At 29.3% G+C, this 57,671-nt stretch carries 60 protein-coding genes and 1 pseudogene (2 of these 61 only partly in view); 49 read left to right on the top strand and 12 right to left on the bottom strand.

Annotation, left to right across the window (positions count from 1 at the left end; all coding sequences use genetic code 11):
* The 3 genes in view from QIA27_RS02185 to rpsI are tightly spaced (at most 52 nt apart) and all read left to right on the top strand, a layout consistent with a single transcriptional unit that may run on beyond the window.
* A protein-coding gene (locus QIA27_RS02185) for a hypothetical protein (protein WP_301403531.1) crosses the window boundary here: on the top strand, positions 1–8 show its final stretch. 802 nt of this gene lie to the left of the window's left edge; the window shows 8 of its 810 coding nt (coding positions 803–810); its start codon lies beyond the left edge, outside the window; it ends in the stop codon at positions 6–8.
* A 52-nt stretch (positions 9–60) separates the two neighbouring features.
* A complete protein-coding gene (rplM, locus tag QIA27_RS02180) occupies positions 61–525 on the top strand; it encodes a 50S ribosomal protein L13 (protein WP_301353634.1) in 465 nt (154 codons plus the stop codon).
* Positions 522–932 carry a 30S ribosomal protein S9 gene (rpsI, locus tag QIA27_RS02175; protein WP_301353632.1) on the top strand — a complete coding sequence of 137 codons (411 nt, stop codon included), beginning with the start codon at positions 522–524 and terminating at the stop codon, positions 930–932. The genes rplM and rpsI overlap by 4 nt, the downstream gene beginning before the upstream one ends.
* A 63-nt stretch (positions 933–995) precedes the next feature.
* On the opposite strand, the gene eno is transcribed toward rpsI, so the two are convergent.
* Positions 996–2,297: a phosphopyruvate hydratase gene (eno, locus tag QIA27_RS02170; protein WP_301403530.1), complete on the bottom strand. Its 1,302-nt coding sequence runs from the start codon at positions 2,295–2,297 to the stop codon at positions 996–998.
* A gap of 135 nt (positions 2,298–2,432) precedes the next feature.
* Here eno and QIA27_RS02165 point away from each other — a divergent pair, with 135 nt between their 5' ends.
* On the top strand, positions 2,433–3,164 hold the full coding sequence (locus tag QIA27_RS02165) for an early set domain-containing protein (protein ID WP_301354321.1): 732 nt from the start codon (positions 2,433–2,435) through the stop codon (positions 3,162–3,164).
* A gap of 13 nt (positions 3,165–3,177) precedes the next feature.
* Here the strand turns inward: QIA27_RS02165 and QIA27_RS02160 are convergent, their stop codons facing one another.
* From QIA27_RS02160 to QIA27_RS02130, 7 genes and pseudogenes are all read right to left on the bottom strand, one after another.
* Complete coding sequence (locus tag QIA27_RS02160; RefSeq protein ID WP_301386329.1) at positions 3,178–4,149, bottom strand: ATP-binding cassette domain-containing protein; 972 nt, start codon at positions 4,147–4,149, stop codon at positions 3,178–3,180.
* On the bottom strand, positions 4,150–5,022 hold the full coding sequence (locus QIA27_RS02155) for an ABC transporter ATP-binding protein (RefSeq protein ID WP_301403529.1): 873 nt from the start codon (positions 5,020–5,022) through the stop codon (positions 4,150–4,152). It abuts the gene before it with no gap.
* An 11-nt stretch (positions 5,023–5,033) separates the two neighbouring features.
* Positions 5,034–6,083: an ABC transporter permease gene (locus QIA27_RS02150; protein WP_301353628.1), complete on the bottom strand. Its 1,050-nt coding sequence runs from the start codon at positions 6,081–6,083 to the stop codon at positions 5,034–5,036.
* Positions 6,084–6,095: 12 nt separating this feature from the next.
* On the bottom strand, positions 6,096–7,016 hold the full coding sequence (locus QIA27_RS02145; protein ID WP_301353627.1) for an ABC transporter permease: 921 nt from the start codon (positions 7,014–7,016) through the stop codon (positions 6,096–6,098).
* Positions 7,017–7,352: 336 nt separating this feature from the next.
* Positions 7,353–8,978, bottom strand: coding sequence for a peptide ABC transporter substrate-binding protein (locus QIA27_RS02140; protein WP_301353626.1), 1,626 nt, complete (start codon positions 8,976–8,978; stop codon positions 7,353–7,355).
* A gap of 132 nt (positions 8,979–9,110) precedes the next feature.
* The gene (locus QIA27_RS02135) at positions 9,111–10,694 is read right to left on the bottom strand and encodes a peptide ABC transporter substrate-binding protein (RefSeq protein WP_301353625.1); all 1,584 of its coding nucleotides are present in this window, start codon (positions 10,692–10,694) and stop codon (positions 9,111–9,113) included.
* 97 nt (positions 10,695–10,791) lie between these two features.
* Positions 10,792–12,372, bottom strand: a pseudogene (locus tag QIA27_RS02130) (peptide ABC transporter substrate-binding protein).
* Between the two features lie 398 nt (positions 12,373–12,770).
* On the opposite strand from QIA27_RS02130, the gene QIA27_RS02125 reads away from it, so the two are divergent.
* The 3 genes from QIA27_RS02125 to QIA27_RS02115 are packed head-to-tail and all read left to right on the top strand — an operon-like array spanning position 12,771 to position 17,651.
* Positions 12,771–13,664: a 1-acyl-sn-glycerol-3-phosphate acyltransferase gene (locus tag QIA27_RS02125; protein ID WP_301353623.1), complete on the top strand. Its 894-nt coding sequence runs from the start codon at positions 12,771–12,773 to the stop codon at positions 13,662–13,664.
* A gap of 23 nt (positions 13,665–13,687) precedes the next feature.
* The gene (gene flcA / locus QIA27_RS02120; protein WP_301403528.1) at positions 13,688–16,492 is read left to right on the top strand and encodes a periplasmic flagellar collar protein FlcA; all 2,805 of its coding nucleotides are present in this window, start codon (positions 13,688–13,690) and stop codon (positions 16,490–16,492) included.
* A 49-nt stretch (positions 16,493–16,541) separates the two neighbouring features.
* The gene (locus QIA27_RS02115; RefSeq protein WP_301386325.1) at positions 16,542–17,651 is read left to right on the top strand and encodes a VWA domain-containing protein; all 1,110 of its coding nucleotides are present in this window, start codon (positions 16,542–16,544) and stop codon (positions 17,649–17,651) included.
* A 6-nt stretch (positions 17,652–17,657) separates the two neighbouring features.
* Here QIA27_RS02115 and QIA27_RS02110 read toward each other — a convergent pair whose 3' ends face one another.
* Together QIA27_RS02110 and QIA27_RS02105 are read right to left on the bottom strand one after the other, a co-directional pair.
* Positions 17,658–18,023, bottom strand: a complete 366-nt coding sequence (locus QIA27_RS02110; RefSeq protein WP_301353620.1) for a tetratricopeptide repeat protein — start codon at positions 18,021–18,023, stop codon at positions 17,658–17,660.
* A 97-nt stretch (positions 18,024–18,120) separates the two neighbouring features.
* Complete coding sequence (locus tag QIA27_RS02105; RefSeq protein ID WP_301403527.1) at positions 18,121–19,257, bottom strand: LysM peptidoglycan-binding domain-containing protein; 1,137 nt, start codon at positions 19,255–19,257, stop codon at positions 18,121–18,123.
* 320 nt (positions 19,258–19,577) lie between these two features.
* On the opposite strand from QIA27_RS02105, the gene QIA27_RS02100 reads away from it, so the two are divergent.
* From QIA27_RS02100 to QIA27_RS02080, 5 genes are all read left to right on the top strand, one after another.
* Positions 19,578–20,636 carry a hypothetical protein gene (locus QIA27_RS02100; RefSeq protein ID WP_301403710.1) on the top strand — a complete coding sequence of 353 codons (1,059 nt, stop codon included), beginning with the start codon at positions 19,578–19,580 and terminating at the stop codon, positions 20,634–20,636.
* Positions 20,637–20,726: 90 nt separating this feature from the next.
* Positions 20,727–21,776: a BMP family ABC transporter substrate-binding protein gene (locus QIA27_RS02095; protein ID WP_301403526.1), complete on the top strand. Its 1,050-nt coding sequence runs from the start codon at positions 20,727–20,729 to the stop codon at positions 21,774–21,776.
* Positions 21,776–23,236, top strand: coding sequence for an ATP-binding cassette domain-containing protein (locus QIA27_RS02090; protein ID WP_301403525.1), 1,461 nt, complete (start codon positions 21,776–21,778; stop codon positions 23,234–23,236). Before QIA27_RS02095 ends, QIA27_RS02090 begins: the two co-directional genes overlap by 1 nt.
* Complete coding sequence (locus tag QIA27_RS02085; RefSeq protein ID WP_301403524.1) at positions 23,233–24,165, top strand: ABC transporter permease; 933 nt, start codon at positions 23,233–23,235, stop codon at positions 24,163–24,165. Before QIA27_RS02090 ends, QIA27_RS02085 begins: the two co-directional genes overlap by 4 nt.
* Positions 24,166–24,972 (top strand): ABC transporter permease, encoded by an 807-nt coding sequence (locus tag QIA27_RS02080; protein WP_301403523.1) that lies wholly within the window; start codon positions 24,166–24,168, stop codon positions 24,970–24,972.
* A 1-nt stretch (position 24,973) separates the two neighbouring features.
* Here QIA27_RS02080 and QIA27_RS02075 read toward each other — a convergent pair whose 3' ends face one another.
* Together QIA27_RS02075 and QIA27_RS02070 are read right to left on the bottom strand one after the other, a co-directional pair.
* Positions 24,974–25,657 carry a tetratricopeptide repeat protein gene (locus tag QIA27_RS02075; protein ID WP_301403522.1) on the bottom strand — a complete coding sequence of 228 codons (684 nt, stop codon included), beginning with the start codon at positions 25,655–25,657 and terminating at the stop codon, positions 24,974–24,976.
* On the bottom strand, positions 25,657–26,700 hold the full coding sequence (locus tag QIA27_RS02070) for a polyprenyl synthetase family protein (RefSeq protein WP_301353612.1): 1,044 nt from the start codon (positions 26,698–26,700) through the stop codon (positions 25,657–25,659). The genes QIA27_RS02075 and QIA27_RS02070 overlap by 1 nt, the downstream gene beginning before the upstream one ends.
* A gap of 50 nt (positions 26,701–26,750) precedes the next feature.
* Here QIA27_RS02070 and QIA27_RS02065 point away from each other — a divergent pair, with 50 nt between their 5' ends.
* The 37 genes from QIA27_RS02065 to QIA27_RS01885 form a co-directional block, all read left to right on the top strand.
* The gene (locus tag QIA27_RS02065) at positions 26,751–27,329 is read left to right on the top strand and encodes an SAM-dependent methyltransferase (RefSeq protein ID WP_301353611.1); all 579 of its coding nucleotides are present in this window, start codon (positions 26,751–26,753) and stop codon (positions 27,327–27,329) included.
* Between the two features lie 45 nt (positions 27,330–27,374).
* A complete protein-coding gene (locus tag QIA27_RS02060) occupies positions 27,375–27,905 on the top strand; it encodes a chemotaxis protein CheW (RefSeq protein WP_301403521.1) in 531 nt (176 codons plus the stop codon).
* A complete protein-coding gene (locus QIA27_RS02055) occupies positions 27,895–28,734 on the top strand; it encodes an NAD(+)/NADH kinase (RefSeq protein WP_301353607.1) in 840 nt (279 codons plus the stop codon). The genes QIA27_RS02060 and QIA27_RS02055 overlap by 11 nt, the downstream gene beginning before the upstream one ends.
* A 312-nt stretch (positions 28,735–29,046) precedes the next feature.
* The gene (locus QIA27_RS02050) at positions 29,047–29,805 is read left to right on the top strand and encodes a hypothetical protein (protein ID WP_301353606.1); all 759 of its coding nucleotides are present in this window, start codon (positions 29,047–29,049) and stop codon (positions 29,803–29,805) included.
* Positions 29,806–29,833: 28 nt separating this feature from the next.
* Positions 29,834–30,910, top strand: a complete 1,077-nt coding sequence (locus QIA27_RS02045) for a hypothetical protein (protein ID WP_301403520.1) — start codon at positions 29,834–29,836, stop codon at positions 30,908–30,910.
* Positions 30,907–31,743, top strand: coding sequence for a hypothetical protein (locus tag QIA27_RS02040; protein ID WP_301353602.1), 837 nt, complete (start codon positions 30,907–30,909; stop codon positions 31,741–31,743). The genes QIA27_RS02045 and QIA27_RS02040 overlap by 4 nt, the downstream gene beginning before the upstream one ends.
* Positions 31,736–32,626, top strand: a complete 891-nt coding sequence (gene rsmH, locus QIA27_RS02035; protein WP_301403519.1) for a 16S rRNA (cytosine(1402)-N(4))-methyltransferase RsmH — start codon at positions 31,736–31,738, stop codon at positions 32,624–32,626. Before QIA27_RS02040 ends, rsmH begins: the two co-directional genes overlap by 8 nt.
* Positions 32,623–32,904 (top strand): hypothetical protein, encoded by a 282-nt coding sequence (locus QIA27_RS02030; RefSeq protein ID WP_301353600.1) that lies wholly within the window; start codon positions 32,623–32,625, stop codon positions 32,902–32,904. Before rsmH ends, QIA27_RS02030 begins: the two co-directional genes overlap by 4 nt.
* Positions 32,905–32,926: 22 nt before the next feature.
* Entirely contained in the window at positions 32,927–34,318 is a 1,392-nt protein-coding gene (locus QIA27_RS02025; protein WP_301353599.1) for a UDP-N-acetylmuramoyl-tripeptide--D-alanyl-D-alanine ligase, read from the top strand.
* 17 nt (positions 34,319–34,335) lie between these two features.
* Positions 34,336–35,391, top strand: a complete 1,056-nt coding sequence (mraY, locus tag QIA27_RS02020) for a phospho-N-acetylmuramoyl-pentapeptide-transferase (protein WP_301353598.1) — start codon at positions 34,336–34,338, stop codon at positions 35,389–35,391.
* Between the two features lie 42 nt (positions 35,392–35,433).
* The gene (ftsW, locus tag QIA27_RS02015; protein WP_301386605.1) at positions 35,434–36,492 is read left to right on the top strand and encodes a putative lipid II flippase FtsW; all 1,059 of its coding nucleotides are present in this window, start codon (positions 35,434–35,436) and stop codon (positions 36,490–36,492) included.
* Positions 36,493–36,526: 34 nt separating this feature from the next.
* Positions 36,527–37,270, top strand: coding sequence for a cell division protein FtsQ/DivIB (locus QIA27_RS02010; protein ID WP_301353597.1), 744 nt, complete (start codon positions 36,527–36,529; stop codon positions 37,268–37,270).
* A complete protein-coding gene (gene ftsA, locus QIA27_RS02005) occupies positions 37,270–38,511 on the top strand; it encodes a cell division protein FtsA (RefSeq protein ID WP_301353596.1) in 1,242 nt (413 codons plus the stop codon). Before QIA27_RS02010 ends, ftsA begins: the two co-directional genes overlap by 1 nt.
* A gap of 21 nt (positions 38,512–38,532) precedes the next feature.
* Entirely contained in the window at positions 38,533–39,732 is a 1,200-nt protein-coding gene (gene ftsZ / locus QIA27_RS02000) for a cell division protein FtsZ (RefSeq protein ID WP_301353595.1), read from the top strand.
* A complete protein-coding gene (locus QIA27_RS01995) occupies positions 39,733–40,425 on the top strand; it encodes a tetratricopeptide repeat protein (RefSeq protein WP_301353594.1) in 693 nt (230 codons plus the stop codon).
* 9 nt (positions 40,426–40,434) lie between these two features.
* Entirely contained in the window at positions 40,435–41,379 is a 945-nt protein-coding gene (gene dprA, locus QIA27_RS01990; RefSeq protein WP_301354317.1) for a DNA-processing protein DprA, read from the top strand.
* 8 nt (positions 41,380–41,387) lie between these two features.
* Positions 41,388–41,936, top strand: coding sequence for an ATP-dependent protease subunit HslV (gene hslV / locus QIA27_RS01985; protein WP_006068858.1), 549 nt, complete (start codon positions 41,388–41,390; stop codon positions 41,934–41,936).
* Positions 41,929–43,275, top strand: coding sequence for an HslU--HslV peptidase ATPase subunit (gene hslU, locus QIA27_RS01980; RefSeq protein WP_301353592.1), 1,347 nt, complete (start codon positions 41,929–41,931; stop codon positions 43,273–43,275). Before hslV ends, hslU begins: the two co-directional genes overlap by 8 nt.
* A 32-nt stretch (positions 43,276–43,307) precedes the next feature.
* Positions 43,308–43,715, top strand: coding sequence for a flagellar basal body rod protein FlgB (gene flgB, locus QIA27_RS01975; RefSeq protein WP_301353591.1), 408 nt, complete (start codon positions 43,308–43,310; stop codon positions 43,713–43,715).
* 23 nt (positions 43,716–43,738) lie between these two features.
* Complete coding sequence (gene flgC, locus QIA27_RS01970) at positions 43,739–44,197, top strand: flagellar basal body rod protein FlgC (RefSeq protein WP_006068481.1); 459 nt, start codon at positions 43,739–43,741, stop codon at positions 44,195–44,197.
* Positions 44,198–44,208: 11 nt separating this feature from the next.
* Positions 44,209–44,547, top strand: coding sequence for a flagellar hook-basal body complex protein FliE (gene fliE, locus QIA27_RS01965; RefSeq protein ID WP_301353590.1), 339 nt, complete (start codon positions 44,209–44,211; stop codon positions 44,545–44,547).
* Between the two features lie 14 nt (positions 44,548–44,561).
* The gene (gene fliF, locus QIA27_RS01960; RefSeq protein ID WP_301353589.1) at positions 44,562–46,271 is read left to right on the top strand and encodes a flagellar basal-body MS-ring/collar protein FliF; all 1,710 of its coding nucleotides are present in this window, start codon (positions 44,562–44,564) and stop codon (positions 46,269–46,271) included.
* A gap of 15 nt (positions 46,272–46,286) precedes the next feature.
* Positions 46,287–47,321, top strand: a complete 1,035-nt coding sequence (gene fliG / locus QIA27_RS01955) for a flagellar motor switch protein FliG (protein ID WP_002556889.1) — start codon at positions 46,287–46,289, stop codon at positions 47,319–47,321.
* Positions 47,322–47,335: 14 nt separating this feature from the next.
* Positions 47,336–48,256, top strand: a complete 921-nt coding sequence (gene fliH / locus QIA27_RS01950) for a flagellar assembly protein FliH (RefSeq protein ID WP_301353588.1) — start codon at positions 47,336–47,338, stop codon at positions 48,254–48,256.
* A gap of 18 nt (positions 48,257–48,274) precedes the next feature.
* Positions 48,275–49,585 (top strand): flagellar protein export ATPase FliI, encoded by a 1,311-nt coding sequence (fliI, locus tag QIA27_RS01945; protein ID WP_301353587.1) that lies wholly within the window; start codon positions 48,275–48,277, stop codon positions 49,583–49,585.
* A complete protein-coding gene (locus QIA27_RS01940) occupies positions 49,582–50,013 on the top strand; it encodes a flagellar protein FlbA (protein WP_301353586.1) in 432 nt (143 codons plus the stop codon). Before fliI ends, QIA27_RS01940 begins: the two co-directional genes overlap by 4 nt.
* Entirely contained in the window at positions 50,006–50,623 is a 618-nt protein-coding gene (locus QIA27_RS01935) for a periplasmic-type flagellar collar protein FlbB (protein ID WP_301403518.1), read from the top strand. Before QIA27_RS01940 ends, QIA27_RS01935 begins: the two co-directional genes overlap by 8 nt.
* A 7-nt stretch (positions 50,624–50,630) precedes the next feature.
* Positions 50,631–51,821 (top strand): flagellar hook-length control protein FliK, encoded by a 1,191-nt coding sequence (locus QIA27_RS01930; RefSeq protein WP_301403517.1) that lies wholly within the window; start codon positions 50,631–50,633, stop codon positions 51,819–51,821.
* 13 nt (positions 51,822–51,834) lie between these two features.
* Complete coding sequence (gene flgD, locus QIA27_RS01925; protein ID WP_301353583.1) at positions 51,835–52,278, top strand: flagellar hook assembly protein FlgD; 444 nt, start codon at positions 51,835–51,837, stop codon at positions 52,276–52,278.
* Positions 52,279–52,282: 4 nt separating this feature from the next.
* Positions 52,283–53,611, top strand: coding sequence for a flagellar hook protein FlgE (gene flgE / locus QIA27_RS01920; RefSeq protein WP_301353582.1), 1,329 nt, complete (start codon positions 52,283–52,285; stop codon positions 53,609–53,611).
* 21 nt (positions 53,612–53,632) lie between these two features.
* On the top strand, positions 53,633–53,857 hold the full coding sequence (locus QIA27_RS01915; protein ID WP_301353581.1) for a flagellar FlbD family protein: 225 nt from the start codon (positions 53,633–53,635) through the stop codon (positions 53,855–53,857).
* Complete coding sequence (locus QIA27_RS01910) at positions 53,854–54,636, top strand: motility protein A (RefSeq protein ID WP_301353579.1); 783 nt, start codon at positions 53,854–53,856, stop codon at positions 54,634–54,636. Before QIA27_RS01915 ends, QIA27_RS01910 begins: the two co-directional genes overlap by 4 nt.
* The gene (gene motB / locus QIA27_RS01905) at positions 54,636–55,418 is read left to right on the top strand and encodes a flagellar motor protein MotB (protein ID WP_301353578.1); all 783 of its coding nucleotides are present in this window, start codon (positions 54,636–54,638) and stop codon (positions 55,416–55,418) included. Before QIA27_RS01910 ends, motB begins: the two co-directional genes overlap by 1 nt.
* 46 nt (positions 55,419–55,464) lie before the next feature.
* Entirely contained in the window at positions 55,465–56,001 is a 537-nt protein-coding gene (gene fliL, locus QIA27_RS01900) for a flagellar basal body-associated protein FliL (protein WP_183220255.1), read from the top strand.
* 28 nt (positions 56,002–56,029) lie between these two features.
* Positions 56,030–57,088 carry a flagellar motor switch protein FliM gene (fliM, locus tag QIA27_RS01895; protein WP_301353577.1) on the top strand — a complete coding sequence of 353 codons (1,059 nt, stop codon included), beginning with the start codon at positions 56,030–56,032 and terminating at the stop codon, positions 57,086–57,088.
* Positions 57,089–57,133: 45 nt separating this feature from the next.
* Positions 57,134–57,475 (top strand): flagellar motor switch protein FliN, encoded by a 342-nt coding sequence (gene fliN / locus QIA27_RS01890; protein WP_006068512.1) that lies wholly within the window; start codon positions 57,134–57,136, stop codon positions 57,473–57,475.
* Positions 57,468–57,671, top strand: partial view of a flagellar biosynthesis protein FliZ gene (locus QIA27_RS01885; RefSeq protein ID WP_301386312.1) — the 5' portion only. The gene runs 420 nt beyond the window's last position; the window shows 204 of its 624 coding nt (coding positions 1–204); its start codon is at positions 57,468–57,470; its stop codon lies beyond the right edge, outside the window. Before fliN ends, QIA27_RS01885 begins: the two co-directional genes overlap by 8 nt.

Below are 57,671 nucleotides of genomic sequence, written 5' to 3'. Positions count from 1 at the left end.
ACAAATAATACAATGAATGAGATTTATGCATAAAATTATATGTTAGGGTAATGCGCTATTATGAATAAAATAACTAATAATGTTACGATTTGGATTAAGCCAAAAACTGTTGAGAAAAAATGGTATGTAATTGATGCAGCAGATAGAATTTTAGGTAAAGTTGCTGTTGATGTTGTTAAAATTTTAAGAGGTAAGCATAAAGCTTATTATACTCCTCACCAAGATTTAGGTGACAATGTTATTATTATTAATGCTTCTAAGGTTAGGCTGACTGGGAAAAAATATCAACAAAAACTTTATTATAGGCATTCAAGATATCCGGGAGGTCTTTATTCTGACACTTTTAGAACATTGTCAGAAAGAAAGCCGTGTGCACCTCTTGAGATTGCTATTAAAGGTATGTTACCAAAAGGTCCTTTGGGGCGTGATCTTTTTAGAAATTTAAGAGTCTTTCCTGGTTCGGAGCATACTCTTAAAGCCCAAAATCCTGTAAAACTGGAATCTAATTTAAGAGGGGTAAAATGAAAAAATCAAATTTTAGCAATGTTAATTTATCAATGGGAACTGGTAGGAGAAAATCTTCTGTTGCTAGAGTTTACATTAGAGAGGGTAGTGGCAATATTAAAGTAAATAATAGAGACTTTGACTCTTACATCCAACTTGAGAATTTAAGAACAATGGCACTATCGCCTTTGGTTTTGACAAATACACTTGGAAAATATGATCTTTATATTAATGTTTATGGGGGAGGGATTTCAGGTCAATCAGGGGCAATAAGACACGGCATTTCAAGGGCTCTTTTCGAACTTGATGAATCTAATAAAATGATTTTGAGATCTAATGGGTTTCTAACAAGAGATTCAAGGAAAGTTGAACGTAAAAAATTTGGGAAGAAAAAAGCGCGAAAAAGTTTTCAATTTTCCAAAAGATAGTTTTATTTTTGATAATTTTACATTTTTATTAAGCAAAAAAAATCCCTTTTGCAGGGATTTAATTTATTTTTGCTTAATGGAATAAAACACGTTTTTACCGTGGTATTCAGCAATTGTTTCTAATTCTTCTTCTATTCTTATGAGTTGATTGTATTTTGCTATTCTATCTGTTCTTGAGAGTGAGCCAGTTTTGATTTGACCTGTTCCAAGAGCTACGACAAGATCAGCTATTGTAGTATCTTCTGTTTCTCCTGATCTGTGAGATACTATTGCTGTGTATCCTGCTTTTTTAGCCATTTCTACAGCTTCGAATGTTTCTGTTAGTGTTCCAATTTGATTGACCTTGATAAGAATTGAATTAGCAACTCCCATTTCAATGCCTTTTTTAAGAAATGAGGTATTTGTAACAAATAAATCATCTCCAACAAGTTGTATTTTGTTTCCAATTTTGTCTGTAAGTTTTTTCCATCCATCCCAATCTTCTTCGGCCATGCCATCTTCAATTGAAATAATTGGATATTTTTCTACCCATTTTGACCAATATTCAACCATTTGTTCGGAAGTAAGCTCTTCTTTTGTTGACCACTTAAATACATATTTTTTTGTTTTTGGATCATAAAGCTCAGATGTTGCTGGATCAAGAGCTATTGCTATGTCTTTCCCTGGTTCATAACCCGCTTTCTTTATTGCTTCTATAATCACTTCGCAGGCTTCTTCATTTGATTTTAAATTGGGCGCAAATCCCCCTTCATCCCCAACAGAAGTTGCATATCCTTTGCTATTTAAAATGCCTTTTAATGTGTGAAAAACTTCTGCCGCCATTCTTATTGCCTCGCTGAAAGTTTTTGCTCCTACGGGCATTATCATAAATTCCTGAAAATCAACAGAGTTGTCAGAATGTGCACCACCATTAATAATATTACACATGGGTGTAGGCAAAATGTTAGCTTTGTAAGCTCCAAGATATTGATAAACCTTAAGTCCAAGGTACTTTGCAGCAGCTTTAGCTGTAGCCATTGAAACCGCTAAGATTGCATTAGCACCAAGCTTTTCTTTTGTAGGGGTGCCATCAAGTTCAAGCATTTTTCTGTCGATTGCAACCTGATTTAAGGCACTCATACCTTCAAGTTCTGGGGCAATTATGTTTTTTATATTTTCAATTGCTTTTAAAACCCCTTTTCCCATATATATAGACTTATCACCATCTCTAAGCTCAACAGCTTCGTTAATTCCTGTTGATGCGCCTGATGGTACGGCAGATCTTCCGCAAGTTCCATCTTCTAAAATGACATCAGCCTCAACTGTTGGATTCCCCCTGGAATCAATAATTTGTCTGGCTTTAATTTCATAAATGTGAAAACCCATTTTTGTACTCCTCGTATTATTTACTTTAATGCATGTTTTTAGTATAATGTTAAAAAGTTTAAATGTGTAGTATTTTGTCAAAAGAATTATTGTGAGCTTTGTATATAATCTATGAAAGAAAGGTGTTTGTATTTATTGGTTTTTGTAGCTTTATGTGTTAACAATCTTTTTTCAGATGATTATATAATGTATGATTTTGATTTGAGTTTAAATGAATTTTTAGAAGTTTCAACAAGAAAAGACAATTTTGAGCCTATGGTTGATTCCAATCGTATATTATTGTTTTATCCTCCCAATAAGGAAATTAGAAAAATTTTTGCTGCTTTTGACTTTGATCAGTATTCTAAGAAATATTTATTCAAAAAAAATGAGTATGGAATTTTTTTTGTTAAAGTTAATATTCCTCATGGTACAAGCGATATAAAATATAGGCTTATTATAGACGGTGTTTGGACTAATGATGAGTATAATAAAAATGTGGTTTATAATGAGGATTTAATCCCATTTTCTAAAATTGAGGTTGCTAAAGAGAAATCTAGTTATATTTCTTTGAGAAATCCAATACAATCATATGATAATAATGAGATTGAAATTTTTTATATAGGTCGTCCTGGACAAATAGTTACAATAGCTGGTAGTTTTAATAATTTTAATCCTTTTTTAAATAGGCTTATTGAAAAAGAAGACAATAAGGGAATTTATACTATTAGGCTTAAAAATTTACCCAAGGATAGAATTTATTATTATTTTATTGATTCTGGTAACAAAGTAATAGATAAAAATAATGTTAATAGAATTAATTTATACTTTGTTGAAGGGATTGATAATAAAATAGATTTTGAAGTTTCCTATTTTGACCATAAATAAGCTTTTTAATTGTTTATTTGTTCATCTCATCAAAAAGGTATTTAGATACAAAGTGATCTTTTTCTACTTCTTCAAGTTTTGGGTGTTCCTGGGTTGATAAATGAATTTTTCTAATGTTTGCTAGAGTTTGCTCGTCTAGTTTTATATTTTTATTTTTTCTTTTTTCAGGGTTGATTTCAGGGATTGATGCTATTAGCATTTTAGTATATGGATGAATTGGGTTTGAAAATAGTGTTTCTCTGGGTGCAAGTTCTAGAATAACCCCGAGGTACATTACAGCGATTTTATCACTCATATATTTTACTACAGCAAGATCGTGAGAAATAAATAAATAAGACAAATTGAATTCTTTTTGCAGGTTTTTTAGTAAATTCAAAATTTGAGCTCTGATTGATACATCAAGTGCAGAAACGGCTTCGTCTAAAAGTAAAAGTTTAGGATTTAAAGCTAGTGCTCTGGCAATTCCTATTCTTTGTCTTTGCCCACCAGAAAATTCATGAGGATATCTAGCCAACATACTTTTATGTAACCCAACAATATCTGTTAATTCATTTACTCTTTGCTCTATTTCTTTTTTTGTTTTTGGAAGAATTTTGTTTTCATTGTATATTTCTAGTGGTTCTGCTATTATTTCTTTTATTGTCATTCTTGGATCAAGTGAAGTGTGGGGATCTTGGAATACCATTTGCATATCTTTTTTTGTTTTTAAGAGTTCTTTTTTTGAAAGTTTAGTTATGTTTTTCCCGTTAAAGTAAATATTTCCAGAAGTTGGTGTGTAAAGCTGCATTATTGAGCGAAGAGTAGTAGATTTTCCGCAGCCAGATTCTCCCACGAGTCCTAGAGTTTTATTTTTTTCAATTTCAAAGCTAATATTGTTTACTGCATTTACTTTTTGTTTGTTTTTCCAAAATAAAAAATCTTCTCCAGTTATGAATGTTTGTATTAAATTTTCTACTTTAAGAATTATTTCGTTTTTGCTGTTCATTTAAAACTCCTCAATACTGGTTTTTGTGATATTAATAGGATTTTCTTTTATTGAATAAAGTTTTTTATTTGGATCGTGTTCTAGTGTAAGAATTGATTTTAAAAGTCCAATAGTGTAGGGGTGCTTAGGATTGTTGAATATTTCCTCTACTGTTCCTTCTTCTACAATTTTCCCTTGGTACATGACAGATACCGTATCGCAAATTTCAGCAACAACCGCAAGATCATGCGTTATAAATATGGTAGAAGTATTGAATTTTTTAGATAAGTTTTTGATTAATAATAATATTTGCTCTTGGATTGTAACATCAAGGGCTGTTGTAGGTTCATCTGCTATTAGTAAGGATGGATGACAGCTTAGTGCCATAGCAATCATTACTCTTTGTCTCATTCCTCCTGAAAATTGATGGGGGAAATGTTTTATTCTCTCTTCTGCGTTTACAACACCAACAGTTTTTAACATTTCTATTGCTTTTTCTTTGGCTTCTTTTTTTCCTAATTTTTGATGTAAGATTATTGTTTCTTCAAGTTGAGTTGATATTCTTAAAAATGGGTTAAGTGAAGTCATTGGATCTTGAAATATCATTGATATTTTATTTCCTCTGATTTTTAAAAGTTCTTTTTCGCTAAGTTTTAGAAGATCTTGATTTTCAAATAGTATTTCTCCACTTTTATATACTGTTGTAAGTTCTGGTAATAATTTTAAAATAGCCATGCTTGTTACGGATTTTCCACTTCCAGATTCTCCAACAATAGCTCTAATTTCTCCTCTTTTTACAGATAGGTTAATATTGCTTACGGGATGAATTGTTGTATGTTTTAATCTAAATTCAATTGATAAATTTTTTATTTCTAATATATTGTCTTTTTCCATTCAATTTCTCCTTAGATGCTGTCTTTTGGATCAAATGCATCTCTTAACCCGTCACCTAAAAAGTTCATAAATAATAAAAATATTGTCATGACTATAGCCGGAATAAAAACTTTCCATGGATATTCGACAAATGTAGCAATTCCATTTTGCACTAATTCTCCCCAGCTTGTCATTGGAGCTGAAATTCCAAGTCCTAAAAAGGATAAAAATGCTTCAGCCATAATAAAGCTTGGAACTCTTATTGTTGTGAATATAACTATCATTCCAATGCTATTGGGGATTAAGTGCTTTAAAATTATTCTTTGATTTGTTGCACCAAAGGTTTTGGCTGCTTGTATAAATTCTGAACTTGACAGTGATTGTACTTGGCCTCGTACAACCCTAGCTACTGTTAACCACGATACAAATGCAAGTGCTATGAATAATCCTATTATGCTTCTTTCCATTATTGACATTAGTATTATCACAATAAGTAAATAGGGCAATACATAAAGAATTTCGATTGTTTTGGTGATTATTTTGTCAGGCAATCCCCCAAAAAATCCAGCTATTGAACCCAGAATAGTTCCTATTATCATGGACAAAAAAGCTCCAATAAATCCTACAGAAAGAGAGATTTGGCTGCCTTGTATTAATCTTGCAAGCAAATCTCGTCCAAGATTGTCTGTACCAAGTAAATATACTCTTTGATGTATTTTTACTTCTTTTTTATCTATTATTTGAACTTCATTTTCTATTTTTATTTTTATGTCTTCGAGTTTTTTTAGTTCCGCTTCATTTATTTCTCTTTTTTCTTTTTTTGCTAATTTTTCAATAAATTTTTTTTCTTTCTTGTACCATAGTTCTCCAGCAGCCTGAAAAGATGGTGGTAAATCGGAATGCTCTACTATTTGGGTATGGTATTTATATATTGGCAATATTGGTTGCAGAATAGCAATTAAGATATAAAATCCAATTACAAAAAGACTGCCGAATGCTAGTTTATTTTCTTTAAATCTTGACCAAGCTCTTCTTTCGAGTTTAGAATTGTTTGTTTTGTTTTGTTTTTCAAGGCTATTCATTTTGATTTTCTCCTATACTCTTGGATCTAGCATTTTATATATAATGTCTGATATTAATATGGAAATAAGCAGTATTATTGAATATACTAACAGTCCCCCCATTAATACCGGATAATCTCTGTTTAGTGCTGATTCTGTTATAAACATTCCCATTCCAGCAATTCTAAATATTTTTTCAATAACTACGCTTCCAGAGATTATAGCGGCAAATGCTGGACCTATATAACTTACTACAGGTAGCATTGCTCCTCTTAACATGTGCTTTATAACTATCTTTCTAAAGCTTAGTCCTTTTGCACGTGCAGTTCTTATAAAGTCGCTTTGTATTATTTCTAGCATTGAGCCTCTGATTATTCTTGCAAAAATAGCTATATTGGGCATGCTAAGAGTTATTATAGGTAAAATTAAATTTAAAAATCCGCCTCTTTCTGTAATCCATCCGGAGGTGTAAAGTAAGCCCCATTTAATTGCAAAAAAGTATTGTAAAATTGGTCCTATTACGAACAATGGTATAGAAATCCCCAATATTGCTATTGATGTTATTATATAATCTATATAATTATTTTTATAAATAGCAGCTAATATTCCTATTGGTATTCCTATTGATAGTGATATGATGAGGGATATTACCCCGAGTGTAAGTGATTTTGGAAATCCTAATTTTATGTATTGATTAACTGTAAGGTCTTTCTTTTTTAGAGAAGGCCCCAGATCTCCTTTGAGAACGTTTGAAATATAATAAAAGGCTTGAATATAAAAAGGTTTGTCAAGATGATATTTTTCCATCAATCTTGCTTTTACTTGAGGATCAATAGGTTTCTCAGAATCAAATGGGCTTCCAGGGGCCATTCGCATTACAAAAAAGCATAAAAAAATTATTGCTAGTAAAGTCGGTATTATTCCTATTATTTTTTTTAAAGTAAACTTTAACATTTTTGCTCCTTTGTAAATGGGTAATTGGCAACATTATGTATTAGTCAATTATATCATATAGTATTTATTGTTTTTCAAGCTATAACTGATAATTTTTGATAGATAAGAGTGTCTTAGATTTTTTAATTTTTATTTAAAATTTTATTATGTTAATTAGAGAGGATTGTTTTTTTGTTTAAGATTCTAAAGTATTTTACCTTAGAATCTTAAAATATTATTTGTGTATTTTTGCTTTAAACAAGGCTGTACTCTTAAGTGTCATTTGCCCAGTTTCGCTTTTACATTAGGCTTCAATATTATTTTTAATTATATATTGAAGCCTTTTTGAAAAATTAATTAATTTTGTTTTGCATTTTTAATTGGTTTTAATTCAGAAAAATAATAAACCTCTGATACATTAGGACTCCATCCAGTCCATTTATCGTTTCTGAAAAGATAGTGTCCAGAATATATGTATATTGGTGCGGCAGGAAAATCTTTTTCAATTATTATCTCTTCTGCTTGTCTGAGTATTTTTTTCCTTTTTATGGGATCTTTTTCAAAATCCGATTCTCTGACGAGTTTATCAAATTCTGAGTTTGAATATCTGTACGACGCAAGTTGCGAATTTTCGCTTGTGAATATAGTAAAGTATGTATGTGGATCCAAATATTCTCCAATGCGCCCAATCCTTATTATTTCAAAATTACCCGTATTTCTACTATTGGTAAGAACAGGCCAATTTTCATTAGTAAGCATAATATTTATATTTAAAATTTTTTTCCATTGGTTTTGAATAAATGAAGCAATTTTTTTATGAGTTTCGTTTGTATTATATTTTAGCGTTAGTGTTGGAAACCCTTTACCATTCGGATATCCAGCTTTTGTTAAAAGTTTTTTAGATTTTTCAGGATCAAATAAAGCTAATTTTTTACCGTAATTGTAATTTTCAAGATTAGGGGTTATTTCTCTTGTGGGAACTGTACCATCATTGAGTACTTTGTAAGTTAAAGTTTCTCTGTCAATAGCTAACGTTAAAGCTTCTCTAACTCGAGCATCGTCAAGGGGTTTTATTTTTGTATTAAATGAGTATAAATAAATCGCATTACTTTTGTGTTGATAATAGTCATTTTGTATTTTTATTTCATTTACAATGTCCGGCGGGATGCTGTTGAAAATAGCATCAATTTCGTTGTTTTTGTACATATTATATACAGTTAGATCATTGTCAGATGTAATGTAGACAAGCTCTTCAAGTTCTACTTCTTTTGCATTGTAATAGTGTTCGTTTTTTTCAAATATAATTTTTTCATTAGGTAATCTTTTTTTTAATTTAAAAGGACCACTGGTAACCATGTTCTCGGGGTTTGTCCAATTTCCCTGATGTTTTTCAATAACATGAATAGGTACTGGCATGAAAGAATGATGTAGAAGTAATTCAAGAAAATAGGGTTTTGGAGATGTTAGTGTTATTTCCAATGTTTTACTATCAATTGCTTTAATTCCAAGTTCAGAATCAGACACTTTTCCATCAAAGTACTCTTGTCCATTTTTTATTATTGATTTTACCATATCAACATTTGTAGATTCTGTTGTTTTATTTAAAATTCTTAAAAAAGATTTTCTTATCCCTTCAGCAGTAATTGAAACTCCATCGCTCCAAACAAGATTATCTCTTAGGTAAAATTGATATGTTTTTTTATCTTTTGAGACTTCCCAATTTTTAGCAAGTCCAGGCTTAAGCTTTCCCGTTTTAGTATTTAATGTTAAGAGCCCTGAGAATACTTGCTCCAAAATTCTTGCTCCTATTGTCTCATCTACCAAGTGTGGATCAAGTGACGAAGGTGCGCCTCCTATGTATACTTTAAATGTTAATTTTTCTTTTTCTGAATTGCTATTGCATGCAATCAGAGACACAGCAAGCATAATTAGTGCTGCTATCTTAAATTTTTTACCTATTGTTTCAGTTTTATTAAAGTTCATATTTTAACCTTTTTTCCAAATTAAAATTATTTATGAATTTTAAGCTATCTTTTTTTTAGAAGAAAGTCAATAAAAAATCGTCTATTGATTTATTTTTTATAGACGATTTTTGTTTAATTAAATATTAATTATTTATTTTTTTAATTTTAGTTGAGACAAATCAAATCTTTCTGAAATATTAGTATTCCAGCCTGTCCACTTGTCATTTCTGAAGAGGTAGCTATTTCCGTATATGTATATTGGTGCAATTGGAAAATCTTTTTCAATAATTATCTCTTCTGCTTGTCTTAAGATGTCTTGTCTTTTTATTGGATCAAGTTCAAGATCAGATTTCTTAATAAGTTCGTTATATTCTGGGTTTGAGTAATTGTGAGATGAAAATTGCGTGTATCCTTGTGTGAATATGCTTAAAAATGTTGAAGGATCAGCGTAATCGCCTACCCACCCTGCTCTTGCTATTTCGTAATTTCCATTTGCTTTAGTGTTTAAATAAGTTGTCCATTCTTCGTTTTCAAGTTCCACATTAATATTTAAATTTTTTTTCCATTGGTTTTGAATAAATTCACAAATTTTTCTATTTGCTTCGCTTGTATTATATATTAATTTTAAAATAGGAAATCCATCCCCATTAGGATAACCAGCTTCAGCTAGAAGGGTTTTTGCAACCTCAGGATTAAATAATTCTAAATTTTTTGCATAAGAATATGAGCTAAAGTTAGGAGTTGCCCTTCTTGTAGGAATAGTGCCATTGTCAAGAACTTTATATGTGAGCGTTTCTCTATCAATAGCAAGAGTTAAAGCTTTTCTAATTTTAACATTATCAAGTGGTTTAATGTGTGTGTTGAATGCGCAAAAGTATAGGGCATTAACAGCTGATGAGTAATAATCGCTTCTTAGTTTTAGATCTTTAATTAAATCGGGTGGTATGGATCCAAAGATTGCATCTAATTCTTTATTTTCATACATTTTATATGCTGTTGAGTTGTCGTTTGTTGTATAAAATGTAATTTCTTGTACTTCCACTTCGTTTGAGTTGTAGTATTTATCATTTTTTTCAAACACATATTTTTCGTTAGGAACTCTTTCTTTTAATTTAAAAGGACCACTGGTAACCATGTTCTCAGGGCTTGTCCAGCTTTGTCCGTACTTTTCGGTAATGTGAATTGGTATTGGAATAAATGATTGGTGTACTAACATGTCAATAAAATAGGGTTTTGGCGATTCCAATGTTATTTCTAATGTTTTTTCATCAATTGCTCTAATTCCAAGTTCAGAGTCAGGCACTTGTTCGTCAAAATATTTTTGACCATTTTTAATTGCTGATTTAACCATTTCAACATACTTTGAGCCAGTTTCTTTATTTAAAATTCTAAGATAAGATTTTCTAATTCCTTCTGCAGTGATTGCAACTCCATCACTCCAGGTAATTTTTTCTCTTAGAGTAAATGTGTAAACTGTTCCGTCAGAAGAGATATCCCAGGTTTTTGCAAGTCCGGGCTTGTTTCCCCCTGTTTTAGGATCGCCTGTAATAAGCCCTTTAAACATTGTGTCTATCATTTTTGATGCGACATTATCGTCTGCTAATTGGGGGTCAAGGCTGCTTGGTTCTGCCCCCAAGCTTATTTTAAATGATACTCCTTCTTGTTTTCCCTCTTTATTACAACAAAGAAAAGTTAGAAAAAATATTATTGAAAATAATGTTTTTTGTAATTTCATAATTTTTTATACCTCCGTTTTGAAGTTAATTTTAATTTTATAATTGCTCTTCCGCAGATATTAATTTTAAATCTTAATTTTAAAATTACTTATTTTATTATTTTTTAGTTTTAATATCTTCATATAAATAGCTTTCTGCAATATTTGGTATCCACCCTGTCCATTTATCATTTCTGAAAAGGTAATGAGATTTGGGTATATATAAGGGCGCCACAGGGAAATCTTTTTCTACTATTATTGCTTAAGCTTCTCTTAGAATATCTTGTCTTTTTATTGGATCAAGTTCCAAATTAGATTTTCTTATTAAATCATCATACTCTTTGTTCGAATATTTGTATGCTCCAAAAAAATGATTTTCTGTTGTAAATAAGCTTTCTAGGAATGTTAAAGGGTCAAAATAGTCTCCTATCCACCCCATGTTTGAAATTTGGTAATTTCCAGTTCTTCTGCTTCCTAAAAAGGTAGTCCATTCTTCATTCTCGATTTCTATGTTAATGTTTAGGATTTTTTTAAATTGTTCTTGTAAGAATTCTGTTACTATTGAGCTTCCTCCACCTTTTGAGATTTTATATTTTAATGTGGGAAAGCCTTTTCCATCTGGATATCCAGCTTCAGCTAAAAGTTTTTTTGCATTCTCAGGATCGAATAATATTAGCTTTTTCCCATAAGAATAATCATCAAATTTTGGAGTTAAATTTCTTGTTGGATCTGAACTCCCTTTTAAAACTATTTTAGATAAAGTTTCTCTGTCAATAGCAAGTGAGAGGGCTTGTCGAACTTTTAAATTGTCTAGTGGTTTTAGGGATGTATTGAATATCATGTATGACATTGCATTTTTTAATCCTGAGTAATAATCATCTCTTATTTTAATTTCTTCTAAATTATTATTTTTTTCTGCTCCTTGTAAAAAATCAATTTCACCGTTTATGTACATATTGTAAGCTACGCTACCTTCTATTGGGTAAAATATTACCTCATCAATTTCTACATTTTTTGCATTATAATATTTTTCATTTTTTTCTATTACGATTTTATCATTAATTAGTCTTTCCTTGAGTTTGTATGCGCCACTAACAACTATATTTTCAGGATTTGTCCAATTTTCTCCGTATTTTTCAACAATATGCATTGGAATTGGTATGTATGCTGAGTTTGTTAGCATATCGGGAAAATAAGGCTTTGGAGATGTTAGTGTTATTTCTAAGGTTTTGCTGTCAATAGCTTTTATGCCAAGCTCAGATTCAGAGACCGTCTCATCAAAATATTCTTGTGCGTTTTTTATTGTAGATTTTACTAAATTAGCATACAATGCAGCTGTTTTTTTATTTAAAATTCTTAAATATGATTTTTTTATCTCCTCAGCAGTAATGGCAACCCCATCGCTCCAAACTATATCTTCTCTTAGATGAAATGTGTAAATAGTTCCGTTATTAGTAATATTCCAACTTTTTGCAAGTCCCGGTTTATATTTTCCAGTTTGTGAATCTTTTACTACTAGGCCTAAGAATAGGTTTATAATGATATTGTTACCGTAAAGGTCTGTTGAGAGCTGAGGATCAAGTGATGATGGTTCGGTTAAATTTGATGCTCTAAAAACTATTTTTTCTTTTGCAGTATTATTGGTACAAGCTATTAAAGAAAAAATAGTTAGCATTAAAGCTATTTTTGTGTATTTCATGGGATTTTCCTTTTTCAATATTTTACATACTTATTGTGTTAACTTTTTATTAATCTTTTTAATAAAGAAAATTTACTCTGCTCTACTTTTAAGTATGTACGTCTCCTGGTACTTTGATTTAATTTTATATTTAAATTTTACTTTAATTTTTACAATAAAAAAAGTCTAATAAATTGAATAGTTTTTAGTGTTATTTTGCTCATTGATGTAAGCTAAAATTTTACTTTAATTTGTGTAATAAATAAGGTATAATGGGTGTGAAATGTTTTCAAAAATGTGTGCTTGTTTAATATTGGTTATTTATTGCTAGCTTTATAGAGTTGTTTGTTCGTAATAAATAAAATGATGTAACTAATGATTAAGTGGCAAAATAGAATGCTTTTAAAGGTGCTAGTTTTATGTTTGTACAAAATGAAAGTTTTGATAAATATTTTAAAGATATGGAAAGCGACTTTGTAAGTCAATTTAAGTCTGTTGAAAATGTTAATTATTTAGATAAATCTTATCGTAGTGCAGATCTTAATAGTAGAAGATTGGTAGATAGAATGATAGAGCGACTTCTTGAGGATGGATCTACCATTGTTGGTATGCAAAATATTTTAGAACTTTATCAAAAGGTCAAATCTGGCAAGTCTTCAATTATATTAATGGAGCATTACAGTAATTTTGATTTTCCCTGTTTCCAATTTTTACTTTACAAAATGGGTTATCATGATATTGCAGATCATATTATTCCAATAGCCGGAGTTAAGCTTTTCAGAGATAATTTATTTGTTAAAACTCTTTCTTTGGGATACAATGCAATATTAGTGTATCCGCCGCATGCATTTGTTGGGGTTGGTTCAGAGCATGCTAGGCAAAGACGTGTTTTTAATGCTAATTCTATGAAATATATTTATGAAAAGAAAAATAGTGGATACATTATACTGATTTTTCCCACAGCTACTAGATATAGAAAAGGAAAGCCTGAAACAAAAAAAATAATTTTAGAAATTGGTAATTATTTTAAAATTTTTGATTATTATTTGATGATTGGAGTCAATGGAAATGTTTTAGAAGTTTCTGAAGATGGAGATATGTCTCATGATGTTTTTAAAAGAGACACTCTTATATATAATGCTGACAAAGTTATAAGTATTGATGATTATAGAGGCAAAATTTTAAACACTTTAAAAGATTGTAAGACAGAGGCTACAAAGGAAGTTTTGGGTTTAAAAATTGCTGAAGATTTAGAAAATCGATTTAATCTGCTTCATGCAGAAGGTCTTGAAGTGTATAAAAAGAGTTTTTGATGAGCTAGGAACTTGATTGCAATATGCCTGATATAGATAAGATAAAACAGTTTAAGAGAGAAATATTAGACAATCTTTCTAATGAAAGATTGTCTAAAGAATCTTTTGGTGTGAGTATGGATGTTAAGCTTCCTGAGCCTGGAGAGAGCATTGTTCCCTGGATAGGTGAAGATCTTAGTTTAGAGGAAAATGATGATGAGCTTGATTTAAATTTCATGCTTGATGCTCTTGAGAATGAGGATAAATTGTCTTACTCTGATATTTTTAATGATAATTTACCTTCAAGTGGTTCTGACTTGAGTATTGATATGGATTCAGAGCTTTCAACTTTGGATAATGATTTTGATGTTTCTTCTAGCGATTCTTTTGAAAGTAACATTGACAAAGTTCTTGATGATAATTCTATTGATTTAGAAGCTGCTTCTAAACTTGATTTTGATAAGTTGATTGATTCTTCAGAACTTAGTTCTGAAGAATCAATCAACAATCAAGGCAATGATAATTTTTTTGAGGCTGGTAATGATTCTTTTGTTTCGGTGGATGATAATTTTTTACAATCCAATAAATCCAATGAAGTTAACATTGATGATACTTTAAATGACAAAAGCCAGACAGACGAACAAGCAGAGATGTTTGTTGAAGACAATTTAAATTTAAGTACTGATGAGAGTGATTTTGAAAATGTTGCAGATGATTTTAAATTTTTAGAGTATGACCAAACTTCAAATTCTAAGCGATTAGAATTTAAAGTTAATTATCCATTATTTTTAAAGCATTTAAATTCCTATCCTAGAAATTTAAGAATTGCAATTGCTGAGGCTTTAACCAAGGAAAATATTTCAAAGTATAAACTTGAAGCGTTAATTGATCTTGTTGAAAGCAATAAAAAAAGGTTGAAATTTATTGCTAAATTTGTAGGGGATATTGTTGGGCGATCTATTAAATTGCCTGTAATTTATTTTAAGGCGGAAGAATTTAGCAAGCTTCAGCAAAAATTGAGCTATAGAGTATCAAGAGCTTTGTTGCCTTTGATAAAAATAGCTTCTTTGTTTATTGTTTTAGTCTTAGTTTCTTTTTACTTTATAGTAGATGTAGTATTTTTTTATGTTGCCTCTGAGAGCAAGTATAAAGAGGGTATAGAATATATATATGCAAATAAAAGAGAGCTTGCAAAAGCTATCTTTAGAGACGCTTATTACATTAGGCCTGATGATAAATGGTTTATCAATTATGCTAAAGCGTTTGAAGATATTAGAGATTTTGATAGTGCTGAAGAGAAATACGAGGAATTGTTTACAATTGAGCCTTTTTCTAAAAATTCTGCAAGTAGAAGGCGAAAAAAGTTTAATAAGGAAGGATATGTTGCATATGCTTCTATGAAAATTAGTCTTGGAGAATACTCTCAAGCTAATTCAATACTTGATGAGGTTATATCTTACGATCTTTATGATTATGATGCTTTATTGTTAAAGGGAGATAATTATTTTAAATGGGCTAAAACAAATCCTAACTATTATAAAGATAGTATTAATAGCTATACGGTTGTACTTTCTAAGTATGGACAAAAAAAGGAAATTTTATTTAAACTTTTCAATGCTTATATTGAAGCTGGTTTAGATACTGAATCTGATAATGTTAATAATTTTATTAAGTCAAATGAAATTACAGATGTGGATGAAGTTGTTTACACAAAATATGCTAAAAATCTGGTAGATAAGTATATTTCTTTTGTAACTTATAATCAAAGGGCAAATAATCTTGCTATAAACTTAAATTATCTTAATGGGCAAACAAATTTATTGAATAAGGAATTCTCTGATTTCAAAAGAAATGATGGCAGAACTATTTTTAAGCTTGACAATAATGTTAATATGAATTCAGAGATTGAATACGTTCTTAGAAAAATATTAAATAAAAATCCCAATTACGATAAGGCACTTTTTGAAAGTGGAAGATATTCGTATTACATAGGAGATTTCAAGAAAGCCGAAGTATATTTGCTTAAAGCATTAAATAGTTTTAGGCAGAAAAATTCAATTGAAGATGCTGGAGACAAGATATTGGCTTATAAAATTTTAGCAGACATTTATGAAAAATCTAAAGATTCTCTTAGAGCTAGTAATATTATTGGTTTAGCCTTGAATGATTATTCTTTTTATAAAAAACACAATCTTATAAAAGGATCTAAGGAAATTTCTTCAATTTATGAGAAGCAAGGTGATATTCTTAGATCTTTAAATGACTTTAAATCTGCGATATCTTCTTATAAATTGGCAATAAATGAGGGTGTTGATTATCCAGATGTTTACTATAAAGTTGGATTACTTAGCTACAGAGAAAATAATTATGATGATGCATTGAAATATTTATTTAAAGTAGAGAGCATGGCGGGGTTTTCAAGTAGTAACGAAGTTTTAAATTCTATTGCCTTAACTCTTTATAAGACAGGTGATTTTTTAGCTTCCAGAAGCTATTATTTAAGGGTTATGCAAAATTTAGAACTAGAAAAGGCCAATGTTTTGAATTTTAATCCCAAAGAAAATGATTATCATAAAATTCTTTTACTAAAAGAAATTGAGACTTATAATAATCTTGGAGTTGTAGAAGTAATGGCATCTTTTTCATCTATAAGAGATACTAAACTTTTTAATTCTGGGATTAGCAATTTAAGCGAATCAGCTAAGATTTTTGATATATTAAATAGAGATGAAGATATGGTAAAAAGTGTTAAAAAAGATCTTGCTAGTTTGAATCTTAGGAATATTTTCAAGAATAGTTTTTCTAAATCGAATGTTTTGTTTTATGAAAATTTATCCGAAAAACTTTAATTATAGGCCTTATTTATTGGTTTTGAGTTGTTTATAGGGTGGTTTCCTTATGAAGAAAATTTTTTTATTTTTTTTTATTAGCTTTTATTTGTTTGGGCTTGAAGATGGTTCTTTGAAAATTGGCATTGATGATGTTTATGTTGAAGCCCATGAAGAGGGATTTCATCTTTTTATTAGAAAAAAACCTTCAATTAAATCAGTAATATTGACAGAGTCTTTTGAAATTCCCGATAAGAAAAAAGATGTGGCTACTTATTCATTTCGTACATTAAGCTATAATAAGGTTAATGGAGATGAAATTCGAATTTTAAATGGAAGAGTTATCAAAAATAAAGAACTTTTGTCATTAACATCTTCTACGCCTGTTCCTAATAAGAAGTTTGGAGAAGCTTTTCATATATTGATTCCAAAAAAATTAAAATATGGATTTCCAAATTTTTCGACAAGAAGTGGTGAGATTGATTTAGAAATATTAAAAAATAAAAAAGAGCCCTTTTGGTTTTCTATAAGATCTTTTGAGAAAAAATATAATGATTATTTAGGCAAATATCAAGACAATGCTTATGAATTACTTTTCAAGGATGATCAAAATCAAGGGAAAATTGAATTTAATGAATTAAGGGATACTTTTACAAAATTTTCGGATGAAGTTGTTATTGCTAAGGATGGCATTGATATTGTTGATAAAATAAAAAAAATTTTAAAAAACTCAGAAGATTCAGTTTATGATTTAGATCTAGTTCTTGTTGTTGATGTTACTGACAGTATGAAAAGTAATATTGAGATTCTAAAAGAGCATTTATTTTCAATAATAGAACCCCAATTACAAAAGTTTAAATCTTATAGAATAGGTCTTGTTTTTTATAAAGACTATCTTGAAGATTTTTTAACCAAAGCTTTTGATTTTAATACGATTCCTTATTTAAATAATATTCTTAAATATGTTAATGTTGGTGGTGGTGGAGATTATCCAGAAGCTGTGTTTGAGGGGATTGATGCTGCCGTAACTCAGTTTGATTGGCGAGCAGAAAGAAGATTTGTTATTGTCATAGGGGATGCTCCTCCTCATGAATATCCAAGAGGGTCTGTTGTTTATGAAGATGTTATCAATTCTGCAAAGGAAAAAGATATTACAATTTATGGAATAATATTTCAGTAAAAATCTTTATTTTTTTAAATTATTATTTTCTATTTTATTTAATATTTTTTTAGCCAAAGGCTTAATCCATTTGGGCATTTCCATTTTATTTTCTATTAGCTCTTCAAATATTTTTTTTGCTTTTTCTGTTTTGTTTATTGTGTAGTATATGAATGCAATTTCATATTTACCAGTAGCAACTACATTTGGATTGTGAGCGAAATTTTGAATCATTTTTTCGTATGCTTTTAATGCAGAGTTGTAATCATTAACATTGATAGCCTTTTGAGCTTCTCTAAGGTAAACCTCATAAGGAGTTTCTTTTGTTAATTTCTCTAAGTTAATTGTATAGCATGAAATAAGTATTAAGCTTAATAATGTTAGTTTCTTCATTTCCTGTCTCTTTTAGAATGTTTTTATTATTTAATTTTATTAGATATAAAATAAGATAGCAAGGCCCTAAGGGCCTTGCTATAAGATTGTTTTTTCTTTATTTGGCAGGAATTATTATTTTCCAGTTAGAATGAATCAGATCTGGATTTTGTATTTTTTGTCTGTTTGCAAACCAAATTTTTGGCCATAGGTAAGGATCGTTGTATAATTTCTTAGAAATGCCCCATAAGGTATTGCCTATTTTTATTACATAAAGCTCGCTGCTTGCATTGATTTGATAAGCTTCTAGATATCTTGCAGATTCTAAAAATAATTCATTGGCAAGTCTAAAGTTTTTGACATTTTTAGCCTCAACCCCTTTTTCCCATAATTTTCTAGATCGCTCAATAAGTTCTAGTGTTTTAAATTGTTCTTGGGGTTTAGAGTTTTTTGCTGTTTCTATCCTTTCTTCGTATGCTAGTACTATTGGAGTTGGAATTTTTGTTTCTCCAAGAAGATAAATGCCCCCATTTATATTTAAAAGGTTTAGGTGACTGTTTCTTTCCTTAATAAATGCTCTACCATTCCATGGTGATGGCTTGATGAGCTTGTTGTTGCTATAAATTGGCAAGTTAGAAGCTGCTTCAAGCGCCTTTAATTGTTTGTACATTCTCTCATCAGTTTCTTTTAAAGCTTTAGCTTCTTTGGCATTTTTTGCTGCTTGTTGTGCTCTGTTGAATGCTTTGCTATACATGTCAAGGGCACTGTCAAGATCGTAATTTTTATATTTTCTTGTTGCTTCAAAATACAAGTTATTTACTTCATCTATTTCCAACGGAATCCATACATATGCTTCATTTGCTTCTGCATCGTTTAGATACTTTTCAATATTTTCTTTAAGGTAATTTGTTTTTTCTTTTTTTTCTTTTGTTTCTTTTATTATTGTTTTGTACCTTTCAAGTACCTTGAGCGCAATTTCATTTCCTTCTGTTGTTTTTCTTTTAGAAAAATTTTGCTTCATTACTTCTTCTAATTTTTCAGCCTCATTAAACTCTTTAGAATAAAAAAGATGCCCTCTCTCTCTTATTAGTTCATTTTTAATGTCTTTTATATCTCTTAATTGAAAATTTTTATTAACTGGCTGTGCAATTTTAGCATTTTTGTTTTCTCTTGCTTCTGGAGGCGTTTTGCATGCAATAAAAGAGATTGTCGCTACAATGCTCAGCATCAATATTAATTTATTCTTTATATTCATAAATACACCCTTCTTATTAATTTATTCTTTATATTCATAAATACACCCTTTTAATAACTTGGCTTCTATTATCTTTAAAGTAAGAACCTCTAAATATTAACGTTCCTTTTTTTGCTATTTTATTATTATAGCAATAATAGTATGTCAATAAAAACTTAAAAAAACTTAATATTTTTAATCCTTAAATTAAATTATAGTTCTTTTTCATCATTGTTCAAAGTGTAATAAATTTATGTAAAACAAGGTATAATTAAGCTTATAAGTTTTTCAAAGATCAGGAGAACTATATTTTTAGAATATATCATTTTGTCCTTTTGATATTGCTTTCAAGTAGGGCTCTGTTTTCTCAAGTAGCAGTTGTAAAAGAAATAGAAGGTAAAGTTGATGTTGTTAGAAATACATTTTCTGTTAAGCTAGATTTAGATGACGAAATTTTTGAATACGATTTTATCGAAGTTGGAGAAAATTCAAAGCTCAAAATAAATTTATACGAAATAAACGGTATTTCTGCAGATTTAATTTTTTATTCCAATACAAATAGTTTTGTGTTTTATTCTTCTCTTAAAGATTTGCAAGATGCAAAAATATATTTATTTAGAGGAAGTGTTGATGCTGTAATTCATAATATTGTCAAAGGATCTTCGTTTTCTGTTATTATAAATAATAATTTGTTTAAAACTGAAAATACGTCAAAATTTTATGTCAACAGTGATTATTTTAATAATTATTTTATTAATGTTTACAAGGGTAGCGTCAGGCACATTGATAAAACCGAATATTTAATTTTTCCCAATAATAGTCTTTTGTTTTTGAATGGAAATTCTTTTTTACATAAAGTTAATGAAGGCACTCTAAAGGGTGTTAATCAAAATTTTATAAGGATGGCTAAGGATAATTTCATGTCTTTAAATAAAGGGTTTTTATATTTTTTTATTTTAAAATATATTGAAGATAGTTTCAGATTTAACTCTATGTATAATTATTTAATAAAAGATTTTAGATTTAATTCTATATATTCAAAATGGAGCTTGGAAGATAAAAATTATAAACTTGGGAACAGGATTGATATGATTAAAAATATTAATTATTTAAAGGGAAGAATTGGTGTACTGTTTAATAATTTTGTTGATTTGGCTAATAGGTTTTATTTTGTTGATGATGTTTTTAAATATTTTTCTACTTTTTTTGACAAGTCAATGACTGTGCACAGTCCTATTTCAAAATTTTTAAAAGATTACAAAGCTAATAAAAATGTTTTAAAAAATAAGTTTTTTAAAACAATTCATTCTTTAAAGATGTACTTAAGACGTTCAAATGATGATATTACTAGCAATTTAAATGCTAATGAATTGTATTTGTTGCGCCCTAAAGAGTTTTGATTTTTATAGCTTATTATTGACATTTTTTATTTGACTTTTTTGGCTTTAGATGAATTTAATAATAATTAATAAAAAGGATGTATTATCTTTATGAGTAAAAATTTGTTTTTTAAAGGGTTTTGGATTTTATTCACGATATTTCATTTATATTTATTTGTCTATTTAATTTTTTTAAAGAAGCGAAAGGTTGATATTTCTAATAAAACAAATATTGCTTTATTTATTCCAGGAATTATTTCAGGATCTCCATCTTATAAAGAGATGTATGATTCTTTGTTTGAATTTAAAAAAAAGCATAAAAATCTTGAAATTAAAGTTTTAGAAGCTGGATTTAATCAAAGTGAGTGGATAGAAATGCTTGAAAAATTATTAACTTCAAAAAAATATGATTTTTTAATAACTACAAATAATGCTATGCAAGATATTGTTGATAATGTTTCAAGCGATTACCCTTATACTAAGTTTCTCATTTTTGATTCTTTAGTAAGAAACACAAACGATCAAGTCTATTCAGTTTCGTATAATGTTGCAGAAGAAGCATATATTTTAGGGTATTATGTAGGTCTTTTTTTAAAAGAATTTAATTCTGGTTTTGGGAATGCTGCTCTTATTGCAGGTCAAGATTATCCTATTATGAGAGATTATATTTATCGTTATTTCAAAAAAGGTATTCTTGATGTGGGTGTGAATTCTGAAGTTTATTATCGAGTTTTGGGTAATTGGCATGATAGTAATTTAGCTAAATTGTTATCAGATTCTTTAATTAAGGATTCGGGTGCTTTAGTAATACTTCCTATTGTAGGACCTGCTGTTGAAGGAGTGCTTTCATCTATTAGAGAGAATAATATTTTTGCGATTCTTTTTGATAGTGAAAATTATTTGGATAATAAAGAAAATATTATTGGGTCAGGGATTACAAATCAAAAATATTATGTTTCATATATTTTGGATAAGGCGCTTAAATCAGAGATTAACTATGGTAATTCTGATATTTTTGGTATAAAGCACAAAGGAGTTTTATTTAACATTTCGAATGTTTTTTATTTAGAGCGAACCAGTCAAAAGTTAAAAAGAGATCTTTTAAAAAAAATAGAAGAGGTTAGTGTAAATGGCATAGAAATTAATTTGGAACAAAATTAATGGTAGAGTTTAAAAATATAGTTAAGTATTTCCCAGATATTGATAAGCCTATTTTGGACAGTATTAATTTAAAAATCGGAGAAGTTAAAATTTTTACAGTAGTTGGTAAAAATGGAGAAGGAAAAAGTACTCTAGCCAAGATTATTGCTGGAATTGTTGAATTTGATAGTGGAGAAATATTGGTAAATGGTATTAAACAGAAAAATTGGAATGTAGATAAAGCTAAAAATAATGGCATTTATCTTGTTTCTCAAGTTCCTAATTTGAAAATGAATTTAAGAGTATGGGAATATTTAAGTATCTATTGGTTTGGTTATGCATTTTTCATGCCGATGAATAAATCTAAAACCTATAAGTATTATAGATGGCTTATGCAATTTTATAAGATTTCTTTTGATCTAGACAAAAAAATTAAAGATTTAAATATTAAAGAGATTTATTTTTTGCTCATTATTGCTTCTCTTAAAGAGAATGCAAAAATAATTATTTTTGACGAGAGTGCTGCCTATTTTTCCCAAAAGGAAGCGCAAGCTTTTATAAAATTGCTTGTATTGCTTAAGAAATCAGGAATTGCTTCTCTTTTTATTACCCACAGTGAGATTACAGATGCTATAAAATTTAGCGATGAGTTTATTGTTTTAAAAGATGGAAAATGTTTTAGAACAATAAACAAAGAATCAATTTTGAGCAAACTTGAATCCTCTAGCGACAAAATGTTTTTTGCAAATATTAATTTTAATAAACTTGAAAAAGATTCTATTAAATTTAATCTGTTTTTTGAAGATTTTTGGAAATACGATGTTAGTTTCTCTTTAAATAAAAGGGGTGTTTTAGGAATAATTGGTGAAGAAGCTACAATTAAAACGTGGGAAAAACTATTCTTAGGAGAACTTATTTTTGTTGGATGCATAAAAATTGATGGTATTAGATATGAGCGAATAAATATTTTTGAGTGTAAAGCAGGATTTTTACCCCTAGGTATTGGCAATTTATTTCCTGATAATGGTAGTATATTGGATAATTTTTTAGCTAAATTTATGAATTTTGAAAATAAAATTTTTATTAGGCAATCTTACATTAATAAGATTAAAGATTTTTTTAAAAAAAAAATGGAATTTTGTAGCGAAGAGAAAATATATAGAATCCTTTATTCTAAATCTTTAGCATTTTCTGGAGGAACTTTGAAGAAGTTTGCTCTTTACAGAGAGATGTATATTGCAAAAAGTTTTTTAATTTGTTTTTCTCCTTTAAGTAATTTAGATCACAAAGCTTATAATGAAATGTCTGTTGCTATTCGTAATTATTCAAAGGAAAAGCCAGTTCTTTTGATTACTTCCAATTTAGATGAATTGTTTTTGCTCTCTGATAACATCTTGGCAATGAAAATGGGAGAAATTTTATTAAACGTATCTAGAGAAAAGATTAGTAAAGAAAAATTAAAGGAATTACTATTTTTATGACCTTGTTTAGAAATAGCTTTATTGCATTAATTTTTTCTTTTTTGATATTAAGTATTAGCTATTTTTTTGGTGATTTTTTTCAATTTTCTTATATCAAGATGATATCTTGGCGCTTTATTTTATTTTTAATCATGGCTACTGGCATTGCCACCTGCGCTAAGAGTAATTCATTAAATCTCGGAAATGAAGGCCAAGTTTATTTTGGAGCATTTTTAGTTTATATATTTTCAAGTTTTTTTGGATTAACCTATTTTAATTTTATATATTTAATATTTTTGAGTTCTTTTTTTGTAGGACTTTTAGGGCTTATTCCTTTTTTTATTACTTTTTTCTTTGGATTAAATAGAGCCTTAACAGGCCTTTTAATATCTTATGGAAATCAAAGGTTGGTAGATGGATTTATTTTGAATATGTTAAAAACAGGTAGTTTTTCTAATCAAACAAAAAGAATTAATAGTTTATTTGCTTTAGATTCATCGCTTATTTACTTGTTTTTATTTGGTGTGTTAATTTGGCTTTTTTATGTTTTTATGCATAAAAAAACTATTTATGGACTTCAGCTTGAAATATTAAGCAATAAGAAAAAGAGAGATATTTTTTTTAATATAAGTGAGTTTAAATATAAGTTTTTTGCTGTATTTGGTAGCGCCTTTTTAAATGGTCTTGCGGGCTCTATGTTTGTAGTGTTTTTTAAACCATATTTGGTTTTAGGGCTAACCTCAGGACTTGGTTGGAGCAGTTTAATTGTTGCTGTAATTTCAGGATTTAATTATATTTATGTATTATTTTTTAGTCTATTATTTTCAATATTAATAGAGTTTAATAATTTTCTTAATATAAATTATGACTTTAAGTATGAATTTATTGGGCTGTGTCAATCAATTGCAATTTTTCTCTCTTTATTTTTGATTAAAGCTAGGAAAAAGTAGATGTTTGGTATTTTTGAGCAAGCTCTTGTATTTTCGTATTTAGCACTTGGGGTTCTTTATACAGAAAGAATAGGACTTTTAAATGTATCTATTGAGGGTATTTCGTATCTTTCAATATTTTTAACATCTTTTTTTATTTATTTTGGATATGGAATTTTTCTGTCGACTATTTTTGCTCTTTTTATTAGCTTTTTGTTTGGATTTTTTTTATCTTTTATAGTAAAGAAAAATTATGATATTTTTATAGCAGGAATAGGCATTAATATTTTTTGTTATTTTCTTGTTGATTATTTAATGAAGAGTAATTTTAATTTCATTCCTGGTTTTACTTTAAATTTATCTGGGAATTTTGGAATTATTACTTTTATTACTATTTTTTTCATTTTTTTATTTATTACTGTTTATGTTATTAGTTATTCAAGAATTAGAGCAGTTTTCGAATTTATTTCTTCGGGGAATTATGAAGACATTTTGGGTGAGAAAATAAGCAATCGTTTCAAATCTTTTGCAATTTTTGTATCAATTTTAACGGCAAGTCTTGCCGGTTCATTTATTGCGGTAAATCTTAAAGCTTACTCTTATAATTTGGGATTAAACAATGGTTGGCTTGCTATTTGCATTCTTTATATTGCATTTTCAAATTCTTTATTAATTTTTCCAATTTCTTTTTTGATAGTTTTTTTTGAATATCAATTTTTTCATACTCAAGAGTATATAAATTCTTATTTTTCTCTTTCTTTTCCATTTTATGTAGCAATAATAATAAATATATTGGTTTCGTTGATTAAGAAAAAAGATAAATCTTAGTTTAAGTTCTGCACTCTGTGTTTTGAATTGTTTTTAGAGTACTAATTTGTAGATATAATTCTTTTAATTTTTCCCTATTGAAATAATAGAAGGGTATTTGTTTTATTATTTCTAAATTATTTAAAAAAATTATAAATAAAGTATCGTCATTAAGTGCTAATTGGAACGTTAAGGTTAATATTGTATTAAATGCCGCATTTTCATTGTTTATAAAATGATAAATACTTTTTTTAAAAAGAGCATCAATTGCTATAAATATATTTTCTTTAAACAATTCTTTTTCGCTTTGGAGAAATTTAATTATGTAGTCCATTGAATTTTCGACTTCTCCTATTAAAAAGTATGCCCAAGAGATGTCTAAAAAGTTTTTGCTATCTTTGAAGTCTATTATTTTTAAGTAATCTTGAGACTTGATAATTGCTTTTTTCCAGTTTTTATTTAAATATTCTAATTCTGAGAGCAAAAGATAAGCATCAACTTGATTTTGATCCATGTTAATTATTTTTTTTAGATTTGCTATGGCTTTGTTATATTTTTTTGAATTTTTTAATAACATTGATTTTTGGTAAAGTTTTTCTATCGTATGTTTATTTGCTTGTTCATTGATTTTTAATTTTGATGTTATTGTAGGGCAAATATTTGGGACTAGGCCATAAAAAAGTGTCAATATTATTATTTTTTTCATTATATTCCTTCTTTTATTTGTTCAACAATATCTATTAGCAGATTTTTATATTTATTTGTTAATGAGTATAAATTTAGTTCGTTTTTAAACTCGTTTAAATATTTCAAGGCAATAATAGTTGAGTTTTTTATTGATTTTGATGAATTTATCATCTCTGTTAGTTTGAATATTTCTTTTCTTGCTGTAGCGGTTTTAGCATTTTTTATTTGATTAAACTTTGAAATAATTTTTGGTTCAAATTTTTTTTCTTGTAAAAAATAAATTATTGGCAAGCTTTTTTTTCCTTCAAGTAAATCGTCTCCAAACTCTTTGCCATTAATTTTATTTTTAATGTTTTTAATATCATCTATTATTTGAAAATAAACGCCAAGTTTTAAGAATGTGCTGTAAATTTTTTTAGCTTTGTCTTCATTATTTGTTAGTATTGCAGCTAAAAAGCTAGCCATTCCGAAAAGCGAAGCTGTTTTTAATTCTACTAAAGAAATGTATTCTTCAATACTTGGAATGTACGATTCATTGTGAAATTTAATGTCAATTCCTTGTCCTAGATGTAGATTTGAAAGGGTAGTAAAGAAATTTTCATAAATTAGTAATTTTTGATTTTCTTTTAAATTTGATCTTTCTATTAATTTTGCAGGTAAAAAATAAATTAAATTACCAGCATTTATACTGTTATCTATTCCATAGATTAAATGTATTGCTGATGTGCCGCGTCTTTTTAGTGAATTGTCTTCAATGTCATCAATAATCAAACTTCCAGAATGAGGAAGTTCAAGCAGCAAGCTTAATTTATATATTAATTCGTCGTTTTTTTCTTTTAAACCCAATGCGTATGCTAAAAGAATCATTATCATCGGTCTTATTCGTTTTCCGCCTCTATTAATGATTTCAATTGCTGGTGCTTTAATGTAATCAAGGGTTTCCCTTTTTATTTTAAGAGTAAATTTTAAATCTTTATCTTTGAATAAATTTAGAAAATTAGTTGTTGAAAAGACTTTATTAATATTTTTTTCAATATTTTTTAAAAATAGTTTATTTTGCATAATAAGAATTATAATGAAAAAGTATAATAAAGTGTATTAAAGGGATTGATGTGTATCGTTTGGATGATGAGTATTCTCAAAAAGCTAAAAGAGAAGGGTATTTGGCAAGGTCTGTGTACAAGTTGATAGAGATTAATGAAAAATTTTCTTTATTTTCTTATGGTAATGTTTTAGATATTGGTGCATCGCCCGGTAGCTTTTCTCAATATGCTTATAAAAAGCTTAAAAGAGGTATTCTAGTGTCTGTTGATATTAATGACATTGGTCTTAGATATGTTAATAATTTTTATTTTATAAAGGGAGACATATTTTCAGATGATACGGTTTTTAAAATTAATACGTTTGGGCCTTATAGCCTTGTAATTAGCGATGTAGCTCCTAGAACTACTGGAAATAGGCTTGTAGATACTAGTAATTCTTTTAATTTAAACATGAGAATAATAGATTTATCGCTTGAAGTTTTACTTAAAAAAGGAAATTTGCTTATTAAGGTTTTTCAGGGGGGAGATGAGATGCAAATTTTTAAAAGGTTTGAAAAATATTTTAAATTTGTAAAAAAAATTAGGCCCAAAGCTGTAAGGAAAAATTCTTTTGAAATTTATTTTTTAGGTAAAAGTTTTGGCAAATAATAATTTAATTAAATTGTTATAAGTATCAATTTAAAGGTATAAAATATGTTGAGAAAAGAAATATCTAAAGAGAAAAAGTCACAGCTTCAAGTTGCGGGTTTTAAAATAGGCAAAGAAAGTTATGGGGTGTCAATAGAGCATATTAGAGAAATTATTAAAGTTCCATCAGAAGGAGTTTATGCTATACCAAATGTTCCAGAATATATTATAGGCATTTATAATCTTAGAGGCATTATTATTCCTTTGGTCAATTTAAATATTAAATTTGGGGTTCCTTCTATTTCAACAACAGAAGAAGATATGCTTTTGACAGGATACTTAATAGTTAAGATTAAAAATAAACTTTTAGGCATTTTTGTTGATAGGGTTCTTAAAGTTATTAGCTTTGATGATTCTAGGATTCAAGAACCCCCTGCTACTTTGCAAACTTTAGATAGAAAATATATATCTGGAGTTGTAAAGCTTGACGAGATCGATAATCTTGAGAGTGAATATTTAGTATTAATTGATATTACAAAGATTTTTGATAAATGCGAATTTGACGATATTCCATATAAAGATCAACATGAAGAATAAAGTTCTTCTTTGCATTAATACTTTAAAGTCAGGAGCTAGCCTTTTAGGCAATGATATTAAAGTTTATTTAGAAACTAAGTATTTTATTGAGGTGGTGTTAATAGATGTTGGTAAGCCTTTACTTTCTTTTCCAAGAGAAAATTTTCTTTTTTTGATAACTTTAGGAGGAGATGGAACGGTTCTTTTGGCTGTTAATTTGCTTCTTGAAAGTAAAAATTTTGATATTCCAATTATTTCAATTAATATGGGCAAGGTAGGGTTTTTAGCAGACATTAAGATTGAAGATTTTAAAAAAGTCATAGATAGATTTTTTAACAATTCTTTAGCTATTAATAAAAAATTTTTGCTTCATGTAACAGTTTATCAGCATGGTAAAGATTTAATTTCTAAGTATGCTTTAAATGATATTATTATTCGCTCAAGCGTTCTTAATAAAATGATTTATGTAGATCTTAAGGTTAATTCTGAAAGTTTTTTATCATATAAAAGTGATGGGATAATTGTGTCTACCCCAACAGGTTCAACAGGATATTCTTTCTCAGCAGGAGGTCCTATTTTAGAAGCAGATCTTGAGGGGTTTTTATTTACGCCTATTTCTCCCCATTCTGTTTATAATCGTTCTTTTGTGTTTTCTAAATTAAGTAAACTTTCTCTTTCTTTTTCAAAGGAATATTTCATAGCAGCAGCATCAATTTTTTTAGATGGAATTAATTTTGGTTCTTTTGGAGTTGATGTTGTTTTTGAATTTAAAATTTCTTCTAAAAGCTTGAATTTTGTTTCATTTTGTACGGATACTTTTGTTAAGAGATTGAAAAACAAATTATTGTAAGTTTAATGCTCTTCAAACAGTGTTCTTTTAAATAAACATTGTTATTGGTTGTTATTTGAATGCTTAATTTAATCTAATCTTTAATAAGACTAGAGGATTTTGTATGTTTTAAGACTTGATACTTTTAAAAATTATTTAAAATTTTACATAATTTATTATAAGGATGTTGGTGTTTTGTTTATTCGCAAAGTTAATGTTCCAAGGGTGTTTTTTATAAATTTATAACTTGTTAAAATATTTAATATGTTTGTTATTAAACAATGTATTGGATAGCTGATAAATCACCTTTGTATGAGTTTTAGGCAGGTGTTTATGGATTTAGTTGATAATGAAAATTATAAAAAAATAGTGTATATTAATAATCTTATTTTAAGGACTTTAAATGATATAACAGCTATAAAAGAGACTAGTGAATTTTCATCAAATGCTAAGCTTTCATCTGATCTTATTGATTTTAATTTAAATGTTTTAAGTTATGTTTCGTCTTTAAATTATTTTTATACTAGGCCTAGATTGAAAGTAAATTATTCTATAAAAAAAATTTTATCTGGATTGATTTCTGATTTTAGTTTAGTTATTAGCCCCGTTCTTAGTATCACCCCAAGAGAGTTAATTGAAATGCCCCAGGCTCTTAATTTAAACCCTGAAGAGAGGTTTTTAATTGTTAAAAAATTGGGTTATTTAATTGATTTGGCTAAAAATTTTAGTAAAAAAGATTCTAAAACACTTGTTTTTCTTGAGGATGCATATCTTAAATTTATTATTTTTTCTAAAAATATTATTGATTTTAGAGATTTTTCTAAAAATTTAAAACTTGAGAGTCCTTATTATAAATTTCAATTTGAACATCTCATTAAAGTGTTTGAACTTTTAGAAGAAGGAGCATTTATTTTAAGGAGCAAATATGAGCTTAGTGGATCTCGCGAATTTGGATTGCATTCTCTTGGTTATCTTGAAGCTGGAAGAGTTTTGGCTACTATAGCTTCTCAAAAAGAAGTTGCTGAAAAATTTTTAAGGTTTCATGAAGTTTGGTCTTCAAAGTTTAGTTCAGATTTAATTAAAGCAAAATAGATAGATTAAAGTGGGGAGGGGAGTTATATTGAGTTTTAATGCAGAAGAGGGCGCAACTAAATTCAGAAAATTAAAATTTTTTTTGATCTTGAATTTATTTTTATTGTTTATAATTTTGATTGATTTCTTTATAAGATCTATCATGAATGTATCCAATTTTTATGATTTTAAGAATTTTGAAAAAAAATCTGATTATAAAAATATCAATTTAAGTAAGAATGTTTTTGTATCAAATAAGGTTTTAAATCTTAATTTCGTAGAATCTTGTTATTCTCTTTTAAGTAACAACTTAATAAGTTATTCAGACTATTATTATGTGCTTTTAAATTCTAGTGAGGATTATTCTGTTTTTTCTGTTAAAAACAATAAATTTTTATTTACTCTCAAGTTCAAGGATTTTGTTTTTGTAATAAATAATTTAATTTTTACTTTGGACAACTTGTATAAGACTTTAGAGATTTATGATTCTGGTGGAAATAATATACTAGTGCTCAATTTTTTGTCCTCAATTTTAAGTGTGGATTACAATAACGAAGTTTTAGTTTTAGGACTTTCTAACGGTGAGGTTAATATATATAAACAAGGCAAGATAATTTATACGGAAAATTTTTTGGAGAGAAAATTTCCAACATGGTTTGTTAAATTAAGCTTTGATAATAGATATTTAGTTTCACTAAAAGGTAATTCCAAGTATTTTTTAGAAATAATTGATTTAGAGAGTAATTATAAAAAAATTTTAGAATTAAGCAATTTAGCTATTAATAGTTTTGAGACTTTTATAAAAATGGATGATTATTATAATTTGTTTATTGAGAGTGAAAATTCACTTGTGGTGATAAATATTAAAAGTGGTAGAATATTTAAAGTTGAAAATAAAAATTCTATTTTAAGAGCATCATATGATTATTTGCAAAATATTTACAGAATATATTTTTATTCTGAGAGTGAAAAAATTATTAATATAAAGACGTATTCTGCAAATTCTTTTAGATTATTTGATAATATCTTTATTAAAGATGAAATAAGCTCTTTTGTTGAATTTGGAAAGGGACTTTTGTATTTTAATACTAATAATGATTTAAAATATTTGGGATTGGGGCAGTGATTTTAATTGTTTTTATGTTTTTCTTTAATATTTTGGATTTATATCCATTTTTGGAATTTAAAAATGATGAAAAGTTTGCTTTAGTTAAAGATTTTGGTGTATTGGATAATAATAAATTGAATATCGGAGTAAGGTTAAGGCCCTTGAAAAAGACAGTATCTGTTTTTTCAAATAATTATAAAGTCTTATATTCAAAAAATAGGTTAGATAGAAATAGCAGTATTTTAATCATTTTTGACAATGATCTAAATCTGAATTTAGAGGTTTTAGGAGGATTTTTTTACAAACTTGGAAAGATTTTTTTAAAAGATGAAGAGAGTGTTATTGATTTAGTAGTTAATGATCCTAGTGCTAAAAAGATTCTCAATCCCTTGTTTGTTATTAAGAATAAGAACAATGTAGTTGCTGATACAGTTTATACTTTAGGCAGTGTTTTTTTAAAAGGAAAAGGTGATGATGAGAGATTGGAGTTATCAAAAAATATAAATTTAAATGTCGATTCTGGCCAGTATAGTCTTTTGTTATATTTTCATACTCAAAAAGTGGAATCTTTTGAAAATTCTCTTAAAGGAATTTATTATTTTGAGGCTATTTTGAATAATAAAAGTATTTTTCGTTCAGATTTTCAAAATATTTTTTTGATTAATAATACATATGCTTTGGCTCAGGAGAAAAATTATGGATTGGATGTTTTGAATATTAAAAAAGATGGCGGATGTCTTAAGATAAATGATCTTAATTTTATTAAGGGTAAAAATGAAATTAAAATAAAATATGGTGATGTTTATGGAAATGAAAAAAAGATAATTTATAGGTTTAAATTAAATGAATAATAATGTTTTTCATTTCCCAGTACTTCTTGATGCAATTTGTAAGCTTATAGAAGATTTACCTGTAAAAAGCGATTTAATATACATTGATTCTACTCTTGGAGAAGGTGTTCATGCAAAAGCGATTCTTGAGAAATATGACTTTTTAAGTTTAGTTGGAATTGAAAGAGATTCTCAGATTTTAAAGAGAGCAAAGCAGTTTCTTCTTATTTTTGAAGAGAGAATTACATATTTTAATGATTGGTTTGATAATTTTTTTGCCAATTACCCTTTAAATGTCAAAGCTAATTTTATTTTAGTTGATCTTGGTATTTCTATGTTTCATTACAAAGGCAGTAAAAAAGGATTTTCTTTTCTTGAAGATGAACCTTTGGATATGAGACTTTGTTCTTCTTCTTGCAGCATTAGTGCGGCTGAGATTGTAAATACTTTTAGTAAATATGATCTTGAAGGTTTAATTTATGATTTAAGCAATGAGCATTATTCTAGAAGAATCTCTAAAGCTATTGTAGAATATCGAAAAAACAAAAAAATACAAACTACAAAAGAGTTGCAGTCCATAATAAATAGAGTTTATCCTTTTTCAAAAGTTAAAATAAATCCAGCTACAAAAACTTTTCAAGCGTTAAGAATTTATGTAAATGATGAGCTTGCTAGACTTAAAAGGAGTTTGCCTTTGTGGGTAGAAAATTTAGCCAAAGATGGAATTTTAGCTATTATTACGTTTCATTCAATAGAGGATCGTATTGTAAAAGATTTTTTTAAAAGTTTAAGCTGTGATTTGTATGCTAAGATTTCAAAAAAGCCTATTATTCCAAGTTTTGATGAAATCAAAAAAAATAAACCTTCAAGAAGCGCAAAGCTTAGAGCTGTAAGAAAATTATGAATAGCATAAGTAAAATTGAGTTTGAAATTTATTGTATTTTAATTTTGATACTAACAGTTATATTGTGTTTTAATATTTACTTAAATTTTAGATATGTTGTAAAGCTTAGAGAATTTAATCACTTAGACAATGAGCAGGAAAATATTATTGATGATAATTTAAGATTGCTGACAGTAATATATGAACTTGAAAATATTAATAGAATAGAGAGCTTTTGTTTTGGAGAATTGAATTTGGAAAAAAAGGCTAATGAAGATATAAATATTTTTGCTGAGTAGAAAATTTTAGAATGAGGTTTGTGTGCGTATAAAGATTAAAGATATTTTAATCTCTTCTAAAGATGTTAAGTTTGTAGGAAATATAAAAAATATTGAAAAGATAGTATCGTTTTACTCTTTAGATAGTAGAGAAATAAAGAATGATAATATCAATGTTAGCCTTTATTTTGCATATAAGGGAAATAAAGTAGATGGATTTTCTTTTGTTAAATATTTAATTGATTTGGGTGTTAAATGCTTTGTATGTTCAAGAGATCATGAATCCGAGTGCATTGAATATTTAAATGATAATGAAGAATTAGTATTTTTGCTTACAAGCAATGTAATAAAACTTCTTCAAACTTTAGCGTCTTTTTTGATTGAAAGGACAAGCTTTAAAAGAATTGCCATTACAGGCAGTAATGGTAAAACTACAACCAAAGAGATGCTTTATAGCATACTTGCAAAGAAATATAAAACTTACAAAACTTGGGGTAATTTAAATTCTGACATTGGGCTTCCTCTTAGTATTTTAAGGGTAGAAGGTAATGAAGAATATGCTGTTTTTGAAGTTGGAGTTAGTTATGTTGGAGAAATGGATCTTTTGTCTCAAATTTTAAAGCCGGAAATTGTTATTATTACTAATATAAGCTACGCACATATGCAAGCTTTCAAGGAGCTACAAGTTATTGCTTTTGAAAAGAGCAAAATAATTGGTAAAAACATTGAAATCTTTGTTTTAAATGAAATGAATGATTATTGTGTTTATCTTGAAAAAAAAGCAAAAATCGCAAATCCAAATGTTAAAATTGTTTATTTTGATTTTGAAAATCTTAATATTAAATCATTTTCTTTTCTGGGGGGGAAATTTTTTTATGATTTTGTTTACAAAGGGTTTGAGTACTCTATTTTATTGTTAGGTCGGCATAATGTTTTTAATGCAATAGGGTGTATTAATTTGGCTTTATTTTTAGGAATGAGAGAGAAAGAAATAAGAGAAGGTCTGATTGAAACTGCTTTTCAAAAGGGTAGAGCAGAAATTTTTACACAAAATGGATATTTAATTTTAAATGATTCTTATAATGGCAATATGGGTTCTTTTATGGCCTTAAAAGATATAATTTTGGATCTTAATATCCAAAACAAAAAATTTATAGTTCTTGGGTCTTTTAAAGAGCTTGGAGAATTTGCATACAAAACTCACAAAGATTTAATTCAAGAAGCTATTTCAATGAATTTTGACAAAATTTTTCTAATTGGCAAAGAATTTTTAGATGTTAGAGATTCTGAGAATTTAGTTGAAAAGTATTTATATTATTTTAGTGAGTTTGATAAATTTATTAATTTTTTTTTAAAAAGCTTGGAACCTTCAGTTTTTATTGTAATTAAGGGCTCAAGGTTCAATAGGCTGGAGAGAATTTTAAATTACATTTAAATGATGATGAGGTTCTTATGTTTTACCTTTTAGGTTTACGGCTACTAAAATATATTACCTTTAGAATGGCTTATGCTACAATTTTTGCATTTTTGCTTTCTTTGATTGTAGGTCCCCATATTATTTTAAGACTAAAAAAATTAAAAGCCGATCAGATTTTAAGAGAAGATGGTCCTAAGAGGCATTTAAGTGAAAAAACAGGAATTCCTACTATGGGAGGCATTCTTATTTTTTTTTGTGTTTTTATCTCTTTAGCGTTTTGGAGCAACATTTTAAATGTTTATTTTTTGATTATGGTTTTTGTTATGCTTGGATTTGCTTTTTTGGGATTTATAGATGATTTTTTGAAAATCAAAAAGAAAACCTCAGATGGACTTAAAGCCCGATTTAAGGTTTATGGGCAAATGATATTTTCTTTTATTTCTGTTGGCATTCTGTATTATTTTGGGGGTGAGCATGTTAGTGTAATCTATTTTCCTTTTATTAAATCTTTCCAAATAGATTTGGGTGTGTTTTACATCCCTTTTGGCATGTTTATTTTAATTTCTGCTTCTAATTCTTTTAATTTAACAGATGGGCTTGATGGACTTGCAATTGGATTAAGTATAGTTATAACAGGGGCTTTAATAATAATCGCTTATCTTACAAGCAGAGCTGATTTTGCAGCTTATTTGCATATTCCAAATATTAAAGGCTCTGAAGAGCTTGTAATATTTCTTGGAGCTTTGCTTGGAGGTAGTTTTGGATTTTTATGGTTTAATGCCTATCCTGCTAAAATTATGATGGGAGATACAGGTAGTCTGGCTCTGGGTGCCATTCTTGGAATGGCAGCTTTAATTTTAAAAAGTGAAATACTTTTTTCAATTCTTGCAGGTGTTTTTATTATTGAAACTATGTCTGTAATTATTCAAGTTATGGTTTACAAAAAGACTAAAAAGAGGGTATTTAGAATGGCTCCACTTCATCATCATTTTGAAGAACTTGGATGGTCTGAGATGCAAGTTGTTATTAGATTTTGGATAATAGGGTTAATATTTGCTATAATTGCTTTAAGTACAATAAAAATCAGATAATTTATTATGTTTGTAGAGATAAATTCACTTAGGATGTGTTATTTGCTTGTTTTGCTACTATTAGTAGCCTATGGCCTTGTAGTTTTTTATACTTCTTCCTTTTTCTTAAGCTTAGAACTGACAGGTAATCCAAATTTTTTATTTTTCACAAGGCTTAATTATCTTTTTTTGAGTTTTATAGCTTTTCTTGTTTTTGAAAGAATTTCTTTAGATTTTTTAAAAAAAACAATATTTCCTGTATTAATTGTAACTCTTTTTTTAATTATGGCAACTTTTTTGGCTCCAAGTATTTCTGGGGCAAAAAGATGGATATTCTTTCAAGGTATTAGTATTCAACCTTCTGAAATTTTTAAAATATCTTTTACTGTTTATCTTTCAGCTTATTTGAGTAAGTTTGATCTAAGAAAAAACAATGGTGTTTCATACTGGTTAAAGCCAATGTTTATTTTTGCAATTTTTTGGGTGTTAATAATCTTGCAAAATGATTATTCAACAGCTATTTATTTTGCTATTCTTTTTTTTATTGTTTTGTTTGTTTCTAATATGGCATTTAGTTATGTTTTTGCCATTGTGATTACTTTTTTGCCAGTTTCTGCTATATTTTTAATGCTTGAACCTTATAGAGTTTCTAGAATTTTTGCCTTTCTTAATCCTTACGAAGATCCTTCTGGCAAAGGTTACCAAATAATAGCATCTCTTAATGCTTTAAAAAGTGGGGGAATTTTAGGTAAAGGTTTGGGAATGGGAGAGGTAAAGCTTGGAAAACTGCCAGAGGCTAATTCCGATTTTATTTTTTCAGTTCTTGGAGAAGAATTGGGATTTTTAGGTGTTTTGTTTGCTATAAGCTTATTTTTTTTGTTTTTTTACTTTGGTTATTTTATAGCTATTCATTCTAATAGCAGGTTTAAATTTTTTCTTGCATTTATTTCAAGTCTTGCAATTTTTCTTCAAAGTATAATGAATATTTTAATTGCAATTGGTCTTTTGCCTCCCACCGGAATAAATTTGCCGTTTTTTTCATCTGGGGGATCTTCTATTATTGTTACCATGGCACTTTCTGGTCTTATTTCAAATGTTGCAAAAAACTTAAGTAATAATTGATAAATTTTTCCAGTAGTGTAAATCGGGTTAGTTTATGATTTTTGAGAGAAAATTTTTAATTAAGTACATATATTTTTTGACGTCTTTAATTTTTTTTGAAATAATAATTATTATTTTTGCGTCTCCTTATTTTTTGATTAGGTATATTAGTATTAACAATGATATTTCTTTTTCTAAAGAGGATATAATTGAAATTTCGGGAATTAAACCCAATACATATTATCATAATGCTGATGTTAGAAGATATGAGGAGAATCTTAAAAGAGATTTAAGGATAAAGAATGTTAAAGTTGATCTTAAGTTTCCTAACAAAATTAATATTAAAATAGAGAAAAGAATACCCATTGCTGTTGCTTTAGAAAACGTAAATGGTAATATTACTTATTATTGCATTGCATCAGATGGTGTAATTTTGGAAAAAAGTAAGTATTTAATCTATGATTTGCCTATAATTAGCGGATTAGTTTTAAATGGTAATAATGTAGGAGATTTTCTAGAAGACAGAATGCTTAATGTTGTAAGAGGCCTTGATTATCTTAAAATAAATCAAAAATATTTGTATAATTTAATATCAGAGGTGAATTTTTTAAAATTGAATTTCTATGATTATAATGTAATTTTGTATATTAAAAGTATATATAATAAAATATTGATAACAGTTGATATGGATTTAATGGATGTAATGCATAAAGTGTTTCTTGCAGTTGATTTGCTTAAAGGAAAACCTGGCGTTATAGATTTAAGAAGTGGTGATATCATTTTGTTAGGAGAAGGTTAGTGTCTAGGAATTTGATAGTAGGTTTGGATGTTGGAACTTCAAAAATTTGTACTGTTGTTGCTGAGGTAAATTTAAATGATCAATTAGAAATAGTTGGAATAGGCACTAGTATATCAAGAGGGGTTAGGAAGGGAGTTTTAATAAATATTGAAGCTGCTCTTGATTCAATATCTAATTCTATTGAGGCTGCAGAGCTTATTTCAGGATGTGATATTACATCGCTTTCAGTTTCTATGTCTGGAAGTAGCGTTGAGGGAACTAATTCACGTGGTGTTGTTGCAATAAATTCAAAAACACGAGAAATTAATGAAGAAGATGTTGAGAGGGTAATTGAAGCAGCAAAAGCAATTGTAATTCCGATGGATAGAGAAATTCTTCATGTTATTCCTCAGGAATTTATTGTAGATGGAATACCTCATATAAAAAACCCAATAGACATGATGGGTATTCGTCTTGAAGGGGAGGTGCATATTATTACGGGGTCTAGCTCTTCTAGTCAGAATTTAGTCAGATGTGTAAATCGAGCTGGCTTTGCCGTTGATGAGGTTGTTCTTGGAAGCCTAGCTTCATCTTACGCAACTCTTTCTAAAGAAGAGCGTGAGATGGGTGTTTTGTTTATTGATATGGGTAAAGGGACAACAGATATTATTCTTTATATTGACGGTTCTCCTTATTATACGGGCGTGATTCCTATTGGTGTTAATAGAGTAACTCTTGACATTGCTCAAGTTTGGAAGGTTCCTGAGGATGTTGCTGAAAATATTAAAATAACAGCTGGAATTGCTCATCCATCTATTCTTGAAAGTCAAATGGAAACTGTAATTATTCCAAATCTTGGAACTCGACCTCCTCAAGAGAAAAGTAGAAAAGAGTTGTCTGTAATAATTAATTCAAGGCTGAGAGAAATTTTTGAAATGATGAAAGCGGAAATACTTAAACGAGGGCTTTATAATAAAATCAATGGTGGGATAGTTTTAACAGGTGGAGGAGCTTTATTCCCAGGTATTTCCAATTTAATAGAAGAAGTATTTAATTACCCCGCAAGAATAGGTTTGCCAATGAGTATTAATGGGATTGGAGAAGAGCACATAGATCCTAAGTTTTCTTCAGCTCTTGGTCTTGTTCTTTATAAGCACGAGCAACAAAAATTCAGTAAATTAAAGAAGGTAAGCGGTAAAGTTAAAAGAAAAAATAAAATATCTTCAAAGTTGAAAGGTTGGTTTTTGAAAGAATGGTTTTGACCAATCGTGGAGGAAGCGTTGATGAAAGATTATAATATGATTGATAGCAACACAAGAAGATTTGATTCTACTACAAATCCTACAATTCTTAAAGTGATTGGTGCAGGAGGAGGAGGTAGTAATGCTGTTAATCGTATGATTGAATATGGAGTAAGAGATGTTGAATTTATTGTAGCCAATACTGATCTTCAGGCTCTTCAAACTTCTATTGCTCCTATAAAAATTGCTCTTGGGGCAAAAGTTACAGCAGGGCTTGGTGCTGGAGGAAAGCCCGAGATTGGGCAAGCTGCAGCAGAGGAAGACATAGATGTTATACGTAATCATCTTTCCGGTGCTGATATGGTGTTTATTACTGCTGGTATGGGAGGTGGAACAGGAACCGGGGCAGCTCCGGTTATTGCGCAAGTTGCCAAAGAGCTCGGTATTTTAACAGTTGGAGTTGTAACAAAGCCTTTTAAGTTTGAAGGTCCTAAGAAGTTGAGACTTGCCGAGCAAGGAATAAATAACCTAAGGAAGTCCGTAGATACATTAATTATTATTCCAAATCAAAAACTTTTAACTGTTGTTGACAAAAGGACTACCATTAAAGATGCTTTTAAGCGTGCAGATGATGTTTTGAGAATGGGTGTTCAAGGCATTGCGGGACTTATTATTGAGCATGGAGAGGTTAATATTGATTTTGCTGATGTTAAAAGTATTATGCAAGGGCAAGGCGATGCTTTGATGGGAATCGGATATGGTAAGGGTGAGAACAGAGCTGTTGATGCTGCCACTTCTGCGATTAGCAATCCGCTACTTGAAGAAGTTCGTATTGAAGGATCTAAGGGGCTTCTTGTTAACGTTACTGGTGGAGATGATTTTTCATTACTGGAGCTTGAGGAGATTATGGGGATAATTACTGTTAGTGTTGATGATGAGGCTACTGTAATATATGGTCATGCCATTAATTCAAATCTTGAAGATGAGATTTACGTTACAGTTGTTGCTACAGGTTTTGCATCTAAAAAGCAAAAAGAAATATCAAATGTGTCGGAAAATAATACTTTAAGCTCTAAAGAGTTTGATACTTTAATGTCAGGCAATCAAAATGTTCCTTCTGGATCTTATGAACATCAAGATTCTTCTTTTGCAGCAAAATCCAAAAATGTTAATTATTTTGATGATGACATTGATGTTCCAACGTTTCTTAGAAATTTAAATAAAAAAAGTAGCGATGATTAGATGAAAATTTTGTCGTTCATAATACTTATTAATTTATTTTTATCTTGTGGTGGTGAATCTAAAGAAAAATTGAATCTTGGGCTTAGATTAAGAGAATTGGAAATTTCAGGCGGTGGATCTGAATCTAAGATTGAAGTTTATAAAGAATTTATCGAAAAAGAAGATAAAAATATTTTAAAGATAGTTAATTCTATTGATAAGAAAGCTAGATTTTTCAATTTGATTGGTCTTGAATTATTTAAGCTTGGTCAGTATGGACCTGCTATTGAGTATTTTGCTAAAAATTTAGAAATCAACCCTAATAATTATTTGTCCCATTTTTACGTAGGTGTTGCTTCTTATAATTTAGCTAAAAATTTAAGAGTAAAAGATGAAGTTGAAAAATACATAATTCTTGCTGAAAATTCTTTTTTAAAATCACTTTCAATCAGAGATGATTTTAAAGAATCTCTTTTTGCTATTTCTAATATGTATGTATATGATCTTGACAAACAACTTGAAGCTAAAAATTATTTAAACAAACTTGATGATATGGGTGAGGATTATTTTGAGTTTTTTATGCTAAGAGGTGCAAATTATTATTCACTAGGTGATCTTGGTAATGCTATATTGTTTTATGAGAAAGCTAGTAAAAATGCTTCAACCGAAGAGCAAAGAGAAGGTGTTTCTAGGATCATGAGTAATTTGAAGTAATTATTTATGATGAAATTGCTTTATATTGATAATTTAAAGTTTTTAAAAAGCAAGGAGAAATTAAAACTTTTTAATAATTTTGATTTTAATGATATTATTAAATTGACTCAAAAGGATATTGAATCTTATCTTTTAAGATCGTTTGGAAGATCATTTAGGTTGCCCAGTTTAAAATTAGTAGAATTGCAAGAAAAGGTTATTCGAAGGACAAAGGCTAAAATTGCTATTCTAGGGTCTGAGTTTTATCCTAATAAGCTTAAAAGAATTTATGATCCCCCTTTTGCTGTTTACTATAAAGGCAATTTGCCAAATTTTTCTTCATTGTCTTGGGCTGTTGTTGGTTCTAGAAAAATTAGCAAAACTCTTGCCGAGAGAACAAGAGAATTTTCTTCACATCTTGCAAAAAATGGCATAGAAATTATTTCTGGATTTGCAGTTGGCGCTGATATTGAAGCTCATATAGCAGCAATAAATGAGAATAGTAGGACATTTGCTGTTATTCCAACAGATATTGATAATATTTATCCTAAGCAAAATCGAAAATATGTTTTCAAGCTTTTAGAACAAGGTGGAGGAATAATTACTGAGACTTTACCATTTGATAAAATTCAAAATTATTTTTTTGCTAAAAGAAATAGATTGATCTCAGGCCTGTCAGATGCTATTTTTATAACTTATGCGCCCTTAAAATCGGGAGCTTTGATTACGGCTGAACTTGGTCTTGACTTGGGACTTGACATTTATGTTTATGATTTAAATTTTTGTGGTGATGGGGCCGTAAAATTGTACGGTTTTGGCGCGCAAGAAATAAAAACTGTTAAGGATCTTTATGCTTTATTGAATATTGAATATGTAGATTCTAATAATATTGAAGACGATCCTAAAGAGTGTTGTGATTGTAAAAATGTATCTGATGTTCTTATTGGAGAACTTTTAAAAGAGGTATATAAATAGGGGGTAATATGGACTTTAAAGGAACCACAGTTATAGCAATAAAAAAAAATGGTAAGACCGTGGTGGCAGCAGATGGACAAGTAACTTTTGGACATACTGTTTTAAAGAGTAATGCTATTAAAATACGAAAATTGCTTAATGGAAGAATTTTGGCAGGATTTGCGGGCTCAACGTCTGATGCAATTACTCTTTTTGAAAAATTTGAAGAAAAAATTAAGGCAAAAGGTGATGGATTGATTGACATTAAAAGGGCAGCTGTTGACCTTGCGAAAGATTGGCGTTCTGACAAAATACTTCATAAGCTTGAGGCTATGATGCTTGTTGCTGATTCTAACAATATTCTTTTGATTTCTGGTACTGGCGATGTTGTTGAGCCTGAGGAGGATGTTATTTCAATTGGTAGTGGCGGTAATTATGCATATTCAGCAGCTCTTGCTTACATGGAAAATAAAAAATTAAGTGCTTTTGAGGTTGCGCGCAGATCTTTAAAAATAGCAGCAAGGGTATGTATATATACTAATTCTAATATTGTACTTGAGGAGATTGAAAATGAATAAATTAAAAGAGCATTATATAGTTCCCAAAGATGTAGTTGCAGAACTTGATAAGTACATAATAGGTCAAGACGAAGCTAAAAAATTAGTATCGATTGCTCTTGTTAATAGATATATAAGGTCCAGACTTCCAAAAGAAATAAAAGATGAGGTGATGCCTAAAAACATTATTATGATTGGGTCAACGGGTATTGGAAAGACTGAAATTGCAAGAAGACTTTCTAAGTTAATTAAAGCTCCTTTTCTTAAAGTTGAAGCTACAAAATATACCGAGGTTGGTTATGTTGGTCGTGATGTTGAATCTATGGTTAGAGATTTGATGGGCATTGCAGTTAATATGGTAAAAGAAGAGATGTATAGTACCGTAAGAGAAGATGCTTTAGTAAAAACAGAGGAGAGAATAGTCGAGAGTCTTTTTAAAGGATCTGGTAGTTCTGAGAATATAGATCCAAATGAAATAAAAGCAGAAGAAAAGGTAAAAGAGAAGCTTAGAAAAAAGCTTAGAGCAGGTGAGCTTGATGATACTACTATTGAAATACAAATTTCTAGTAAAATGCCATTTTCCACAATAGAAATATTTACAGGTGGTAATTTTGAAGAAATTGATATGGGAATTGGCGGTTTATTGGGCAATATATTTGATAGAAAAAAGAAAAGAGAATTGAAGATTAAAAAGGCAAAAGAAATAATTTTAGCAGAAGAGCTTGAGAAATTGGTTGATCACGAAAACATTTCAGATATTGCAAAATCTAAAGTTGAAAATATGGGAATTATTTTTATTGACGAGATTGATAAAATAGCTGCTAAGAATAGGAGTGGCAATGATGTATCTAGAGAGGGTGTTCAAAGAGATATTTTACCAATTATTGAAGGTTCTAAAGTTAATACAAAATATGGAATAGTTGATACTTCTCATATTTTATTTATTGCAGCAGGAGCATTTAATTTAGCCAAACCCTCTGATTTAATACCTGAGCTTCAAGGAAGATTTCCAATTAAGGTGGAGCTTAAGAGCTTAAGCATAGATGATTTGAAAAAAATTTTAAAACAAACAAAAAATTCTTTAATAAAGCAATATGTTGCGATGTTTAAGGTTTACAATTTAGATTTAAAGTTTAGCGAAGAGGCTATAGATAGAATTGCAGAGCTTACTTTTAATATGAATCTTGAAAATGAAAATCTTGGTGCCAGAAGGCTTCACGGTGTTATGGAAAAAGTACTTGCAGATCTTTTTTTTGAGGTACCTGGTAGTAAGTTGAAAAAATTTGAAATAAACTTGGACTATGTTAATAAAAAAATACAAATTAACGAACAAAAAGATTTAAATTATTATATAATTTAGTTAAAAGCAATTTTAAACGAGGGGGTTTTAATTTGAATGATTTTGAAAGATCTATAGATTTTTCACATAGGTATTTAGATGTTCTGAGTTTAAGACAAGGCGTTATTTCTGACAATATAGCAAATGTAGATACTCCAAATTTTAAGAGAAGTAAAATTTCTTTTGAGTCAGAGCTGGAAAAGGCTTTTTTAAATAAAAATAAAAATGATCTAAATTTAATTAAGTCTAGCGATAAGCATTTATCTGGGCTTAAAAATCCAGAGTATTCAGATGTTAAGCCCCACAGACTTCTTGATCATTTTTCAACTATGAATAATAATGGCAATAATGTTGATATTGATTCTGAGATTAAGTCACTTGTACAAAACCAAATGATGTATCATCTTATGACCAGTGTTCAGTCGCATTATTTTAAAAGTATAAATATTGTATTAAAATAAATTAATATTTTAAGGAATGTAAAATGGGATTGTTTTCAAGCATTAATGTAGCTTCAACGGGATTGACAGCACAAAGGTTAAGGATTGATGTTATTTCTAATAATATTGCAAATGTTTCTACTTCTAGAACTCCTGATGGTGGGCCTTATAGAAGGCAAAGGATTATTTTTGCACCAAGGGTTAATAATCCTTATTGGAAAGGTCCTTTTATTCCAGATTATCTTGATAATGGTATTGGGCAAGGGGTTAGGGTTGCTAGCATTGAAAAAGATAAGTCTCCATTAAAGTTAAAATATGATCCAACTCATCCTGATTCAATAAGTTTTGGGGATAAAAAAGGTTATGTGGAGCTTCCTAATGTCAATTTAGTTGAAGAAATGGTAGATATGATTTCAGCTTCTCGTGCTTATGAGGCAAATTCTACTGTTATCAACAGTAGTAAATCTATGTTTAGAAGTGCATTAGCTATACTTCAAAGCTAAAGGAGAGATCGTTGGTGAGAATGAATGCTTTTTTTACAGAGAATAATATTAATTTGGTTAAGAAAAATCCTTTGCATTTTGATGTGAATCTTTTTGGTTCTTCTAAAAATAGTGCCAAAAGCAATGATATTAAAACGTTTAAGGATGTTTTAATAAATGCGATTACTGATGTCAACAAAAGTCAATTAAATGTTTCTAAAGTTATGGAACAAGCTGTTCTTAAGCCTAGTAGTGTTGATGTTCATGATTTTGTAATAGCGATGTCTAAGGCTAATATGAATTTAAGCATTTTAAAGGCTGTTGTTGAGAGAGGTATTAAGGCTTATCAAGACATAATCAATATTCGTTAAGGAGCCATAAGATTTTGAGCAATTTTTTTACTAATTTTTTTGTTTCAGCAAAAGGAATCTTCAAAAAAGCTAGTACGGTTCAGAAAATAGCCTTAGGATTGATTATTTTTTTTGTTATTCTTGCGTTTGTTTTTTTGATAGGACTTTCTACTAAAAGTCAAAGTATTGCTCTTTTTGGAGTTGAAATTAAAGATCAATATCTCTTAGATAGAATATCGCAAAGACTTGATAGAGAAAATGTTAAATATTTTTTGAGTTCCGATGGAAGAATTTATTTAGATGATGAAAAGCTTGCAAAAAAAATGCGAGCAATTCTTGTCAGAGAAGAGCTTGTGCCTGTTCATATGGATCCATGGGCTTTGTTTGATATTGATAGATGGACCATTACTGATTTTGAAAGAAGCATTAATCTTAGAAGATCTATTACAAGAGCGGTTGAGCAGCATATTTTAGCTTTAGACGATGTTGATGCTGTTAGTGTGAATCTTGTTATGCCTGAGAAAGCTCTTTTTAAAGAGGCGCAAGAGCCTGTTAAAGCATCTGTTAGGATTACTCCAAGGCCTGGCTCCGATATTATTACCAATAGAAAAAAAGTTGAAGGACTTGTTAAGCTTATTCAGTATGCCATTGAAGGCCTTGAATCTGATAATATTGCTATTGTTGATAATAGTGGAACTATTTTGAATGATTTTTATAATTTAGATGGAATAGATAGGATAGACTTAGCAGAAAAAGAGCGTAAATTAAAGCTTAAGTATGAAGCTATGCTTAGGGGGGAAATCGACTCTGCATTAAGTAAGGTTTTATCTGTTGATAGATTTATGATAGCAAGAGTAAATGTAAAACTTGATACTTCAAAAGAAACTACAGAGTCTAAAGAGTATGCTCCTATTGAGCTTCAAGCCCAAGATCCAAAAGCTTCTTATAACACTAGAAAAGTAAGCGATTCAACTATTATATCTTCTCAGACCCAGAAAAAAGAATATCAGGGGCAAGGGTATAGTCCGTGGGGACCTCCTGGCCAGGAAGGCAATACTCCTCCTGAATATCAAGATTTAAGCGATATTACTGGTAAATATAATGAGTCTCAAGAGATCAAAAATGTTGCTTTAAATGAAAAAAAATCTACAAGTGAAAAAGAGCCTGCTAGGATTGTAGGTGTTTCTCTTGGTATTTTTGTGGATGGTATTTGGAATTTTGTGTATGATGAGAAGGGAAATTTCGTAATAGAAAATGGAATGAGAAAAAGAGAATATAAACCCATGGCATTAGAAGAAATAAAAAATATTGAAGATGTTTTGCAAAGTTCTTTTGAATATAAGCCAGAAAGAGGTGATTCAATAACAGTTAGAAATATATCTTTTGATCGCATGAATGAATTTAGAGAAATAGATGAAAACTATTTTGCAAGCGAAAGGTTTAGATATTTTTTATTTATTGCAAGTATAATATTTTCATTATTGATTTTAGTATTTACAATATTTTTTGCTATTTCTAGAGAACTTGAAAGGCGAAGACGCCTTAGAGAAGAGGAATTGGCAAAGCAAGCACATTTAAGACGTCAACAAGCCTTAATGGATGGTGGTGACGATATTGGCGTTGATGATGTTGTTGGCGGTATTAGGGAGGGTGATGAGCTTCAAAATAATGCTGAGCTTTTAGCCAGAGAAAAGCCAGAAGATGTTGCTAAGCTTATAAGAACATGGCTTTTGAAAAACGCATAGAAGGTAGTAATTGATATGGAAGAAAAAAAAGAAAAGGAGATTCTTGATGTTTCTGCTTTAACAGGCAAGCAAAAGGCCGCTATATTATTGGTTTCAATAGGTTCTGAAATCTCTTCTAAAGTGTTTAAGTATCTTTCTCAAGAAGAGATAGAGTCTTTGACATTTGAGATAGCAAAGCTTGAGACAATTACTTCTGAACTTAAAGATAATGTTCTTTTAGAGTTTAAAGAATTAATGATGGCTCAAGAATTTATCCAAAAGGGTGGAATTGATTATGCAAGAGAGCTTCTTGAAAAATCTCTTGGTACTCAAAAAGCAGTTGATATTATTAATAATTTAGGATCTGCTTTACAGTCTAGGCCTTTTGAATTTGTTAGAAGAGCAGATCCTGCAAATATTTTAAACTTTATTCAACAAGAACATCCTCAAACAATTGCTTTGATACTTTCATATCTTGATCCCCAAAAGGCTTCTTTTATTCTCTCTAGTTTGCCTACGGAGGTACAAACCAATGTTGCAAGAAGAATTGCATTAATGGATAGAACTTCCCCTGAGGTTGTAAGAGAGGTTGAGAGAGTTCTTGAGAAAAAACTAGCTTCTCTTTCTTCAGAAGATTACACATCAGCAGGAGGGGTTGACAATGTTGTTGAGATAATTAATATGGCTGATAGAAAGACGGAGAAGTTTATTATTGAATCTCTTGAAGAAGAAGATCCAGAGCTTGCAGAAGAGATTAAGAAAAAAATGTTTGTATTTGAGGATATAGTTTTGCTTGATGACAGATCTATACAAAGAGTTTTAAGAGAAATAGATGGTCAAGAGTTAGCAAAAGCTTTAAAATCTGTAGATATTCCTGTTCAAGAAAAAATTTTCAAAAACATGTCAAAAAGAGCAGCTTCAATGCTTAAGGAAGATATGGAATTTTTGGGGCCTACTAGGCGAAAAGACGTTGAGGAATCCCAGCAAAAAATTGTTTCTCTTATTAGAAAATTAGAAGAACAAGGAGAAATAGTTATTTCAAGAGGTGGTGAAGAAGATGTACTTGTCTGATAAAGGAGTTTTATTTGCCTAAGGTTTTATATAAATCGTCAGAAGTTGATAATTCAGTAAAGTTTGAATTTGTTGAGATAGCAAAGCCTGTTTTTGAATCTTTAGAAATCAAGGAAAAAGAAGGCAAGGTTTACGACATAGACAGTCAAATTACCAATCTTAAAGAAGAGTTACAATTTCTAAGAGATGAAAAGTTACGACTTGAGGAAGAACTTGTTAAAAGACAAGAACTTGCCAAAGAAGAAGTGCAAATTGAATCTAAGAGGCTTATTGAAGAGGCTAAGATAAAAGCTAATGAAGTGCTAGAGGCAGCCAAGCAAGAAGCAGATCTTTTGCAAAGGGAGGCTATTAATAAGAAGGAATCTGTTGAGGCTGAATCTAATGCTGAGATTGAAAGATTGACAAGAGAGTATGAAGAAAAATTAAAAACAGATCTTGAGATAGCAACAGCTAAGGGTAGGCAAGAGGGATATAGTAAAGGTTATGAAAGCGGTTTTGAAGATTTTGATAAAGTTATGAGAAAGTTGCACAGCATAATAGCAAGTTTGATTGCCGAAAGAAAAGGTATTCTTGAATCATCAAGTGGTCAAATAGTAAGTCTTGTTATGCAAATTGCAATTAAAGTTATTAAGAGAATAACAGATTCTCAAAAAGATATTGTTTTAGAAAATGTTAATGAGGTGTTGAAAAGGGTAAAAGATAAAACACAGATTACTATTCGTGTAAATCTTGATGATTTAGATATTGTTAGACATAAAAAGAGCGATTTTATTTCTAGATTTGATGTTATAGAAAATTTAGAAATCATAGAAGATCCCAACATAGGCAAAGGTGGTTGTATAATTGAAACTAATTTTGGAGAGATTGATGCTCGTATTTCTTCTCAACTTGATAAAATAGAGGAAAAGTTTAAAAATTTTTCATTATTAAGTTAAGTATCTAAAGGAATTTTAGTGGGCAATTTTTTTGAAAATTATTTAAGACAAGTAGATGATATTGAAACTGTATCTTTTGTTGGCAGAGTACAAAAGATAAAAGGCCTTTTAGTTGAAAGTTTAGGGCCTCAGTGTGCTGTTGGAGATTTGTGTTTAATTGATCAAAGAAATAATAAAAAGGTATGTGCTGAGGTTTTAGGATTTAATGGCCCTTATGTTAGTCTTATGGCCTATGAAGGATTTAGTGGGATTGAAGTTGGAAATAAAGTCTATTCTTTAAATAAAGGGTTAGAAATAAATCTTAGTGATGAGCTTTTAGGAAGAGTTATTGATTCTCTTGGCAGACCTATTGATAATAAAGGGTCATTTTTAAACAATAGATATAAAGAGTTAATTTTTGAAAAAATTAATCCAATTAGTAGAAGTATTTTTGAAGAGCAAATATTAACAGGAGTTAAGGTTCTTGATGGTTTTTTGCCAGTTGCAAAAGGGCAAAGAGTTGGTATTTTTTCTGGTGCTGGTGTTGGTAAGTCTACTTTGCTTGGCATGATTGCAAAAAATTCAAATGCAGATGTAAACGTTATCGCTTTTATTGGGGAAAGAGGTCGAGAGCTTAATGAGTTTATTGAACATGAACTTGGTGAGGAGCGTTTAAAAAAAAGCGTTTTAGTTGTTTCAACTTCTGATGAATCACCCATATCAAGGTATAAAGGAGCTTATGTCGCCACCATGATAGCAGAATACTTTAGAGATCAAGGTAAAGATGTGGCTTTGCTTTTTGATTCTATTACTAGGTTTGCAAATGCTAAAAGGGAAATGTCTCTTTCCTTGGGAGAGCCTCCGGTAGCTAAAGGCTATCCGCCTTCTGTTTTTGTTGAAATTCCAATTTTACTTGAGAGATCGGGTTTTAATGGTAATGGAGGAAGTGTTACTGGATTTTATACTGTTCTTGTTGAGGGGGATGATTTTACAGAACCTGTAGCCGATAATATTAAGGCTGTTTTGGATGGTCACATTATATTAGACAGAGATTTGTTTGATAGAGGAATTTATCCTTCAATAAATGTTCTTAGTTCAACGTCAAGATCTATTCATAGAATAATGAGTTTAGAAAAACAAAAATTAATAATGAAAGCTAGAAATTTATTGTCTGTTTATAAAGATTATGAAGATCTTGTTAGAACGGGGATTTATCTTAAAGGATCCAATAAGGAAGTTGATTTTGCAATTTCCAAGTATCCTAAGATTATTGATTTTATTTCTCAAGGAATAAATGATACATTTGATTTTGAAAATTTAGAAGATGAAATAAGGGAAATATTATCTTGAATGATTTAAATTTTAGAAAACAAAAACTTAATAGAATATTAACCATTAGAACCTACTATCGAAAGTTAAGTGAGAGAGACTTAATGGATGTAAATAAAAAAATTTCAAAAATAAATCATTTTTCAGATGAAATTCCCAATCTTTTAAAAAGTCTGAATAGTCTTGATGATCTTTTTGTAAGAGGTTATATGGACTGTTTAAATTATAAAAAAAAACAAAATTTTAAAATTCTTGAAGAGCTTAGAAAGAATTATAATGATTGTTATGATACTTATGTGAATAAGTATCGGGAAGAAAAAAAGATTAAAATATTAATAAAAACTTTAAATAATTCTATAATTAAAAATAGAGAAAAGAAGGAAAGCTTACTGCTAGACGAGTATGTAAATTATAAAGTTTGTCAAAATCTGAGGATTGAAAGTGAATAATTTTTTATCGTTCTTTTTTAGGGCATTTTTTTTGTTATTTTTAATTGTTGTTTTATTTTTCTTTGTATTATTCTCTATTGATTTTCTTGGAATGTACAATACTAAGAGATATTTCCCTGAGTTTATAAGAACTAGGTTTTTAGGAGAAACTTCTCTAGTCTTTGATCATAATTCTAATATAATTCTTGATGAAGCTAGACTTGTAAAGGAAAGAGAAGCTATTGATATCAAGAATCAGCAGATTGAAAAGCTTAAAGAAGATCTAAAATTAAAAGAAGACAGTTTAAATAAGCTTGAATTTGAGCTTAAGCAAAAGCAGAAAGATTTAGATTTAAAACAAAAGGTAATAGATGACATTATAAATAAATATAATGACGAGGAAGCAAATATTTTACAAACAGCTGTATATTTAATGAATATGCCACCAGAAGATGCTGTTAAGCGGCTTGAGGATTTAAATCCTGAACTTGCAATATCTTATATGCGAAAAATTGAAGAGCTTTCTAAAAAAGAGGGCCGTATGTCAATTGTTCCTTATTGGTTGTCCCTTATGGATTCTAAAAAAGCTGCTATATTGATTAGAAAAATGTCTGTTAGTTCATTGGAGTAGTGCTTATATGAGTAATTTATTAAATTTAAGTAAAGCTTATGGCAATAAATTTAATCTCTTGAATGCAATTAAAGGATTAAATTTAAATGTTTCTAAAACGGAGTCTAGAGAGAATAAGAATTCTTTTTTAAATATTATGTCTTCTGAATCTAAGAAATTAGCTAAAGCAAAATTTATGATATTTGATTTTTTAAATTTTTTTAAAGATAATGGGCTTATTAGTAAAAATTTAAAAAAATCGTCTTTAAATAAATCCTTTTTTTTAAAAAAACTTGAGAATGAGGCTTTTGCTTCTGATTTGAAATCCCTGATTGCTAGAATGAATGTTTTTTTAGATTTTGAAGGCTTAAATGGCATTAAAGAAAATTTAACATTTAATCTTGATAATTTTGATATCTTAAGTAAAGAAAAATTTTTTGAAAAAATTGAAAGACTTTGTTTGTTTTTTAATGATTTAAGTTCTTTTTTAGGTTTTGATTTTTCAACTACTGTATTGATTGATGATTATTATAATCAGATAAGCTTGAATGATAAAAAGAAAGAAGAAAATGTTATTAATATTGATGTAAAAAATTTTAAGAAGAACAGTGGCGATAATAATGATTTTGCTTTTTCAAAGTTTAGCTTAAATACAATTGATGGTCAAAATTTTGTTGGTAGGTATAAGGTTAAAGAAATTTCAGGCGATTCTTTAAAAGGTTTTGTTGAAGAATTTATCAATCATAACATAAAAAGCTTTAAAGAGGTTGATAGTTTTGATTTTGTTAGCAGTTTAAAGCCAGAGTGGAATCTTAAGATTAATAAAAATATTGTGGATAAAGCTAAAGTTGTGTTAAAATCGAATAATACAGGAGAGATTAAGTTGGTTTTAAAGCCCAAAGAGCTTGGTAGTATACGAATTAATTTAAACCTTGATTCTAATAATAATTTATTGGGAAAGATTGTGGTAGACAATCAAAATGTTAAAATGCTTTTTGACCAAAATATGCATTCATTAAATAAAATGCTTGGTGAGAGTGGTTTTAATGCTAGCTTAAATCTTTTTCTTGCAGGCGAAAATTTAAATTCTTTTTCTAAAAATTTTAAAGATGATTCTAGGGATCAAAATTTTTATTTTGGTTATAATAAATCTTTTCAAATTGAAGAAGAAGTTGAATTTTCTTACGATGTAGATAAAAATGTTAATTTAATTGTTTAGGCGGTGGAGTTAAATGAGTAAAATAAATGGTATTGAAAATGTCTTTAATTTGACTAATAGTAGTAAAATTAAAAAAGAATCAGATTTTAAGGTTGACAATGTAGCTAATAAGGTTAATCTTGGCAAGGATGATTTTTTAAAGTTGCTCATTACTCAGCTTAGGTATCAAGATCCTACAAATCCAATGAAGGATAAAGAATTTATTGCTCAAATGGCGCAATTTTCGGCTCTTGAGCAAATGACCAATATGAGCAAGTCATTTGAAAAACTTTCATCTTCTTTAGGAATAAGAAAAGATTTGGATTTGTTAGGCAAAGTAATTAAATTTCAGCATGGTGATGGGGAGATTGTTAAAGGCCGTGTCACAAACATTAAGACAGGTGCAATACCCCAAGTTATGGTTAATGGTAATTATTATGTATATAAAAACATATTATCGGTAGGTTTGGAGGAGTAATTATATGATGAGGTCTTTATATTCCGGTGTTTCTGGGCTTCAGAATCATCAAACAAGAATGGATGTTGTTGGTAATAATATTGCTAATGTAAATACAATTGGTTTTAAAAAGGGAAGAGTAAATTTTCAGGATATGATATCGCAGTCTATTTCTGGAGCTTCTCGCCCTACTGATACTCGTGGAGGGACTAATCCTAAGCAAGTTGGATTAGGTATGAATGTTGCTGCAATTGACACTATTCATACCCAAGGGGCTTTTCAAAGTACTCAAAAAGCATCTGATCTTGGGGTTAGTGGTAATGGATTTTTTATTTTAAAAGAAGGTAAAAATTTTTTTTATACAAGAGCTGGTGCTTTTGACGTGGACTCTGATCGACATCTTGTAAATCCTGCAAATGGAATGCGAATTCAAGGCTGGATGGCAAGAGATTTAGAAGGTGAAAAGGTTATCAATACAGCTTCTGATGTTGAAGATCTGATTATTCCAATTGGAGATAAAGAGGGAGCAAAATCTACTAAAAACATTACTTTTGCCTGTAACCTTGACAAAAGATTGCCCGTAATTCAAGAAGGTGCAAGTTCGGCAGATATTGCACGTGGAACTTGGGTTGTCAATAAGTCATTGTATGACAGTTTTGGAAATGTTAGTGTTCTTGAACTTAGGATTGTAAAAGATTTAAATACTCCTAATTTATGGAATGCAACAGTGTTAATAAATGGTGAGCAAAATTCAAACTTTACGCTTGGATTTGACAATGAAGGAGCATTGGCGTCTTTGAATGGGCAACCAAGCCAAAAAGGAGATGTTCTCCAAATTCCTATAACATTTAATGTTTCAGGAGCAAATGTAGGCGAAGTTGGTGAGCAGCAAACTGTAAATTTGAACTTAGGAACAGTTGGAAGCTACACCGATTCAATCACCCAATTTGCTGATTCTAGTAGTACAAAGGCTATTATTCAAGATGGATATGGCATGGGATATATGGAAAATTATGAAATTGATCAAAATGGTGTCATAGTTGGCATTTATTCGAATGGAATAAGGCGAGATCTTGGCAAGATTGCCCTTGCTTCTTTTATGAATCCTGGAGGACTTGCAAAATCGGGAGATACTAATTTTGTGGAAACAAGCAATTCAGGGCAAGTTAGAATAGGCGAGACTGGACTTGCTGGACTTGGCGATATTAGATCTGGTGTTTTAGAAATGGCTAATGTTGATCTTGCAGAGCAGTTTACAGATATGATAGTGACTCAAAGAGGATTTCAGGCAAATGCTAAAACCATTACTACTTCTGATCAATTATTGCAAGAACTTGTAAGATTGAAAAATTAAGCCAAGATTGTTTTTAAAAATATGATTTTTGTAACTAAGCTTAATGGTTTTGGATATTATTTAAATCCTTGTCATATTGAAAGTATTGAAGCTAATCCTGATACTACAATTCTTCTTATGAACGGTAAGAAGTTGATTGTAAAAGAAAAAGTTGAAGAGGTGATCAATAGGATTAAGTTGTATAGAAAAGAAGTTGCTTCTTTTGAAAAAATTGTGGGAGAAGGAAATGGGGGCGTTGAATTATGAATTTAGCTAGTATAATTGGGTGGGGAGTTGGATTTGGAGCTATTTTAATTTCCATGGCATTTACTCCCACAGGACTTGGTGTTTTTTGGGATTTAAGTTCTGTTTTTATTACTGTTGTTGGATCTTTTTCTGCTCTTATGGCTTCTTCAGAAGTTATTGCTGTAAAAAAAATTCCAACGTATTTAGGTTTTTTCTTTAGAAGAAATTCTTATGCCAAAATTTCTATTATAAAAATATTGGTAGAGCTTTCAGAAAAGGCTAGAAAAGAAGGTCTTTTGTCTCTTGATGACGAGCTTGAACAAATTAATGATCCATTTTTTAAGTCAGGAATGAGGCTTGTTGTTGATGGTGCAGATCCTGAAGTAATTAGAACTATGCTTTATTTAGAACTTGATCAAATGCAAGAAAGGCATAAAGTTGGTTCAGAGCTTTTTAAGACTTGGTCAAAACTTGCCCCAGCTTTTGGCATGACGGGGACTCTTATTGGGCTTGTAGCTCTTCTTGGTAATTTAGAGGACAAGTCTGCGCTTGGTTCTTCTATGGCTGTTGCTCTTATTACAACTCTTTATGGAACCATAATGGCAAATTTAATGTTTATTCCTGTCCAGCTTAAGTTGGAGAAAATTGATTCTGAGGAAGCTGCAGTAAAGACAATGATAATTGAGGGTGTTTTATCAATTCAGTCTGGAGATAATCCTAGAATTTTAGAGCAAAAATTGATGACTTTTTTAACCCCCAAAGATCGAAGCCATCTTGGCAATAGTATTGGGGGTGAATAATGGCTTTGCGAATTAAAAAGCCTTTAAAATGTGATGAAGGAGCTCCAGATTACATGGTGACTTATGGAGACATGGTTACTTTGCTACTTGTATTTTTTGTTACAATGTTTTCATTAAATGATATTATTTTTCAAGAAAATGTGATAAGAATAATGTCTGCTTCTTTTACTGGTGCAGGATTCTTTAAGGGTGGTAAAACTTTAGATTTTAATAAATTATCTTATTTAAGTAATAGTTTTATGTCTTTGCCTTCTACTGTGCGCAATAAACAAGCTTCTCAAACTGCTAAAAATAAATCTATGATTGAATTTATTGAGAAAATCCAGTCTAAAAATATTATAGTTAGACAGGAAGAACGAGGTATTGTGATATCTCTTGCAGCAGACGCATTTTTTGATTCTGCTAGTGCAGATGTTAAGCTTGAAGACAATAGAGATTCTATTCAAAAAATAGCATCTTTTATTGGGGTTTTAAGCTCTAGGGGCTATAATTTTAAAATAGAAGGGCATACAGATAATATTGACACTGATGTAAATGGGCCTTGGAAAAATAATTGGGAGCTTTCGACTGCAAGATCTGTTAATATGCTAGAACACATTTTGAATTATTTAGATCAATCTGATGTTAAAAGCATTGAAAATAAGTTCGAAGTAGCTGGTTTTGGCGGAAGTAGACCCATTGCAACAGATGATACTCCTGAGGGCAGAGCTTATAATAGAAGAATTGATATATTAATTACTACGGACGCATCTTTAAGTTTTCCTAAGGAAATTACGCAGTAATAGTTTTTTAAACTGTAGAGAAGAAATTAATAGGAGGAATTTTATTATGCCAAATAAGGACGATGAAAATTTGGATGTGGGAGATTCTAATGTTGGTAGAAAAGGTGGTTTATTACCCGATATTATAATAAAAATTTTGCAGATACTTGCAATAGGAATATTTACTGTTGCAATAATGATAATTGTTTCTTATTTTGTATCTAAGATGGTGGTAAGCCAAAGTGGAGCTCCTAGCGATTTTCCAGTTTTTTCTAATGAATACTTAGGAAAGCCACCTATGCTTATATGGTATGAAAGTATAGATGAGATTAGGGGTAATACCCTAGATGTTCCTCCAAAAACTTTTGTTGTAAAGCTTGCTTTAGGGTATGCAGAAAATAATGTTAATATTCTCAATGAGCTTGGAAGGCAAAAAGTGCGCTTAAAAGATATTATTAGAGAATATTTTAGTCAAAGAACTGGTCAAGAAATAAAGAATGAAAGTCAAATAAAAGCAGAAATTAAGGCAAGAATTAATAGTATTCTTAGAAATGGAGAAATAAAAGAAATAGCATTAACCCAAATTGATATTTTTGATATGTAATAATGTAATAAATTTAAAGGAATTTTAAATGGCAAACAATCCAGGAGCTTTATCTCAAGACGATATAGATAGTCTTTTAGAGTCTATCAACTCATCTGAAAGTTTATCGTTAGACGAATCTCTTTCTAATGTTATATCTAGTCCTACAGGCAAAAAGCAAAAAGTTAAGGTGTATGACTTTAAAAGGCCAGATAAATTTTCAAAAGAACAGGTTAGAACAGTTTCAAGTTTTCATGAGGCATTTGCTAGGTATACTACAACCTCGCTTTCTGCTCTTTTAAGAAAAATGGTTCATGTTCATGTGGCTTCAGTTGACCAATTAACCTATGAAGAGTTTATTAGGTCAATACCTAACCCTACAACTTTAGCAATAATAAATATGGATCCGCTTAAAGGATCTGCTATTTTTGAAGTTGATCCAACCATAGCATTTGCTATAGTAGATAGGCTTTTTGGAGGAGATGGAGATACGATTAAAGATAAAAGTAGAGATTTAACAGAAATTGAGCAGTCTGTCATGGAAAGTGTTATTATTCGTATACTTGCTAATATGAGAGAGGCTTGGTCTCAAGTAGTTGATCTAAGACCAAGATTTGGACATATTGAGGTTAATCCACAGTTTGCTCAAATAGTTCCCCCTACAGAAATGATTATTTTAGTAACTCTTGAGGTTAAAATAGGAAAAGTGGAAGGACTTATGAATTTTTGTTTGCCCTATATTACGATAGAACCTATTGTTTCAAAATTATCAACAAGATATTGGCATTCTTTGATTGGGGTTGGAACCACTAGTGAAAATCTTGATGCTTTGCGTGAAAAGTTGGAAAATACAGCGATGCCTTTGGTAGCAGAAATAGGGGAAGTTAAACTGAAAGTAAGAGAAATTTTATCGCTTGACAAAGGCGATGTTTTAAATCTTGAATCTTCTCTAATAAATAAAGATTTAACTTTAAAAGTTGGTACTAAAGAAAAGTTTAAATGTCGAATGGGTTTAATGGGCAATAAAATTGCAGTACAAATTACAGAAAAGATTGGAGATATAAAAGGTTTTGATTTATTAAAAGAACTTACAGAAGAGGTTGAGTGATAGTTATTTTATTTATTATAACTTAAATTATTAAGAGGTTAAATTATGAGTGTAGATGAAAAAAGTGATAATGTAGAAAAGCCAGAAATAAAAGGGGTTAAGCTTCCTGATTTAATTGATACTTTACCAGAAGGAGTTGATCCTAGTAATTTTGGGCTTTTGATGGATGTTTCTATGCAGCTTACTGTAGAACTTGGAAGAACAGAGCGCAAAATAAAGGATATACTTGGCATGTCTGAGGGCACGATTATTACTCTTGATAAACTTGCCGGTGAGCCTGTAGATATTTTAGTAAACGGTAAAATAGTTGCCAGGGGAGAAGTAGTTGTAATTGATGAAAATTTTGGAGTTAGAATTACTGAGATAATTAAAACTAAAAATGAATAATAAGTTTTTATTTTTAGTTTTTTTAGCGTTTTCTAATTTTTTTACATATGCTAATTCACAAGAGCAAGTAAATTCATCTGCTGATTTAGAAAATGAATCTAGCTTGCCAATCTTTGAAGAGGATAAGGCAAATCTTACTAGCAATGATAGTGCCCAGTCAATCTCTCTTTTTAATATTTCGGATTTGGTTAAGATA

Source organism: [Borrelia] tanukii (assembly GCF_030439725.2).
GTDB lineage: Bacteria > Spirochaetota > Spirochaetia > Borreliales > Borreliaceae > Borreliella > Borreliella tanukii.
Note: the sequence above shows the minus strand (reverse complement) of the source record. Positions and strands in the feature narration are given on the sequence as shown.

Bases quoted from the DNA above. Each gene is read 5' to 3' on its own strand.
- hslU (WP_301353592.1), top strand. From the start codon at position 41,929: ATGAATAAATTAAAAGAGCATTATATAGTTCCCAAAGATGTAGTTGCA.
- rplM (WP_301353634.1), top strand. From the start codon at position 61: ATGAATAAAATAACTAATAATGTTACGATTTGGATTAAGCCAAAAACT.
- fliM (WP_301353577.1), top strand. From the start codon at position 56,030: ATGGCAAACAATCCAGGAGCTTTATCTCAAGACGATATAGATAGTCTT.
- QIA27_RS02050 (WP_301353606.1), top strand. From the start codon at position 29,047: ATGGATTTAGTTGATAATGAAAATTATAAAAAAATAGTGTATATTAAT.
- QIA27_RS01910 (WP_301353579.1), top strand. From the start codon at position 53,854: ATGAATTTAGCTAGTATAATTGGGTGGGGAGTTGGATTTGGAGCTATT.
- QIA27_RS02060 (WP_301403521.1), top strand. From the start codon at position 27,375: ATGTTGAGAAAAGAAATATCTAAAGAGAAAAAGTCACAGCTTCAAGTT.
- QIA27_RS02115 (WP_301386325.1), top strand. From the start codon at position 16,542: ATGAAGAAAATTTTTTTATTTTTTTTTATTAGCTTTTATTTGTTTGGG.
- mraY (WP_301353598.1), top strand. From the start codon at position 34,336: ATGTTTTACCTTTTAGGTTTACGGCTACTAAAATATATTACCTTTAGA.
- QIA27_RS02140 (WP_301353626.1), bottom strand. From the start codon at position 8,978: ATGAACTTTAATAAAACTGAAACAATAGGTAAAAAATTTAAGATAGCA.
- flgC (WP_006068481.1), top strand. From the start codon at position 43,739: ATGGGATTGTTTTCAAGCATTAATGTAGCTTCAACGGGATTGACAGCA.
- QIA27_RS02030 (WP_301353600.1), top strand. From the start codon at position 32,623: ATGAATAGCATAAGTAAAATTGAGTTTGAAATTTATTGTATTTTAATT.
- QIA27_RS02105 (WP_301403527.1), bottom strand. From the start codon at position 19,257: ATGAATATAAAGAATAAATTAATATTGATGCTGAGCATTGTAGCGACA.
- QIA27_RS02090 (WP_301403525.1), top strand. From the start codon at position 21,776: ATGGTAGAGTTTAAAAATATAGTTAAGTATTTCCCAGATATTGATAAG.
- fliN (WP_006068512.1), top strand. From the start codon at position 57,134: ATGAGTGTAGATGAAAAAAGTGATAATGTAGAAAAGCCAGAAATAAAA.
- QIA27_RS02150 (WP_301353628.1), bottom strand. From the start codon at position 6,083: ATGAATAGCCTTGAAAAACAAAACAAAACAAACAATTCTAAACTCGAA.
- QIA27_RS02095 (WP_301403526.1), top strand. From the start codon at position 20,727: ATGAGTAAAAATTTGTTTTTTAAAGGGTTTTGGATTTTATTCACGATA.
- QIA27_RS02135 (WP_301353625.1), bottom strand. From the start codon at position 10,694: ATGAAATTACAAAAAACATTATTTTCAATAATATTTTTTCTAACTTTT.
- QIA27_RS01995 (WP_301353594.1), top strand. From the start codon at position 39,733: ATGAAAATTTTGTCGTTCATAATACTTATTAATTTATTTTTATCTTGT.
- flgD (WP_301353583.1), top strand. From the start codon at position 51,835: ATGAGTAAAATAAATGGTATTGAAAATGTCTTTAATTTGACTAATAGT.
- rsmH (WP_301403519.1), top strand. From the start codon at position 31,736: ATGAATAATAATGTTTTTCATTTCCCAGTACTTCTTGATGCAATTTGT.
- QIA27_RS02125 (WP_301353623.1), top strand. From the start codon at position 12,771: ATGTTTGTACAAAATGAAAGTTTTGATAAATATTTTAAAGATATGGAA.
- dprA (WP_301354317.1), top strand. From the start codon at position 40,435: ATGAAATTGCTTTATATTGATAATTTAAAGTTTTTAAAAAGCAAGGAG.
- ftsZ (WP_301353595.1), top strand. From the start codon at position 38,533: ATGAAAGATTATAATATGATTGATAGCAACACAAGAAGATTTGATTCT.
- QIA27_RS02055 (WP_301353607.1), top strand. From the start codon at position 27,895: ATGAAGAATAAAGTTCTTCTTTGCATTAATACTTTAAAGTCAGGAGCT.
- QIA27_RS02145 (WP_301353627.1), bottom strand. From the start codon at position 7,016: ATGTTAAAGTTTACTTTAAAAAAAATAATAGGAATAATACCGACTTTA.
- QIA27_RS02075 (WP_301403522.1), bottom strand. From the start codon at position 25,657: ATGAAAAAAATAATAATATTGACACTTTTTTATGGCCTAGTCCCAAAT.
- QIA27_RS02160 (WP_301386329.1), bottom strand. From the start codon at position 4,149: ATGAACAGCAAAAACGAAATAATTCTTAAAGTAGAAAATTTAATACAA.
- flcA (WP_301403528.1), top strand. From the start codon at position 13,688: ATGCCTGATATAGATAAGATAAAACAGTTTAAGAGAGAAATATTAGAC.
- eno (WP_301403530.1), bottom strand. From the start codon at position 2,297: ATGGGTTTTCACATTTATGAAATTAAAGCCAGACAAATTATTGATTCC.
- QIA27_RS01915 (WP_301353581.1), top strand. From the start codon at position 53,633: ATGATTTTTGTAACTAAGCTTAATGGTTTTGGATATTATTTAAATCCT.
- fliG (WP_002556889.1), top strand. From the start codon at position 46,287: ATGGAAGAAAAAAAAGAAAAGGAGATTCTTGATGTTTCTGCTTTAACA.
- QIA27_RS02155 (WP_301403529.1), bottom strand. From the start codon at position 5,022: ATGGAAAAAGACAATATATTAGAAATAAAAAATTTATCAATTGAATTT.
- QIA27_RS02080 (WP_301403523.1), top strand. From the start codon at position 24,166: ATGTTTGGTATTTTTGAGCAAGCTCTTGTATTTTCGTATTTAGCACTT.
- motB (WP_301353578.1), top strand. From the start codon at position 54,636: ATGGCTTTGCGAATTAAAAAGCCTTTAAAATGTGATGAAGGAGCTCCA.
- flgE (WP_301353582.1), top strand. From the start codon at position 52,283: ATGATGAGGTCTTTATATTCCGGTGTTTCTGGGCTTCAGAATCATCAA.
- fliL (WP_183220255.1), top strand. From the start codon at position 55,465: ATGCCAAATAAGGACGATGAAAATTTGGATGTGGGAGATTCTAATGTT.
- QIA27_RS02110 (WP_301353620.1), bottom strand. From the start codon at position 18,023: ATGAAGAAACTAACATTATTAAGCTTAATACTTATTTCATGCTATACA.
- rpsI (WP_301353632.1), top strand. From the start codon at position 522: ATGAAAAAATCAAATTTTAGCAATGTTAATTTATCAATGGGAACTGGT.
- hslV (WP_006068858.1), top strand. From the start codon at position 41,388: ATGGACTTTAAAGGAACCACAGTTATAGCAATAAAAAAAAATGGTAAG.
- QIA27_RS02010 (WP_301353597.1), top strand. From the start codon at position 36,527: ATGATTTTTGAGAGAAAATTTTTAATTAAGTACATATATTTTTTGACG.
- QIA27_RS02070 (WP_301353612.1), bottom strand. From the start codon at position 26,700: ATGCAAAATAAACTATTTTTAAAAAATATTGAAAAAAATATTAATAAA.
- QIA27_RS01930 (WP_301403517.1), top strand. From the start codon at position 50,631: ATGAGTAATTTATTAAATTTAAGTAAAGCTTATGGCAATAAATTTAAT.
- QIA27_RS02085 (WP_301403524.1), top strand. From the start codon at position 23,233: ATGACCTTGTTTAGAAATAGCTTTATTGCATTAATTTTTTCTTTTTTG.